Source organism: Streptomyces sp. NPDC001373, from assembly GCF_042895815.1.
Lineage (GTDB): Bacteria > Actinomycetota > Actinomycetes > Streptomycetales > Streptomycetaceae > Streptomyces.
The window spans coordinates 5,115-62,381 of record NZ_JBIAWQ010000008.1 but is presented as its reverse complement, the minus strand read 5'-3'; the positions used below and the strand labels follow the sequence as shown (position 1 = coordinate 62,381).

The window sequence follows — 57,267 nt, the reverse complement described above, 5'->3', positions numbered from 1 at the left end:
ATGGTCTGCTCGGCGACCGTGGTGAAGGACCCCGCCCACCCCGGCAAGTCCAACATGGTCTGGACGGCGGGCCACTGCGTGCACGCGGGCAAGGCCGGCGGCTGGTACCGCAACATCGCCTTCGTGCCGTCGTACAACAACGCGGGCCGTCCGGCGGCCGAGCTCAAGGGCGCGCCCCGCGAGCAGGTGGCCCCGTACGGCGTGTGGTGGAGTGACTGGGCGCAGACCTCCGACCAGTGGATCGCGACCGGCGGGCCCACGGGTGGCGCGGGCGCGCCGTACGACTTCGCGGTGCTGCACGTGACCCCGGAGAAGGGCGGCAACGGCAAGTCCCTGGAGGAGACGGTCGGCACGGCGCTCCCCGTGGAGTTCAACGCTCCGGCGGTCCCGAAGATCACGGGGATGACGGCGACGGGCTACCCGGCGGCGGCGCCCTTCGACGGCCAGAAGGCCTTCCAGTGCACGGACAAGCCGGGCCGTCTGGCGCTGCACAAGGAGGACCCGGTGATGTACCGGATCGGCTGCACGATGACGGGCGGCTCCTCCGGCGGCGGCTGGATCGCGACGGGCGCCGACGGCAAGCCGGCACTGGTGTCGAACACCTCGATCGGTCCGGCGAAGGCGGGCTGGCTGGCCGGCCCGAAGCTGGGGCCCGAGGCCAAGGGGATCTACGACGCGGTGAGCGCCAAGTTCAAGCGGTGAGCGCGGACCGGGCATAGTCCCGTCCGCACGCGAAACGACCGGGGGCCCTCCGCACAGGCGGAGGGCCCCCGGTCGTCGGCGTCTGCGGCCGGCTCTACTGCTTGGCGAGGACGTACGGCGCCAGTTCCGCCGCCAGTTCCCGGTGGACCCGCGCCTTGAGGAGGGTGCCCTCCGGGGTGTGCTCCTCGGAGATCACCTCGCCCTCGGCGTGCGCCCGGGCGATCAGCGCGCCGCGGGTGTACGGCACCAGGGCCTCCACCTCGACGGCGGGCCGGGGCAGCTCGCTGTCGATGAGCGCGAGGAGTTCCTCGATGCCCTGGCCGGTGCGGGCCGAGACGGCGATGGAGTGCCGCTCGATGCGCAGCAGGCGCTGCAGGACGAGCGGGTCGGCGGCGTCGGCCTTGTTGATCACCACGATCTCGGGCACGTTGACCGCGCCGACCTCGCGGATGACCTCGCGGACCGCCGCCAGCTGCTCCTCCGGCGCCGGGTGCGAGCCGTCCACGATGTGCAGGATGAGGTCGGAGTCGCCGACCTCCTCCATCGTGGAGCGGAAGGCCTCGACGAGGTGGTGGGGCAGGTGCCGGACGAAGCCGACGGTGTCGGCCAGGGTGTAGACGCGGCCGGACGGGGTCTCGGCCCGGCGCACGGTCGGGTCGAGGGTGGCGAACAGGGCGTTCTCCACCAGGACGCCCGCGCCGGTGAGCCGGTTGAGCAGGGAGGACTTTCCGGCGTTGGTGTAGCCGGCGATGGCGACCGAGGGCACCTTGTTGCGGCGCCGCTCCTGCCGCTTGATGTCGCGGCCGGTCTTCATCTCGGCGATCTCCCGGCGCATCTTCGCCATCTTCTCGCGGATGCGGCGCCGGTCGGTCTCGATCTTGGTCTCACCGGGGCCTCGGGTGGCCATCCCGCCACCGCCGCCGCCACCCATCTGCCGGGACAGCGACTGACCCCAGCCGCGCAGACGGGGCAGCATGTACTGCATCTGCGCGAGGGCAACCTGCGCCTTGCCCTCTCGGGACTTCGCGTGCTGGGCGAAGATGTCCAGGATGAGGGCGGTCCGGTCGACGACCTTGACCTTGACGACGTCCTCGAGGGCGATGAGCTGGCCGGGGCTGAGCTCGCCGTCGCAGACGACGGTGTCGGCGCCGCTCTCCAGCACGATGTCCCGCAGCTCGCGGGCCTTGCCGGAGCCGATGAAGGTGGCCGGGTCGGGCTTGTCGCGGCGCTGGATGACACCGTCGAGTACGAGGGCGCCCGCCGTCTCCGCGAGGGCCGCGAGCTCCGCGAGGGAGTTCTCGGCGTCGCCCACCGTGCCGGAGGTCCAGACACCGACGAGGACCACGCGCTCCAGGCGGAGCTGGCGGTACTCGACCTCGGTGACGTCTTCGAGCTCGGTGGAGAGACCGGCCACGCGGCGCAGGGCCGCGCGCTCGGAGCGGTCGAACTGGTCGCCGTCCCGGTCTCCGTCGATCTCTTGGCTCCAGGCGACGTCCTCTTCCATCAGGGCATCGGCCCGAAGGCTCTCGGTGAAGCGCTGCGGGTCCCGCACGTCCTGCGCGTCCCGCGGGTCCTGGGAAGGGGATGAAGAGGAGGTCATTGGATCCTTACGTCGATTCGATTGCATGCGCGCCGGTCAGGGCCAAAGGTACCCGGCCTGCGTGACCGGCACTGTCACGTCCAACGCAGGAGCCCGTCCGGTGATTCCCCGGACCGCCCCGTCGTCGGCCTCGACGATGGTGACATGCCCGTTCCCGGCCCGTCATACCGTTTTCCCGCCCGCTGTTCGCGGGGACGGGGCGGGGGCGGCGGCGGGGGCGCCCTTCGGGGAGGTCTTCGGGGCGGCGTCCGCCGACGCCTTGGGGGCCGCCGGGGTGCTCCAGTCCGGGTGGCCGGGCATCGGCGGGGTCTTCTCCCCGTAGAGCCAGGGCTCCAGGAAGGCCGAGAGGTCGCGTCCGGCCTCCTGGGAGGCCAGGCGGACGAAGTCCTCGGTTCCCGCGGTCCCGTCCCTGTGCTCCGCCACCCACCGCCGCTCGACCCGGTCGAAGGCCTCCGTGCCGATCTCCTCGCGCAGCGCGTAGAGGATCAGCGCCGACCCGTCGTAGACGACCGGCCGGAACAGTCCGATCTTCTGCCCGGGGGCCGCCGCCTTCGGGGCCGCCGGAGGGCCGCCCGCCGCACGCCACTGGTCGGAGCGCTGGTACGCCTCGCGCATGCGCCGCTCCAGGGAGTACTTGCCGAGCCCGTCCGCGTACAGGGCCTCGTACCAGGTGGCGTGGCCCTCGTTGAGCCACAGGTCGGACCAGGTGCGCGGGGTGACGCTGTCGCCGAACCACTGGTGGGCGAGCTCGTGGACCATGACCGCCTCGACGTACCACTCGGGGTAGCCCTCGGCCTCGCCCGCGAACAGGCTGTTCTCGAAGAGCGAGAGGGTCTGCGTCTCCAGCTCGAAGCCGGTGCGGGCGCGGGCGATCAGGACCCCGTAGTTCTCGAAGGGGTAGCGGCCGACCCGCTGCTCCATCCACTCGATGTGCCCGGCGGTCTTGCGCAGCCAGGGCTCCAGCCGCTCCCGGTCGGCGGCGGGCACCACGTCGCGCAGCGGCAGCCCGTGCGGCCCGGTGCGCTGCAGGACGGCGGAGCGGCCGATGGAGACCTGCGCGAGCTCGGTGGCCATCGGGTGCAGGGTCCGGTAGGTCCACTGGGCGGCGCCTCCGGCGCGGGCGGCGGGGAGCGCGGCCGGCAGGCCGTTCGCCACGGCCGTGTAGCCCGCGGGAACGGTGACCCGGAAGGTGAAGTAGGCCTTGTCGGCGGGGTGGTCGTTGCAGGGGAAGACGCGGTGGGCGGCGTCGGCCTGGTTGGCCATGGCCAGGCCGTCGTCGGTGGTGACCCAGCCGCCGTCGGCCGAGCCGCGCGGGTCGCTGGTGTGCCGGACGGTGATGCGCAGCGGGGTGTGGGCGGCGACGGGGTGGGCGGGGGTCAGTACGAGGTCCTCCCCCGCGCTCTCGAACCGCGCGGGCTCGCCGTTGACCTCGGCGGAGGCCACCTTCCCGTGGGTGAAGTCCAGGTTGACGCGCTCCAGCGGGGCGAGGGCGCGGGCTTCGATGGCGGTGACCGCGTCGAGCGGGCTGCGGTTGTCCTTGTACGTGAGGGAGAGGTCGTACGAGAGGACGTCGTACCCGGGGTTGCCGAGCTCGGGGAAGAGCCGGTCGCCGATGCCGAGCGGCTCAGGCGGGGGCAGCACGGCGGCGACGAGGGTGAGGGAGGCCGCGGCGAGCAGGGCGGCGCGCAGGCGCGGGGAGGAGAGCTGCATCCACCACCGCTTACCAGCGCCCGCCGCGGGCCCGCGCGCGGCGCGCGACGGATCCACCCGAACGAGACTCCCCCGGCCGTGCCGGGCCTCCCCCTGCCTCCGGCCCCCGCTCCCCGGCCCCTCAGGCCCGGCCGACGTCGTAGACGCCGGGCACGTCCCGCATCGCCCGCATCAGGCCGGGCAGCACCGAGGCGTCGGGCAGCTGGAGCGTATAGCTGTGCCGGACCCGCTGTTCCACGGGAGGTTCCACGGTGGCGGAGACCACGTCGACCCCCTGGCGGGCGATGGCCTCGGTCAGGTCGGCCAGCAGGTGCGGGCGGCCGAACGATTCGGCGAGCAGGGTGACCCGGCAGTCGGCGGTGGCCCGCCAGTGCACGGCGACGGAGGTGCGGCCCAGGGACCGCATCTGGGCGACGGCCGGGCAGTGGATCCGGTGGACGGTGACGGCCCCGCCCCGTACGAGGAACCCGGCGACCGCGTCCGGCGGTACGGGGGTGCAGCAGCCGGCGAGCCGGACGTGTGCGTCGGGGAGGTCGGCGACGGCGTTGCCCCCGCCCCCGCGCAGCCCGGGCACCGAGAGCGGGGCGCGGGGGGCGGCGGTGGCGGGTACGGCCCCGTCGGGGTGGGCCTGGAGCCAGCCGCTGATGGCGATCCGGGCGGCGGGGGTCCGGGCGTGCTCCAGCCAGTCGGCGGCGGGCCCGGAGGAGGCGTCCTGGGCGAGCAGCAGCTGGACGGTGTCCCCGTCGGAGAGCGGGGCGGAGAGGGAGGTGAGGCGCCCGTTGACGCGGGCGCCGATACAGCCGTGGGCCGCCTCGCCGTGCTGGGCGTAGGCGGCGTCGATACAGCTGGCCCCGGCGGGCAGGGCCAGGGTGCCGCCGTCGGCGCGGTACACGGTGATCTCGCGGTCCTGGGCGAGTTCGGCGCGCAGCCCGGTCCAGAAGGTGTCGGGGTCGGGCGCGGACTGCTGCCAGTCGAGGAGGCGGGAGAGCCAGCCGGGCCGGGTGGGGTCGACGCGCTCCTCCTCGCAGTCGGCGCCCTCGGCGGTCGCGTACGGGTTGCCGAGGGCGACCACGCCGGCTTCGGCGACGCGGTGCATCTGCCGGGTGCGGACGATGACTTCGGCGACGTACCCCTCGGGGACGGCGACGGCGGTGTGCAGGGACTGGTAGAGGTTGAACTTCGGTACGGCGATGAAGTCCTTGAACTCCGAGACGACCGGGGTGAAGCAGGTGTGGAGCTCGCCGAGGACGGCGTAGCAGTCGGCGTTCTCGCCGACGAGGACGAGGATGCGCCCGAAGTCCGGGCCGCGCAGCTCGCCGCGGGTGCGGGAGATGCGGTGGACGGAGACGAAGTGCCGGGGGCGGACGAGCACCTCGGCGGCGATGCCGGCCTCGCGCAGGACGGTGCGTACGGACTCGGCGATGGCGAGGAGGGGGTCGTCCGGGCCGGAGTGGGAGGCGATGAGCGCGCGGGTGCGCTCGTACTCCTCGGGGTGCAGGATCGCGAAGACGAGGTCTTCCAGCTCGGTCTTGAGGGCCTGGACGCCGAGGCGTTCGGCGAGCGGGATCAGGACGTCGCGGGTGACCTTGGCGATCCTGGCCTGTTTCTCGGGGCGCATCACGCCGAGGGTGCGCATGTTGTGCAGCCGGTCGGCGAGTTTGATGGACATGACGCGGACGTCGTTGCCAGTGGCGACGAGCATCTTGCGGAAGGTCTCGGGTTCGGCGGCGGCGCCGTAGTCGATCTTCTCGACCTTGGTGACGCCGTCGACGATGAAGGCGACCTCGTCGCCGAACTCGGCGCGGACCTGATTGAGGGTCACCTCGGTGTCCTCGACGGTGTCGTGGAGCAGGGAGGCCGTCAGGGTGGTGGTCTCGGCGCCGAGTTCGGCCAGGATGAGGGTGACGGCGAGCGGGTGCGTGATGTACGGCTCGCCGCTCTTGCGCATCTGGCCGCGGTGCGAGGACTCCGCCAGGAGATACGCACGGCGCAGGATGGACAGGTCCGCGTCCGGGTGGTGGGCGCGGTGCGCTTCTGCTACGTGTCCGATGGCGGCCGGGAGGCGGTCCCGGGACGCGGGCCCGAGCAGGGCGGCTCGGCCCAGGCGGCGCAGATCGAGCCGGCTACGGCCACGTCTGCGCAGCTCAGGGCGCATTTCTGCGTGTGCTTCGGGGTTCGTGGCCTCTGCACTCATGGGCACCTCCGGCGGCTTCGACCGGCGGTGGTGGGCATGGGGTGAGCCCTCAGGGCCGGTGCCTGATGTTACCGACCCCACCACGTGGCGCAGTCCGCCTCTCGCTCAGCGTGAAACGGATCACCCATGAGAGGGAATCTTCAGGCAAAAGCCGTTTCGCCGAGCCAGTCCGCTTCGAACTCGCCGGCGGCCACGATGACGGCCGGACCGGTCATGTCGATGCGACCGTCGGGGTGTTCGGTGATGACGAGGGTACCGCCGGGCAGGTCGACCGTGTACGAGACCGGCTCACCCGTGACGGCGGGGTCGGCGCCGTCGCGCCGGATGGCGGCCACCGCGACGGCGCAGGCGCCGGTTCCGCAGGAGCGGGTCTCGCCGGATCCGCGCTCGTGGACGCGCATGGCGACGTGCCGCGGGCCGCGGTCGACGACGAACTCGACGTTGACCCCGGTGGGGTAGGCGGAGGCGGGGCTGAAGTGCGGGGGGCTGTACAGGTCGCCGGCGTGGTCGAGGCTCTCGACGAACGCGACGGCGTGCGGGTTCCCCATGTTCACGTTCCGCGCGGGCCAGGAGCGCTCGCCGACGGAGACGGTGACCTCTCCTTCGGGGAGCCGGGCGCGGCCCATGGAGACGGTGACGTCGCCCGTCTTCGCGAGGTGGACCCGCTTGACCCCGCCCCGGGTGGCCACCGCGAAGTCGCCGGGCTCGACGTGGCCGGCGTGGTGGAGGTAGCGGGCGAAGACGCGCACGCCGTTGCCGCACATCTCGGCGACGGAGCCGTCGCTGTTGCGGTAGTCCATGAACCACTCGGCCTCGTCGGCCAGGTGGGCGGCTTCGGGGTGGGCGGCCGAGCGCACCACGTGCAGCACGCCGTCCGCCCCGATGCCGGCCCGGCGGTCGCACAGGGCTGCGACGGCGGTGGGCGGCAGCTCGATGGCGTTGTCCGGGTCGGGAACGATCACGAAGTCGTTCTCGGTCCCGTGACCCTTGAGGAAGGGGAGGGCGGTGTGCGTCACGGGCCCATGGTACCGAGCGGGGCCGGGTCCCGGCGGGTGGGATCAGCGTACGGTCAGGGTGCCGTCAGCGCGGCGTCGGCGCTGGTCAGCGCAGGCGGGCGACCCGGTAGACGGCCAGGGCGACGACGACCAGCGCGACCAGTGCGTAGAGCCCGGCGATCCGCCAGTCGGGGCGGCGGCCGCTGCCGCGCGGCGGGAGCCCGGGCCAGGAGTAGCCGACGCGACGGGCGGCCATCATGCCCCAGCCGCCGGCGCAGGAGCTGATGAGGAAGCCGAGCATGGCGACAACGGCACCGCCGTCGCCGAACTCGAAGGCCAGCGGGAAGGCGAACATCAGGGAGCCGGCGGCGGCCAGCATCACGATGGGGGCGATCTGCCAGATGCGCAGCCTGCGCTGGGGGCGCAGCTCGACCTCGACGGCGGGGCCGGCGGCGGCCTCCGTGCCGGGCTCGGGCAGGTCGGGGCCGTCGGGGGTCAGCCGCGCCGGATCGGCGGGCAGGCCGAGCACGGCGGGGCCGTCCGGCTCGCCGGGGTTTCCCGGCGAGCCGGGGCCGGCGGGCTCACCGGTCGCCGCGGGGGCGGCCGACAGGCTCGCCTCCGCCTCCCGCTCGGTCTCGTCCCGCCCGGTGTCTCGTCGAGGGCCGGCCTCCATCGCCACGCGCCCTCCCCACTTCGGACTCCGCACGCCACTGTTCAGGAGTTTGATGATGGCACGGTCGGGGGCCCCCGACGGGCACACGGGGCTTCCCGATGCCATCACGTGATCAGGCTGTGACCGCTCGTTCGACCAACGACTGCGCGAGTCCGGGGAGTTCCCCGCGGTCGGCAGCGGCTCCGCTGAGCCAGTGGACGCGCGGGTCGCGGCGGAACCAGGAGTCCTGGCGGCGGGCGAAGCGCTTGGTGGCCCGTACCGTCTCGGCCCTCGCCTCGTCCTCGGTGCACTCGCCGGCGAGGGCGGCCAGTACCTGCTGGTAGCCCAGGGCGCGGGAGGCGGTGATGCCCTCGCGCAGGCCCCGGGCCTCCAGGGCGCGGACCTCGTCGACCAGGCCGGCCTCCCACATGCGGTCGACGCGGGTCGCGATGCGCTCGTCGAGCTCGGGGCGGGCCACGTCGACGCCGATCTGGACGGTGTCGTAGACGGACTCGTGGCCGGGCAGGTTGGCGGTGAAGGGCTTGCCGGTGATCTCGATCACTTCGAGCGCCCGGACGATGCGGCGGGTGTTGCCGGGCAGGATCGCGGCGGCCGCCGCCGGGTCGGCGGCGGCGAGGCGGGCGTGCAGGGCGCCGGGGCCGCGCAGGGTGGCTTCCGCCTCCAGCCGGGCGCGCACCTCGGGGTCGGTGCCGGGGAACTCCATGGCGTCGAGCGCGCCGCGGACGTAGAGGCCGGAGCCACCGACGAGGACCGGGGTGCGGCCCTCGGCGAGGAGCTTGTCGATCTCGGCGCGGGCGAGGCGCTGGTACTCGGCGACGCTGGCGGTCTCGGTGACGTCCCAGACGTCGAGGAGGTGGTGGGGGACTCCGCCGCGCTCGTCCATCGTCAGCTTGGCGGTGCCGATGTCCATCCCCCGGTAGAGCTGCATGGAGTCGGCGTTGACGACCTCGCCGTCGAAGTGGCGGGCCAGGGCGACGCCCAGGTCGGACTTTCCGGCCGCGGTGGGACCGACGACGGCGATGACCCGCGGGGCGGGGGCTGCATTGCTCACCGACACAGTCTCGCAAACCCGGCGGCATGTACCCGATCGGGTGAGGTGACGGGGTGTGGCCGGGGTCGTTGCCCTGAAGAGGTTCCGGCCCGGCGCGCGCCTGGCGCACATCCGGTGGAGGCCGGTCCGGCCCCGCCGGAACTTCACCCGCACGAGTAACGTTATGGGAGTAGACATGGGCGTTTTTGACCGGATTTTTCGCCGTAAGGAAAAGGAAGAGGCGGTGACCGAGCCGGTCGCCGCCGAAGTCGCCGCGGCGGAGACGACGGCCGCGGAGGCCGAGCCGGCCGGCGGGGCCGAGGCCGCCGAAGCCGGGTCTCCTGCGGCGGAGGCTGCCGTGGAGATCCCGAAGCAGCAGTCCGCGGAGGTGGCCGCGGACAGCGAGGCCGGCGAGGGCGCCCGAAGGTAGCGACCGCCTCCCCGGGCTCCGTCCGGGGGGACTCCAGGAAGGTGACCCATGGGCCTGCTCGACCATCTGAAGGCCAAGCTCGCTCCGGCCAAGGAGAAGGTCGGCGACCTCGCGCAGAAGCACGAGGGCAGGATCGGCCAGAGCCTGGACAAGGTAGCCAAGGCCGTGGACTCCAAGACCCACGGCAAGTACAGCGACCGGATCACGAGCGGTACGGACAAGGCGAAGGACGCCCTGGGCAAGGTCGCGCACAAGGACGCCCCCGGCGGGCCGACGCCGCCGCCGGCTTCCTGACGCGGGGCGCCGAGGGAATCAAGGGGCGTGGGACCGGGTGTCCCGCGCCCCTTCGCCTTACGCCCTCACGCGTGGGCGCGGCCCGCCGTCAGGACCAGGCGGCCACGAAGTAGCCGACCCCGTACGGGGCCTCCTCGTACAGCAGACGCCCGCCCAGGCCCGCCCCCTCGGCCGCGCCCGCCAGCACCTGCCAGGGCGCCCGCCCGGCCGCCTGGAGCTCGGCGGCGAGTACGGGGTCCAGCGCGGCCAGCGCGCCGGTGTCGGCGGCGCCGAGGGCCCGGCCGGCGGCGGCGTCGAAGGCGGCGGCGCGGTCGTCGAGGTAGCCGGGGGCCTTCAGGGTGCGGCAGGCGCTGCCGTCGCCCATGACCAGCAGCGCGACCCGTTCGTCGGCCGCGGCGAGCTCCCGGCCGGTCTCCAGGCAGCGCGCGGCCTCCAGCGAGGCGGCGACGGCGAGCCCCTCGACCGGGGCGGCGCCCCATCGCGCGCGGCCCAGCAGCCAGGCGCCCACGGCCAGGGAGGCGGGCAGCGGGCGGGGCCCCTCCTCGCCCTCCCCGAGCCGGACCTCGGCGTCGACCCCGAAGCCGTGGAAGCCGCCCCGGGAGCCCTGCGGGTACGGCCCCTGCTGGTCGTGGGGGGGGGGGGCCGCCGCCCCCCCCCCGGGGGGGCGGGGGGGGGGCCCCCCCGGGCGGGGGGCGGGGGGGGGGGGGGCGGGCGCCCCGGGGGGGGGGGGGGCGCCCCCCGGCCCCCCCCGCCCCCGCCCGGGGCCCCCCCCCCCCCGGGGGCCCCCCCCCCCCCCCCCCGGGGGGGGGCCGGCCCGGGGGGGGGGGGGGGGCGGGCCCCCCCCCCCCCCAGCAGGTCGGGCCGGGAGGCGGCCAGCACGGCGAGGGCGTCGGAGCAGGCGGTACGGGCCCCGTCGAGTTCGGCGGCGGCGCCCGCGGCGACCTCCGGCACGAGGAGCGGCGGGGCGGGGCAGACGGCGGCGGCTACGAGCATGATCCGCAGCCTAGTACCGCAACGGTGTGGACCGTTGCAGTACTGGGCGGTGTCTGTCCTGCCGATCGGGCCAGAGGACCCGCGGGCGGCCCCGGGCAGCCCGCAGGTCCCCCGGCGAGGCGCCGCCGGCTCGCGCCGCCGGGAGTCCCGGGTCAGTCGGTCGCGCAGCCCGAGGTCGCCACCGGCAGCGGGGCCGGGACGCCGAGGGTCGGGATGCCGAGCATGACCCCCTGCGGCTGGGCCGGGGCCGCGTTGCGCTTCTCCCAGGCGTCGCCGGCCCGGGTGCGGCGCACGGCGGTGGTCGGGCGCTCGGCCAGCAGGTGGTGCGGGGCCGCGTAGGTGATCTCCACGGTCACCACGTCGCCGGGGCGGACCTCCTCGTCCGGCTTGGTGAAGTGGACCAGGCGGTTGTCGGGGGCGCGGCCCGACAGGCGGGCGGTGGCGCCGTCCTTGCGGCCCTCGCCCTCGGCGACCATGACCTCCAGGGTGCGGCCGACCTGCTTCTTGTTCTCCTCCCAGGAGATCTCCTCCTGGAGGGCGACCAGCCGCATGTAGCGGTCCTGGACGACCTCCTTGGGGATCTGCCCCTCCATCTCGGCGGCCGGGGTGCCGGGGCGCTTGGAGTACTGGAAGGTGAAGGCGCTGGCGAAGCGGGCCTCGCGGACCACGTGCATCGTCTGCTGGAAGTCCTCCTCCGTCTCGCCGGGGAAGCCCACGATGATGTCGGTGGAGATCGCCGCGTGCGGGATGGCGGCGCGGACCTTCTCGATGATCCCGAGGAAACGCTCCTGCCGGTAGGAGCGGCGCATCGCCCGCAGGACCGGGTCCGAGCCGGACTGGAGCGGCATGTGCAGCTGCGGCATCACGTTCGGGGTCTCCGCCATGGCGGCGATGACGTCGTCGGTGAAGTCCTTCGGGTGCGGGGAGGTGAAGCGGACCCGCTCCAGGCCCTCGACCTGGCCGCAGGCGCGCAGCAGCTTGCTGAAGGCCTCGCGGTCGCCGAGGTCGGAGCCGTAGGCGTTGACGTTCTGGCCGAGCAGGGTGATCTCCGAGACGCCCTCGGCGACCAGGGCCTCCACCTCGGCAAGGATGTCGCCGGGGCGGCGGTCCTCCTCCTTGCCGCGCAGCGCGGGGACGATGCAGAAGGTGCAGGTGTTGTTGCAGCCGACGGAGATGGACACCCAGGCGGCGTACGCGGACTCGCGGCGGGTCGGCAGGGTGGAGGGGAAGGCCTCCAGCGACTCCGCGATCTCGATCTGCGCCTCCTCCTGCACGCGGGCGCGCTCCAGGAGGACGGGCAGCTTGCCGATGTTGTGCGTGCCGAAGACCACGTCGACCCAGGGGGCCTTCTTGACGATGGTGTCGCGGTCCTTCTGGGCGAGGCAGCCGCCGACGGCGATCTGCATCCCGGGGCGCCTGGTCTTCATCGGGGCGAGCCGGCCGAGGTTGCCGTAGAGCTTGTTGTCGGCGTTCTCGCGCACCGCGCAGGTGTTGAAGACGACCACGTCGGCGTCCCCGTCGGAGCCCTCGGGGGCCCGTACGTAGCCGGCGTCCTCCAGCAGACCGGACAGTCGCTCGGAGTCGTGCACGTTCATCTGGCACCCGTAGGTGCGCACCTCGTAAGTTCCCTTGGGGTCCACCACTGCCGGGCTCCGGTCGCTGCTGCTGGTCATGGAACAAGGGTAGGCGGTGCCGGAGCGCCCCCCGTCCCCCCCGTGGGGCACGGCCCGGGAGCCGGACGTCCCCGCGGTCCGGCATCACCGCTCATGGAACCGGCTCAGCCGAGGTACTTCGTGGCGGTCGTGGAGAGACTTCCACGACGCGCACCCGCGGGTGGAGATGTCGCTCACGCGCCGGCGGGGCCGGGTCTGGTGGCGCTGCGGATCAGCGGCCCGGAGCTGAGCGGGCGGGTGGCCCTGGCCCGGCGCGCGGACGGCCCGTCGTCCCCGGCGGGCGGGCCGCAGCCGGCCGGGCCGGCTCCGGTCCGCCCTGCCGCCGCAGCCCCGGCCCCGCGGGGAGGCCGCCGCGGCCGGGTCGCACCCGGGGCCGGGCGGGCGGGCCGTGACAGGACGGCGGCGTGGGTGGGAGGATCGCGGGCATGCCCCTCGTACCACCCCGTGTCACCCCGCGCCGCGTCCTCGTGGGGCTGGCCGCCGTGCTGGCCGTGCTCGGGGTGGTGCTGTGGTGGGTGCGGCCCTTCGGGGAGCCCGCGCTCACGGGGCGGCTCACCTTCAGCACGGGCGTCCGTACCGGCGTCTACCACCGCTACGGCCAGCTGCTGGAGCAGGCGCTCGCGCAGGACATCCCCGGGGTGAAGGTCCGGCTGGAGACCAGCGAGGGATCGCAGCAGAACCTCCAGCGGGTGGCCTCCGGCGAGGCCGACTTCACCATCGCGACGGCTGACGCCGTCGCCAAGTACCGCGCCGACGGCAAGCCGGGCGCGGAGCAGCTGCGCGGGTGCGCGCGGCTCTACGACGACTACGTCCAGCTGGTGGTCCCCGCCGGGTCGCCGGTGCAGTCGGCACGCGACCTGCGGGGCAAGCGGGTCGCGGTCGGACAGGACGGCTCTGGCGTGCGGCTGGTCTCGGACCGGCTGCTGCGGGCGGCCAAGCTGGACCCGGCCCACGACATCACCCCCGTCGCCATAGGCATCGACACCATGCCCGCGGAGCTGGAGGCGGGGCGAATCGACGCCTTCTTCTGGTCGGGCGGCCTGCCGACCAACGCGGTGCGCGAGCTGTCGGAGCGCTTCGACATCCGGCTCGTCCAGCTCGGCGACCTGGTGGAGCAGCTCCAGGCGAGCGGGAGCCCGGCGCGGTACTACCGTGCGGCGGTGATGCCGCAGGACGCGTACGCGCGGGCCCGCAACACCTCGTCGGTGGCCACGCTGGCCGTCCCCAACCTGCTGGTCACCAAGGAGGGCACGGACGCCCGGCTGACGGAGCAGTTCACGCGGACGGTGATCCTGAGCCGGGACCGGATCGGGCACGAGGTGCACGCGGCGCAGCTGGTGGACCTGCGGACGGCGATCTACACCGATCCCCTGGACCTGCACGAGGGGGCCCGGCGGTACTACCGCTCGGTCAAGCCGTAGGGAGCCCCCCGGCCGGCGCCAGCACCATCGCGGCGGCCGCCGCACCGATGAGCCCGGCGTGGGTGCCGAGCGCGGCCGGGACCACCCGGAGATCCTGGACGAAGGACAGGGTGGCGTACGAGGCCAGGTGGCGCCGGACCGGTCCGAAGAGGGTGTCCCCGCTGGCGGCGACCCCGCCGCCGATCACCGCGATGTCGGTCTCGACGAGGGTGGCGGTGGCCGCGATGGCGGCGGCCAGGGCGCGCCCGGCGCGGTCGAAGGCGGCCAGCGCGACCGGGTCGCCGGCCTCGGCGGAGGCGGCGACGCCCGCCGCCGTCGGGTCGGGGCCGGTCCAGCCCTGGGCGAGGGCCCAGCGGGCGATGGCGGTGCCGGAGGCCAGGGATTCGACGCAGCCGCGGCCGCCGCAGGCGCAGGGCTCACCGTCGAACGCGACGCTGATGTGGCCGATGTGGCCGGCGTTGCCGGTGGGGCCTGCGTGGAGCTGGTTGTCGAGGACCAGGCCGCCCCCGACCCCGGTGGAGACCACCATGCACAGGGCGTTCGCGTAGCCCCGGGCGGCGCCGAGCCAGTGCTCCGCCGCCGTCATCGCCACCCCGTCGCCCGCCAGGACCACCGGGATCCGGGCGCCGTGCGCGCCCAGTTCGGCCTCGGCCCGGGCCCGGACCGGGAAGCCGCGCCAGGCCCCGATGTTGACCGGGCTGACCGTGCCCCGCGAGGTGTCGACGGGGCCCGCGCTGCCGATGCCGCAGCGGACGGCCCGCTCCCACAGCGGGTCCCCGGACAGCTCGGCGATCACCTCGGCGACCGCGGCCATCACCGCCTCCGGGTCCGTGCCGCGCGGGGTCGGCCGCCGGGTGGCCGCGGTCATCGTTCCGTCGGGGTGGACCAGCGCCCCGGCGATCTTCGTTCCCCCGATGTCGATCGCCACGGTCGGGCCGGTGTCGCCGGCCGTGCCGTAGGCCGCCGCGACCGGGCGCGGCGTGGGGAAGGCTGAGGTGGGGGTGGTCACGGGGGCGCTCCTGGAAGGGGTCGGTTTTCAGTATGCGGCCGGCGGCGGGGCCGTACTCCCGCGGGGTTCCAGCCGGGGCAGCTCGCTCTCGCGGACCCGGGGCGGGGCGCCGGCCAGGACGGAGAGCAGTTCCTCGGCGGCGAGCCGGCCGAAGCCGGCGGTGTCCCGGACGAGGGCCGTCAGCGGGGGGTGGGTGACCCGGCAGAGGGCCGAGTCGTCCCAGGCGACGATGGAGAGCCGGCCGGGCACCGGGATGCCGAGTCCGGCGGCGACCGCGCTGCCCGCCACCGCCATCACGTCGTTGTCGTAGACCAGCGCGGTGGGCGGCTCCGGCTCGGCGAGGACCCGGCGGGTGGCGGCGGCGCCCTCGGCGTCGGAGTAGTCCGTGGGCACGGAGCGCACCCGGCCGGGAGGGAGCCCGAGCCGCCGGGTCTCGGCACGCAGCGCGGCGACCCGGCGGGCGGTGTGGGCGAGGCCGGGCAGGCCGGCGATGTGCACGATGCGGCGGTGGCCGAGTCCGTGGAGGTGGTCCAGGACCTCGGTCATGGCCCGGGCGTCGTCCGCCCGTACGGCCGCCAGACCGGAGGCGGCGGCCTCCCCGGCCCCGGTGCCGGCCGCCCCCGCGGGCGGGGCGGCGCCGGGCGGTGCCGGGTCCTCGGGGTGCCACGGGCCGGGAGGCGTCCCCGCGCCGCCGCCTATCACGACCGCCGGAAGGCCCAGCCGGGACAGCAGCGGCGGGCGCGGGTCCCGGGTCCGGGGGTCGACGACGAGGACCCCGTCCACGCGCCGCTCGGCCCACCACCGGCGGTACACGGCGCATTCGGCCTCGACGTCCTCCACCACCTGGAAGAGCAGGGCGGTGCCGGCGGCCGAGAGCACCTCCTGGATGCCGGACACGAGCCGCAGGAAGAAGGACTCGGCACCGAGGGTGTGCGCGGGACGGGCCAGGACCAGTCCGACGGCGCCCGAGCGTGCCCCCGACAGGGCCCTGGCGGCGCTGTTGGGCCGCCAGCCGAGCTCCTCCGCGACCCGGCGGATCCGGGCGCGGGTGGCCTCGGAGACGCCCGGCTTCCCGTTCAGCGCGAAGGAGACGGCGCTCTCCGACACCCCGGCCCGGCGGGCGATGTCCTTGATGGTGGGTCTGCGGGCCATGGCCGTGCCCTCCTCATCCCTCGGCGACGCGGTCGACGTGGACCCCGTTGGCCGGACCGTACGCGATCCGGCCCCGGTGGTCCGCACCGGCGGCGGGCCCCGGCCGCCCCCGGCGCGGTCTGAACCGCCCTCTCCTTTCCCCGTGGACGCCTGTACGCGCGCCCGTACTGAACCGCATCCGCCCCGGCCTCCCCCACCTCCCCGCCGTCCTTGGTGCGCGAACGGCCGAAGCGCACACGTGCCCCGGCGCCCGGAATCCGGCCGGGGCACGCGGAGGCCCTGTTGACTTCCCGCGGACCGGCCCGGCAGTTTGTGGGCGTCCGGCGAATCCCCTTGAACTCCGGGACCCTTCATGGACCGCGCCGCCCGCCCCCGCACGCTGCGCTTCGGCGCGAACTACACCCCTTCCCGGGGCTGGTTCCACCACTGGCTGGACTTCGACCTCGACGAGGTCCGGGCCGACCTCGACCAGATCGCCGCGCTCGGCCTGGACCACGTACGGGTCTTCCCGCTGTGGCCGCTCTTCCAGCCGAACCGGACCCTGATCCGGCCGCGTGCCGTCGAGCAGCTCGTCGCGCTCGCCGACGCGGCCGCGGAGCGGGGGCTCGACGTGAACGTGGACGGCCTCCAGGGGCACCTGTCCAGCTTCGACTTCCTGCCCGCCTGGACGGGGACCTGGCACCGGCGCAGCATCTTCACCGATCCGGACGTGGTGGCCGGGCAGGAGGAGTACCTGCGCACCCTGGCGGCCGCCCTCGCCGGCCGGCCGAACTTCCTGGGCATGACCGTCGGCAACGAGGTCAACCAGTTCTCCGACGCGCCCCACCCCGACCCCGACCGGATCACCGCCGCCCAGGCGCAAACCTGGCTGGAGCGGATGCTGGCCGCCTGCGAGGAGGGCGCGCCGGGCCGGTTCCACCTGCATGCCGAGTACGACGCCGTCTGGTACCGGGACGGGCACCCCTTCACGCCCGCGCAGGCGGCCCGGCTGGGCGCGGCCACGGCCGTGCACTCCTGGGTGTTCGACGGCACCGCGCAGCGCCACGGCCGTGCGGGGGCGGCCACCGAGCAGCACGCCGCCTACCTGATCGAACTGTCCAAGGCCTGGGCCGAGGACCCGCACCGCCCGGTATGGCTCCAGGAGGTCGGGGCGCCGGCGCCGCTGGTCCCGCCCGAGCACGCGGCGGAGTTCGCCGCGGCCACCCTGGCGGCGGCGCTGGACTGCCCCGGCCTGTGGGGGGTGACCTGGTGGTGCTCGCACGACGTGTCCCGGGAGCTGGCGGACTTCCCCGAGCTGGAGTACGGGCTGGGCCTGCTCACCAACGACGGCCGCACCAAACCCGCCGGGGCCGCCGTCGCCCGGATCGCCGCGGCCTGGCGGGGCCGGGAGCACCGCCCGGCCGTACGGTCCACCGCCCTCGCCCTGGACACCGGATCGGCCCGGTCCGCCTGCGCCCCGGGCGGTGCCTTCTTCGAGGCCTGGGCGGTGCTGGCGGCGAAGGGGCTGCGTCCGGCGGTGGTGCGGGCGGAGGAGGCCGGCGACCCGGACCGGCTGGCCGCGCGCGGGATCACCGAGGTGCTGCACGTGCACGACGTCACGGCCTGACGCGACCCGACCGCCCCTCCCCCTGCCCGCGAGGAGCCCGCATGTCCGGAACCGGCAACGGCGCCGATCCCCGTACCGCCGCCCCCTCGGGGCCTGCCCGCCGTACCGTCCTGGCCCTGGGCGCCGGGGCCGGAACCACCGTCCTGCTGCCCGCCTCCGGCGTCGCCCGGGCCGCGTCCCCGGCCGCGCCGGAGCCCCGCCTGGCCCCGTACGCCTCCTACTGGTTCCCCGACTCCCTCCCCCAGGGGGCGCCCGGCCCGGGGGTCGTCTGGCGCTCCCTCAAGGAGTGGACCCCGCAGTCGGATCCGGACCTGGCCCACAACACCGCGAGCGTCCCCCTGGCCCCGCGGTTCACCCCGGTCCCGGCGCACCGGGACGCCCGCGCCGGCCAGGCCCGGATCGTCTCGCTGGTCTCCTTCGGACCCACCTCCCGCAACCCGTCGCAGGGGCAGGCGACCGCGGACTCCTACGCGCCGACGCACTGGGCGTACCTCGACGAGCTGGTCTTCTGGGGCGGTTCGGCCGGTGAGGGCCTGGTCCTCGCCCCGAACGCGCCCGTCGTCGACGCGGCCCACCGCAACGGGGTCCGCGTCCTGGGCAACGTCTTCCTGCCTCCCGTCGCCTACGGCGGCGACCTGCGCTGGACCCGGGACCTGGTCCGGTCCGACGCCGACGGCCGGTTCCCGCTCGCGGAGAAACTGGCCGAGGTGGCGCGGACGTACGGGTTCGACGGCTGGTTCGTCAACGCCGAGACGGACGGCGGGGACAGCGGACTCGCCACCCGGATGCGGGGGTTCCTGCGCGCGCTGCGGGCGGCCGGGGAACCGCACGGGCTGCGGATCACCTGGTACGACGCCATGAACAGCACCGGCGCGGTGGGCTGGCGGGGAGCGCTCGACGAGCTCAACCAGGAGTTCTTCGAGGACCGGGCGGGCAGGGTCGCGGACTCGGTGTTCGTGGACTTCCGCTGGACGCCCGGGTCGCTGGTCTCCTCGGGGGCCCTGGCCGAGCGGCTGGGCCGCTCCCGCCACGAGCTGTGGGCGGCCGTGGACGTGCAGTCCCGTGGCTGGGACTCCGAGGTCCGCTGGGACGCGATCGTGCCGCGCGGCCGCGACCACGTCGTCAGCCTCGGCTTCCACCGGCCCGAGTGGACCCGCGACCACCTCGCCGACCGCTCCCCCGGCGCCTTCCACGAGGCCGACGACCGGTTCTGGACGGGCGAGTCCCTGGACCCGTCCCGCCCCGCGCCCGATGCCGTCTGGCGGGCGCCCGCCACGGCCGTCACCGACCGGTCCACCGTCACCGGGCTCCCGTTCGCCTGCTCCTTCAACACCGGGCACGGGCTGCGCTGGTACGAGGGCGGGACCGCCGCCTCGGAGGAGCCCTGGAGCCACCTCGGGCTCCAGGACCGGCTCCCGGGGCGCCGCTGGGTGGTGGACGGCGAAGGCGAACGCCCCGACGTCCGGCTGGACTTCGCGGACGCCTGGCGCGGCGGCTCCAGCCTGCTGGTGACGGGTTCCCTCACCGCGCCCGCCGCCGTCGGCCTGCACTCCACCCGGCTGCCGCTGACCCGTTCCGCCGTCGCGGAGCTGGTCCACACGGCCGGCCCGGTCCCGGTGGACGTCGAGCTCGGGGTCGCCGTGCGCGAGCCGGCCGCTCCGGGCGGGCCGGTCCCGTACACGTGGCTGCGGGCCGGTAGGGCGGGCGGCGCCGGGGGCTGGCGGACCTCCCGGGTCCCCCTCGGGGCGCTGGCCGGGGAGACCACGTACGCCCTGGCGGTACGGATCACCGCGCGGGAGAAGGGGCCGGTGTCCTGGCGGCTCGGAGCCCTGTCGGTACGCGACGCCACCGCCGTACGCCGCCCGGCCCCGCCCTCCCGTCTCACGGTCGACGCCTCGGCCCGCCGGGGTGCGGAGGCCGAGCTCCGCCTGTCCTGGCTTCGGGCGGCCGGGCCGGTCCGGCACTACGAACTGCACCGCCTGCTGCCGGACGGCACCCGCCGCTTCCTGGCCGGCACCTGCGGGACCGCCCTCTACCTGCCCCGGCTGGCCCGCGCCGGCCGGGAGCGGGCGGCGGCGTTCGAGCTGCGGGCGGTGGACGAGGTGTACGCGGCGTCGGACCCGGCCCGGGCCGGATTCGCGTGGTGAGGACTCAGGCGCCGTGCGGGTCGGTGCGGGGCACGGCCACCGTCACGCGCAGCCCGTGCGGCGGGTTCTTGGCGTAGGAGAGGGTGCCGCCGCCGGTGGCGAGCAGGGCGCGGGAGATCGACAGGCCGAGCCCCGAGCCCTTGACGTTCTGGTGGCGGCCGCTGCGCCAGAAGCGGTCGCCGACGCGCAGCAGCTCCTCCTCGGTCAGTCCGGGCCCCCGGTCGGCGACGACGACGAGGGCGCTGCTGCCCTCCGCGGAGACGGAGACCTCGACCTCCTCTCCGGCCGGGGTGAACTTCAGGGCGTTGTCGATGACGGCGTCGAGCGCGCTGGACAGGGCGATGGGGTCGGCCCAGCCGGTGACGGCGGAGCGGCCCGCCTCCCTGAGCCGTACGCCCTTCTCCTCGGCGTACGGCCGCCAGGAGGCGACCCGCTCGGCGGCCAGGGCGCCGATGTCGGTCAGGCTGATCTCGGCGGAGGCGTGCTCGGCCAGCGCCAGGTCGAGGAGGTCGTCGAGGACCTGGGCGAGGCGTTTGCCCTCGGTGCGCACGGAGGCGATCTCCTCGTTGCCCTCGGGAAGTTCGAGAGCGAGGAGCTCGATCCGCAGGAGCAGCGCGGCGAGCGGGTTGCGCAGCTGGTGGGAGGCGTCCGCGACGAACGCCCGCTGCTGCTCCAGTACCTCTTCGACGTTGTCGGCCATCTCGTTGAACGACCGGGCCAGGCGTCTGAGTTCCGGGGGGCCGCTGGCGACCGCGACACGGGAGTTCATACGTCCGGTGGCGATGCCGTGGGCGGCGGCGTCGAGGGTCCGGACGGGCTTGAGCACCCAGCCGGTCAGGCGCAGCGCGGCGCCGAAGGCGGCGAGCATGGCGGCGGCGAGACCGGCGGCGATGAGCAGCCAGCCGTGCAGGATCCGGGCGCGCATCTGGTCGGTGGGCGATTCGGTGGCGACGACGGCCACCACGTCACCGTCGAGGACCACCGGGGAGACGACGAGGAGTTTGCCGTCGACCTGCCAGGGCCAGACCTGTCCTGGGTCGTGGCTGCGGCGTCCGGCCAGGGCCTCCTCGAAGGACCTGCGGGCCTCGCCGGAGTCCGGCAGCTGCCACCAGCCGGGGGCGCGGACCATGGCGTTGTCGTCGCGGTAGAAGATGCCGACGCGGATGCCGTACAGCTCCTGGTAGCGGGCGAGTTCCAGCTGGAGGGTGTCGCGCCGCTCGTCGGCGCCGGTCGCGCCGGAGCCCTCGGCGTCGATGACGAACTGGGCGAGTGCGGCGAAGCGTGCGCTGTCGTCGATCCGGTCGACCACCACCCGCTGCTGCTGGGCGGCGGCCAGGCTGACGGCGAGCGGGAAGCCGAGGGCGATCAGCACGCCCGCCATCAGGATGACGAGGAGCGGGAGCAGGCGGGCGCGCACGGCGGACCCGCTAGGGCGCGGCCGGGGTGACGAGCCGGTAGCCCACCCCGCGGACGGTCTCGATCAGCGCGGGCATGCCGAGCTTGGCGCGCAGCGAGGCGACGTGGACCTCGAGGGTGCGGCCCGTCCCCTCCCAGCTGGTGCGCCAGACCTCACTGATGATCTGTTCCCGGCGGAAGACCACGCCGGGCCGCTGCGCGAGCAGGGCCAGCAGATCGAATTCCTTGCGGGTGAGGGGCACGTCGCCGCCGTTCACGGTGACCCGGCGGGTGGGCAGCTCGACGGCGACCGGGCCGAGCCGGACCAGGCCCGGCCCGGTGGCCTCGCCGGGAGCGGCCGGCTCCTCGGAGGTGCCGGTGCGGCGGGCTACGGCGTGGATGCGGGCCAGCAGCTCGCCGGTGTCGTACGGCTTGACGACGTAGTCGTCGGCGCCCATGTTCAGGCCGTGGATGCGGGAGCGGACGTCGCCGCGGGCGGTCACCATGATGACGGGCGTACTGGTGCGCTTGCGGATCTTGCCGCAGACCTCGTAGCCGTCCTGGTCGGGCAGGCCGAGGTCGAGCAGGATCACCCCGTACGGGGAGGCCGCGGGCTTGGCCCCGGCGGGCAGCAGCGCCTGGAGGGCCTCCTCGCCGTTACGGGCATGGGTGACCTGGAAGCCGTGCCGGGCGAGGATCGCGGACAGGGCGGCGGCGACGTGGTCGTCGTCCTCGACGAGCAGCAGTCTCATGGTCGTCCCCCTCTCCTTCTCTCGCTCTCCGGTTTCCGTTCACAGGGCCACCAAGCATCCACGCCGATGAAGAGTCCCACGTCAAGGGTGTTCCGGCCCGGCGGGTCTTCTGTTATGCACCCGGTACGCGTACATCGTGCACAGATGGTCGCAGCGCACGGAGCGTATCGGTGCGAGGCCGTATCGTTATCCTCAATTCTCCCTCAGATGTGATGACGCTGTGCGCGCCGCGTCACTACTGTCCTGCCAACCGACGGAGGACGGAGCAAGAAGCCGATGAGCGGAGTATCAGTGGCCGAGGACGCGCAGGACGCGGCGGGCGCCGCGGACGGCCTGGTCGTACTGAGCAACGTCAACAAGCACTTCGGCGCGCTGCACGTGCTTCAGGACATCGATCTGAGCATCGCCCGCGGCGAGGTCGTGGTGGTGATCGGTCCTTCGGGATCGGGCAAGTCGACGCTGTGCCGGACCATCAACCGGCTGGAGACCATCGACTCGGGGACCATCACGGTCGACGGCAAGGAACTGCCGTCCGAGGGCAGGGAGTTGGCCCGGCTGCGCGCCGATGTGGGCATGGTCTTCCAGTCGTTCAACCTGTTCGCGCACAAGACCGTGCTGCAGAACGTGGTGCTGGGGCAGCTCAAGGTCCGCAAGACGGACCAGGCAGCGGCGATGGAGAAGGCCAAGTCCCTCCTGGACCGCGTCGGCGTCGGCTCCCAGGCCGACAAGTACCCGGCGCAGCTGTCCGGCGGCCAGCAGCAGCGCGTCGCGATCGCCCGGGCCCTGGCGATGGACCCGAAGGTGATGCTCTTCGACGAGCCGACCTCGGCGCTGGACCCGGAGATGATCAACGAGGTGCTGGAGGTCATGCAGCAGCTCGCCCGCGAGGGGATGACGATGGTGGTCGTCACGCACGAGATGGGCTTCGCCCGCTCCGCGGCGAACCGGGTCGTCTTCATGGCCGACGGCAGGATCATCGAACAGGCCGCCCCCGAGCAGTTCTTCAGCAACCCCAAGAGCGAACGCGCCAAGGACTTCCTGTCCAAGATCCTGCACCACTGACGCCCGCGTCTGGTAGTGATCCGGTCGGCGGCGCCCGCCGTCGCACACGACGTGTCCAGCTCGTCGTTCAACAACGTCTCACCCGAGGGAAGTTCACCATGAAGGTTCTCAAGGCCGGCGCGGCAGTGGCCACGGCCGTCGTTCTCGCTCTGACGGCGACCGCCTGTGGCGGCGGCACGAAGGACGGCGCGGGCGACGCGGGCGCCTCCGGCGACGCCAAGTCGAACAAGATCGTCATCGGCATCAAGTTCGATCAGCCGGGCCTGGGCCTGAAGACCCCCGACGGCAAGTACGAGGGCTTCGACGTCGACGTCGCCACGTACATCGCCAAGGAACTCGGCTACCAGCCGGACCAGATCGAGTGGAAGCAGGCCGTCAGCGCCGAGCGCGAGAACCTGATCTCCAACGGCGACGTGAAGTTCATCGCCGCGACCTACTCGATCAACGACAAGCGCAAGGCGAAGGTCGACTTCGCGGGCCCGTACTTCCTGGCCCACCAGGACCTGCTGGTCCGCGCCGACGACAGCAGCATCACCAAGGTCGAGGACCTCAACAAGAAGAAGCTCTGCTCCGTCACGGGCTCCACCTCGGCGCAGAACGTCAAGAAGGACCTGGCCAAGGACGCCGACCTCCAGGAGTTCCCGGGCTACTCCGAGTGCCTGACCGGTCTGGAGAACAAGGCCGTCGACGCGCTGACCACGGACGACTCGATCCTCGCCGGCTACGCCGCGCAGGAGAAGAACAAGGGCAAGTTCAAGCTCGTCGGCCTGAAGATGAGCACCGAGAACTACGGCATCGGTCTGAAGAAGGGCGACAAGGAGCTCCAGACCAAGATCAACGCCGCGCTCAAGAAGATGGTCTCGGACGGCAGCTGGGAGGCGGCCGTGAAGAAGAACCTCGGCCCGGCCGACTACAAGAACGAGCCTGCCCCGCAGATCACCGAAGGCAGCTGATTTCCCGGTGAGGCCCGCCGCCGCCCGCCCGTCCGCGGGCGGCGGCGCGCCTCACCGGCCATCCTGGGGAGAGCGCAGGGCATCGTGTTCGACTTTCTTGATTCCGGGCAGTACGACCTGCTCGGAGCCTTCTGGGTGACGGTTCAGCTCACCCTCTACTCGGCGGTGGGCTCCCTCGTCTGGGGCACCGTCCTGGCCGGGATGCGGGTCAGCCCGGTCCCGCTGATGCGGGCCTTCGGGACCGCGTACGTGAATCTGGTCCGCAACACGCCGCTGACCCTGCTGATCATCGGCAGCTCCTTGGGCCTCAGCCAGACCCTCGGCCTCAACATGGGCGGCGACACCTTCAAGGAGACCGGCTTCCGGCTCGCCGTGCTCGCGCTGAGCGCCTACACCGGCACGTTCGTCTGCGAGGCGCTGCGCTCGGGCATCAACACCGTGCCCGTGGGCCAGGCCGAGGCGGCCCGCGCGCTGGGGCTGAGCTTCTTCCAGGTGCTCACCCTGATCGTGCTCCCCCAGGCCTTCCGGGCGGTCATCGCGCCGCTCGCCAACGTACTGATCGCCCTCACCAAGAACACCACGGTGGCGGCGGCCATCGGCGTGGCCGAAGCGGCCCTGCTGATGAAGGAAATGATCGAGAACGAGGCGGACGCACTCTTCGCCGTCTTCGGGATCTTCGCCCTCGGCTTCTGCCTGCTGACCCTCCCCACCGGTCTGCTGCTGGGCTGGGTGGCCAAGCGAGCGGCGGTGAAGCGATGAGCTCCGTGCTGTACGACGTCCCCGGCCCCAAGGCCAAGGTCCGCAACTGGATCTACACGGCCGTCTTCCTGGTCCTGTTCGCGCTCGCCGCCTGGTGGATCCTGTCCGTCATGGCGGACAAGCACCAGCTCGACGCCGACAAGTGGACCCCCTTCGTCACCGACGGCAGGGTCTGGACCACCTACCTGATCCCCGGCCTGCTGGAGACCCTGAAGGCCGGCGCGATCGCCATGGTGATCGCCCTGCCGCTGGGCGCCCTGCTGGGCATGGGCCGGCTCTCCGACCACGCGTGGGTGCGCATACCGGTCGGCACGGTCGTGGAGTTCTTCCGCGCCATCCCCGTGCTGATGCTGATGATCTTCGGCTCGGCGTTCTTCGTGCAGTTCGTCCCCGCCGTGTCCTCGGACTTCCGGCCGCTGTACGCGGTGATCACCGGCCTGGTGCTGTACAACGCGGCGGTCATCGCCGAGATCGTCCGCGCGGGCGTGCTGTCGCTGCCGCGCGGCCAGACCGACGCCGCCAAGGCGATCGGCATGCGCAAGGGCCAGACCATGGTCCACGTGCTGCTCCCGCAGGCCGTCACCGTGATGCTGCCCGCCCTGGTCAGCCAGCTCGTGGTGATCCTCAAGGACACCGCGCTCGGCGGTTCGCTGCTGGGCCTGACCGAGCTGCTGGCCGCGAACCGGCAGATCTCGGCCAACTACAGCAACACCATCCCCACGCTCGTGGTGATCGCCCTGATCTACATCGCGGTGAACTTCGCCCTCACCACCTTCGCCTCCTGGCTGGAGGGCCGGCTGCGGCAGTCGAGGAAGAGCACCGCCCCCGTGGTCGCCGTCGCCAAGGTCGACGACATGGCCACCGGAGCGGCGGTCTGACCGCGGGGGCTGACGTCCGGTCAGTCCCGCACGATGCGTAGCCTGTGTGGTGCGGCGGAACTCTCCGCCGCACCACACGGCTTTGTCCGGACCGGGGTCACTTGACGCCGGAACCTCCAGTGGGTTGCATACGTTCTGTGATCACATACCGGACATCGGGAGCCGCATCATGGACCCGGTGATCGTCGTCGGCTCGGGCCCCGTCGGACTCTCCCTGTCCCTCGCCCTGGCCGGCCACGGCGTGCCCTCCGTCCTGCTCGACGAAGGCCCCGGCAAGGACGAGCCCCGGCCCGCCCGTAGCATCGTGCTGCATTCCGACACCGCGGCCATGGTCCACCGCCTGGGCTGCACCACCCTGCGCGACGAGGGCGCGCGGTACGCCGCCTGGCGCACCACGAGGCGGCGTCAGGAGTCCCGGCGGATCACCTTCGAGGACACCCCCGCCCCCCTGCACCTGCCGCAGCACGCCCTCACCCGCGGACTGCGCGCCGCGGCCGCGGCACACCCCCTGGTCCAGCTGGTGGCCGGTGCCAAGCTGGACTCCCTGGAACAGGACGGCCACGGGATCACCGCGCACACCCGCGGCTCCGAGACCACCTGGTGGCGCGGCAGCCATCTGGTCGGCTGCGACGGGGCCCGTTCCACCGTCCGCAAGCTGCTCGGCATCCGCTTCCCCGGCCGGACCGCCGTGGAACGGCGCGCCGTGGCCGCGCTGCGCGCCGAACTGCCCTGGCCCGGCGAGGCGTTGCTGCACCGCAACCCGCCGTCAGGGCCCGAGGAGATCACCGCCCGGCCGCTGCCCGACGAGGTCTGGCGGCTGGACTGGCTGCTGCCCGCGCGCGGGGAGCTCGTCACCCCCGACGCCCTCGTCACCCTCATCCGCGACACCCTGGCGCTCTGGTCCGGCGGCAGCACTCCCCCGTACGACCTCATCGACACCGGCGTGCACATCCTGCACCACCGCCTCGCCCGGCGCTGGCGCGACGGCCGGGCCTTCCTCGCCGGCGACGCCGCGCACCTGCTGGGAGCGCTGGGCACCCAGGGCGTCGAGGAGGGCCTGCGCGACGCCGAGAACCTGGCCTGGAAGCTGGCCCTGGACTGGCACCAGGGCGCCTCCGAAGCCCTGCTCGACAGCTACGAGGGCGAGCGGCGCACCGCCGTCGCCGCCCGGCTGCGCGCCGCCGACCAGGCCCTGCCCGCCCTGCGCGGCGGGGGCGGCCTGCGCACCCTCCTGCCCGGATCGGGGCGGTCCGCCGAGGCCCTGCTGACCGACGGGCACCTTGGCCGGGGCCCGCTGGGGGGCCGGCCGGTGTACGCCCCGCCCGCGGCCGTGCGCGAGGTCCCGACGGACACGGAGCCGGGCGGCCCGGTGGCGAACGTGCCCGTGTCCGCGCCCGACGGGTCCACCGTCCCGCTGCGCGACCTGCTGGGGCGGGGCCGGCTGCTGGTGCTGCTGGTCGCCCCGGGCACCGGAGTGTGGGACCGGCGCCACTGGATGGGGGCCGGGCTGATGCCCCGGCTCGCGGCGGCCGTGAGCGCACTGCCTGTTCCGGCTGACCTGCTGGTGGCGGACGGCTATCCGGGGGCTCCGGCGCACACCGTGCTCCTGGTACGGCCCGACGGGCACCTCGCCGCGACCTTCTCGGGGGTGCGCCCGGCCGAGCTGTACGCGGCGGCGGACGCGGTCCGGGCGGGCGCCCCGGCCGGCGCTCCCGCCACACCCACCCCTGTGATCGATTGACCGCCCTCGGGCACTCGTGGTTCACTCGCCGGCATGACCGGCAACGACGTACGCCTGTGGCGGAGGGTCCACATGGACCTGCTCCGCTACGCGGGCTGCGTGTGTCGTCCCTCCTGCTGATTCGCCCCTTCCCCGCGCGCCCCTCTGCCCCTCCGGGCCCGCGCGCCCTTTCCGCGAACCCCAGGACGGTCACTCCCCGATGTCTGCTTACGTGTCCACGCACGCCCCTGCCCGCTCCGCCGCCCCCACGGCGGCCGAACTCCTCGCCTTCGCCCTGCGCACCGCCGCCGACCCCACCGTCGTCGATTCGCTGCCCCTGGACCCGGAGGGCCGGACCTGGTTCCGGCTCGACGGCCCGGGCGGCAGCGAGGCCTGGCTGATCGGCTGGCCGCCGGGCACCGGCACCGGCTGGCACGACCACGCCGAGTCCCGGGGGGCGTTCGCCACCGCGCGGGGCCGGCTCACCGAGCACTCCCTGGCCGTGCGGCTGCCCTCGGAGGGGTGGCGGAACCTGGAGCTGGCCCCGGACGTGGACCGCACCCGCAGCCTCGGCGCGGTGACCGGGCGGGCGTTCGGCGAGCACCACGTCCACGAGGTGCTCAACGAATCCGCCACCGAACACGCGGTCTCGGTGCACGCGTACCACCCGCCCGTCCCGCTGATCCGCCGGTACAGCCGCAGCGGACCGGTCCTCACGCTGGAGCACGTCGAACGCCCGGCGGACTGGCAGTGAGCGGCCCCGTCGGCATCGAGGACCTCCTGGAACGGGTCCGGGCGGCCTACACCCGCGTCGACGCCCGGTCGGCGTACGAGGCGTGGCAGGACGGGGACGCCCTGCTGGTGGACATCCGCTACCAGGCACTGCGCGAGCGGGACGGGCTGATCCCGGGGGCCGTCGTGGTGGAGCGCAACGAGCTGGAATGGCGGCTGGACCCGCTGGGCTCCCACCGCCTCCCGCAGGCCGTCTCGCACGAGCTGCGCGTGGTGGTGATCTGCAACGAGGGCTACGCGTCCTCGCTGGCGGCGGCGTCGCTCCACGCCCTGGGGCTGCGCCGGGCGACGGACCTCACGGGCGGCTTCCAGGCCTGGCGCTCCGCGGGCCTGCCCGTCGTCCCCGCCTGACGCTCGGTCCGCGCTGCGCGGGGCGAGGTCCCGACCCGCCCGTACGAGGGCTTCGGCTGGCCCGCGTCCCCGATCAGCGGGACGGCCCGGCACGTGAGCTCGGGTACGGCCCGTCGACGCCGGAAACGAACCGGAGTGCCCTGGCGCCCCCGGCGGGGGGCCACCCCACCCCCGCCGCACCACCCGGCCTGCGGCTGGGTCTCAGTCGCCGGGGTAGCCCAGGTCGTCTGCGCCCTCGCCCTCCGCCTCCAGGGCGCGCCGCACCACCCGCAGGGCCATGCCCTCCGGGTACCCCTTGCGCGCGAGCATCCCGGCCAGGCGCCGGATCCGCTTGTCCCGCTCCAGCCCTCGGGTCGAGCGGAGCTTGCGCTCCACGAGCTCGCGGGCGGTCTGCTCCTCCTGCTCGGAGTCCAGCTGTTCCAACGCCTCCTGGACGAGGGTGGTGTGCACCCCCTTGGTCCGCAGCTCCTGCGCGAGCGCCCGGCGGGCCAGACCCCTGCCGCGGTGCCGGGACTCGACCCAGGCCCCGGCGAAGGCGGCGTCGTCGATCAGGCCCACTTCCTCGTAGCGGGAGAGGACCGCCTCGGAGACCTCCTCGGGGATGCCCCGCTTCGCCAGAGCGTCCGCGAGCTGCCGCCGGGTGCGCGGCATCCCGGTGAGCAGGCGCAGGCAGATCGCCCGCGCCTGCTCCTCGGGACTCTGGGGCGGCAGCTCCTGGCGGCCCTCACAGCTGCCCCTCGCTCTGCCGCCCCTCTCCTGCTCCTCGCGCACGGTCAGCTCTTGGCCACGGCGGCCTTGGCCGCCGGCTTGGCCTTCGAGGCGGGGGCGGGCACGGAGGCGTCGGCCGGCGCGGCGGCCGCGGCCGCGTCGTCGCCCTCCGCGTCCTTGCGCACGCCGACGCCCAGCTTCTCCTTGATCTTCCGCTCGATCTCGTTGGCGAGGTCGGGGTTGTCCTTCAGGAAGTTGCGGGCGTTCTCCTTGCCCTGGCCGAGCTGGTCGCCCTCGTACGTGTACCAGGCGCCGGCCTTGCGGATGAAGCCGTGCTCCACGCCCATGTCGATCAGGCCGCCCTCGCGGCTGATGCCCTGGCCGTAGAGGATGTCGAACTCGGCCTGCTTGAAGGGGGGCGCGACCTTGTTCTTCACGACCTTGCAGCGGGTGCGGTTGCCGACCGCCTCCGTGCCGTCCTTCAGCGTCTCGATGCGGCGGATGTCGATGCGCACGGAGGCGTAGAACTTCAGCGCGCGGCCACCGGTCGTGGTCTCCGGGGAGCCGAACATCACGCCGATCTTCTCGCGGAGCTGGTTGATGAAGATCGCGGTGGTCTTGGACTGATTGAGCGCACCCGTGATCTTGCGGAGCGCCTGGCTCATCAGGCGGGCCTGGAGACCGACGTGCGAGTCGCCCATCTCGCCCTCGATCTCCGCCTTCGGCACGAGGGCCGCGACGGAGTCGATGACGATCAGGTCGAGGGCCCCGGAGCGGACCAGCATGTCGACGATCTCGAGGGCCTGCTCGCCCGTGTCCGGCTGGGACAGGATGAGGTTGTCGGTGTCGACGCCGAGCGCGCGGGCGTACTCGGGGTCGAGCGCGTGCTCCGCGTCCACGAAGGCGACGGTGCCGCCGGCCTTCTGCGCGTTGGCCACGGCGTGGAGCGTCAGGGTCGTCTTACCGGAGGACTCCGGGCCGTAGATCTCGACCACGCGGCCGCGGGGCAGCCCGCCGACGCCGAGGGCGATGTCCAGGGCGGTCGACCCGGTGGGGATGACCTCGATGGGGTCGTTCGGCTTGTCGCCGAGGCGCATGACCGCACCCTTGCCGAATTGCCGTTCAATCTGTGCGAGCGCGGCGTCGAGAGCCTTCTCGCGGTCGGTGCCTGCCATGGGTTCCACCCGGTTTGCTTGAGTCGATCGCTTCACGCCATTGACGCTAACGCCTGCCACTGACAATGCGCTTCCACGCCCGTTTCGGCTGTGGATAACTCATCAGAATGGATGTTCGATTTCTCTGTCAAGCCGACCGTGCCGCGCCCCGCACCCCCTTCGCACCGAAGGCGGAACGCTCCCCACCGCCCCCGGCCACGACCTCCGGGAAGAGCAACGACAGGGCGGGCGGCAGGGGACCGCGGCGTGGCACGCATCACATCCGCCGACCGGACCCGCGGGCGGCGGGCGGCGGGCGGCGGGCGGCGGGCGGCGGGCGGCGGCGGGGAACGCGCGGCGGCCCCGCCGCACACCGGGGGGCCGGTGGCGACGGGGCCGCAGGGTCCGCCGGGGCGGTGGTTACGGCTTCGGCAGGGTGCAGCCGGGGCGGTTCAGGTCGATCTGGCTGCCGGGGCCGATGCACGGGACGAGGATGTAGGTCTCCTGGGCGTAGTTGATGCCCTGGCGCACCGTGACGTTGCCGGCCTGGTCCACCTCGCACGGGTTGTTGTCCGTGCAGCGCTCGCCGTCCTCGTTGCCGGTGTTGTTGACGGCGACGACCTTGCCGGTCGTCGTGTCGATCACCGGCGAGCCGGAGGTGCCGCCGATGGTGTTGCAGGAGGAGGTGTAACGGACCGAGTCCTTCCAGGTCCACGCCCCCTCCTTGAGGCGGTAGGCGAACCCGTCGACGCTGCAGCTGTAGGTGCGCTTCCAGTAGCCGGAGACCACCTTGATCGACGAGCCCTGGACCGGGTGGGTGTCGTTGAGGGTGAGCGCGGCGATGCCGTACTGGCTCTGGATCTGCGCGTACGTCTTGGTCAGCTGGTAGAGCGAGACGTCCGTGTCCGTCATCGTCCCGTACGCGATCTTGCTCGCGCGCAGGGTCGCGACCTTGGAGCCCGCCGCGTTGAGCAGGGAGAAGCTCCGGCTGGACGCGCGGTTGACGAGGACCTCGCCGGCGGCCGGGAAGCCGGTCTCCAGGCAGTGGCCGTTGGAGAGGACGAGCGCGGGGTCGTCCGGCTGCGAGCCGGGCGTGCGGACGACGGAGCCGGAGCAGTTGCTGAGCGCGACCGTACCCGCGTAGGTGACCGCGGCGGCCTGCCGGGGCCCGGGCGCCTGGGCCACGGCCGGCGTGACCGCCGCTCCGGTCAGGAGCAGGGACAACACGGCGCCGGCGAGAGGCTTGTTCATGTGGGGGTTCCCCTCTGGTGACGAATGCGACCGAAGATCCTTCGATTGACATGTGCACTGCATTCTTCGCCCAGTGGGATCAACGCACAATAGGGCGTGGGGAGTTGGGGATCAGGGCGGCTGAAAGCCCTCTGCCATAACCGGAATTAATCCCTCCAACACCCCGCGAGGCGGACGGGGGAACCCATTCCAGGGCGCATGACCCACACCCCCGGGCTGGCGCGAAACAGCCGTTTTACGGCCGGTACTCTGCGGTGCCCCCGACGACGGGGGCCGTGAGATTCCGCTCAGGAGGTCCCATGGCCGTCAAGAAGGCCACGATCCAGCAGCAGGTGGCAGAAGCCCTCGCCCAGGCCAACCCCGCCGACCGCCCCCTCGTCACGATCCAGGCCATCGCCGGCCCGAGCGTCTGGCTGATGAGCATGCTCGGCCTCATCGGCCAGGCGTTCCTCAGCTACTACTTCATCACCGTGACCGAGCAGGCCGTGGTACTCCACCGGGCCAGCCGGATGAGCAACCGCCCGCAGGAGATCGTCTTCGCGATACCGCCCCACCAGGCCGTCGGCACCATCACCGAGGTCAAGCGCAACGCCATCTGGAGCTCGTTCCGCATGCAGCTGCCCGGCCAGGCGACCCCGACCCGCATGAACGTGCACCGCATCTGGCGGGGCGAGATGGACCAGCTGCTCGGCCTGCTGACGGGCCAGGGCCAGCCGGTCGCCTGACGGCCGCACACGGAGCGGGGCGGAGGGGGCACGTCCCCCACCCCTCCGCCCCACAAGTGACAACCCATGGTTGACACCCCTCGGATGTCAACCTAGGGTTGCACTCATGACGAACCCTTCCGTGGAACCCGTCCGCATCGCCAATCCCGTCCGCCTCGACGACCTGATCGAGGCCATCAAGAAGTCCCACGTCGACACCCTGGAGCAGCTCAGCGGCGCCGTCGTCGCGGCCGAGCACCTCGGTGACGTGGCGGACCACCTCATCGGTCACTTCGTCGACCAGGCCCGCCGCTCCGGCGCCTCCTGGACCGACATCGGCCGCAGCATGGGCGTCACCCGGCAGGCCGCCCAGAAGCGCTTCGTCCCCAAGGCCGACAAGGAGGGCGACCCCGGCCTCGACCCCGAAGCCGGCTTCGCCCGCTTCACCCCCCGCGCCCGCAACGTCGTCATCGCCTCACAGAACGAGGCCCGCGCGGCCAACAACGCCGAGATCCGCACCGAGCACCTGGCGCTGGGCCTGCTGGCCGAGCCCGAGGGCCTGGCCGGACTCGTCCTCGGCGGCCGGGGCATCTCGGCGGAGGCCCTGCGCGCCGCCGCGACCGCCACCCTGCCCCCGGCGGCGGCGGAGATGCCCGCCCTCGTCCCCTTCGACGCCAACGCCAAGAAGGTCCTGGAACTCACCTTCCGCGAGGCCCTGCGCCTGGGCCACGGCTACGTGGGTACCGAGCACATCCTGCTCGCCCTGCTGGAACTGGAGAACGGCGAGGGCACCCTCAGCGGACTCGGCCTGGACAAGGCCACCGCCGAGGCGGCCGTCACCGAGGCCCTGGCATCCGTCCTCGGCGCGGACGGACAGCAGTAGGCTCCCCGCCGGCGGCGGCCCCGCCGACGCCGGCGGCCTCGTCCGCCACCTCGTACCGCTTCACGTAGGCGCCGAGAAAGGCCTGCAGCGTGGCCACGGCCGGGATCGCGATGAGCGCCCCGACCGCGCCCAGCAGGGCGGTCCCCGCGATGACCGAGCCGAAGGCCACCCCCGGGTGGATGTCCACCGTCCTGGCGGTCAGCTTCGGCTGGAGGACGTAGTTCTCGAACTGCTGGTAGACCACCACGAACCCCAGTACGTACACCGCGTACCAGGGATCGACGGTGAAGGCGATCAGCGTCGGCAGCGCGCCCGCCAGGTAGGTGCCGATGGTGGGGATGAACTGGGAGACCAGCCCCACCCACACCGCGAGCGCGGGCGCGTACGGCACCCCGAGGACCGCGAGGACCACATAGTGCGCGATGCCGGAGACCAGCGCCATCAGCCCGCGCGAGTACAGGTACCCACCGGTCTTCGCGACGGCGATCTCCCAGGCCCGCAGCACTTCCGACTGCTTCGCGGGCGGCAGTACGGAGCACAGTGCCCGCCGCAGCCTCGGCCCGTCGGCGGCGAAGTAGAAGGAGAACAGGCCGACCGTCAGCAGCCGGAAGAGCCCGCCGAGCACGGTGGCGGACACGTCGAGCACTCCGCTGGCGCTGTTCTGCACGTACTTCTGGAGCCAGTCGGAGTGCACCAGGCTGTCCTGGATCTCCAGCCGGGACAGCTCGGTGTGCAGGGTGCGGTTGATCCAGTCGATCACCATGTCGAGGTAGTGGGGGAAGCCCTCCACCATGTCGACGATCTGCCCGGCGAGCATCGAGCCGAGCAGCGCCAGGAAGCCGGCGGTCGCGACGAACACGCCCAGGAACACCAGGAAGGTGGCGAGCCCCCGGCGCATGCCCCGGGCCGCCATCCTGGCCACCGCGGGTTCGATCGCCAGCGCCAGGAAGAACGCGATCAGGATGTTGACGAGCAGCCCGACCAGCTGGTGGAAAGCCCAGCTCCCGAGCTGGAAGCAGGCGACGAGCGCCAGTACGAGGATCACCGCGCGGGGCAGCCAACGTGGCATCCGCGCCTCCGCCCGGGCCGGGGTTCCGTGGGGCGCGGGCACCTCCGGCCCGCCGTCCGCGGGCCCTGCCGGCGCCGTGGCGGGGGAAGGGATCCCGGACCCCGCCCGCCCGTCCCGCGCCGACGCGGGGTGCTCCGCCGGGGCCGGGGGGTCCGCTGCCACGGGCTGCCCCGGGAGCGGGGGATCCTGCGGGTCCTCGGGCCGGTCGGTCGTCTCGTCTGTCACTGCCACGCCGACCAGTCTGTCCCACGGGCCGCGCGAACCGCGAAGCCGCCCGGCCGCCCGGTGCGCGGCAGGGCCTCAGCGCAGCGAGGCGGGCACGTCCATCGCCGAGCACACCGCGCGCCACACGTCCTTCGTCTCCCAGCCCGCCTCCAGTGCCTGGTGCACCGTGCGCCCTCCGAGCTCGGACAAGACGTGGTCCCGCGCGAAGGAGTCCGCGTAGGCCGCACCGAAGTGCTCGGCCATCCGCTCCCAGAAAATCGTCAACCGCATGCCCCCAGTATCCCGCTCCGGAGAGTGCACCCTTCCCGTCGCCGCCCACCGCCGCCCTCCGCGCGCCCTACGGTGGCTCGCATGCCTGGAGACGAAGCGTCCGTGCCGGCCCCCGCGGCCGCCCCGGCCCCGCAGGCCCGCGCCGAGCAGTTCATCTGGCTCACGGCCCGGGTGCTGGAGCAGCACCGGTTCGCGTACCACTTCCTCGGCGGGGACGCCGACCCCGTCGACACCGCCCTCGGCTCCTACCTGGCCGCCGACGGCGGCTACGGCCACGCCCTCGACCCCGATCTGCGCGGCCCGCTGAGCCAGCCCCTGCACGCGGCGCACGCCCTGCGGATCCTCGACGGCCTCGGCCGCTGCGCCGGGCAGCGCATCCAGCGCCTCTGCCGCCACCTGACCCGGATCTCCACCCCGGAGGGCGCGCTGCCGCTGGCCGTCCCCACCCCGCGCGGCCATCCCGCCGCGCCCTGGCACCCGGTGTGCGACGACCCGCCGGGCGAGCTGGTGACCACGGGCCCCGTCGTCGGGGTGCTGCACCGCAACCGGATCTGGGACGCCTGGCTGTTCCGGGCCACGGAGTTCTGCTGGGAGCGGGTCGAGACCCTGCGCCACGCGCATCCGTACGAGGTCCAGGGCGCGGTGGCCTTCCTCGACGGGGTCCCCGACCGGGCTCGCGCTGCGGCGGCCGCGGACCGCCTGGGCCGGCTGGTGCGCGAGCGGCGCCTGGCGGTGCTCGACCCGGCCCGGCGCGAGGAGTACCCGCTCTCCCCCGGCTATGCACCGGGCGAGCGGCTGTTCCCGCACGACTACGCGCGGCGGCCGGAATCGCTGGCCCGGGGCTGGTTCACCGACGAGGAGGTGGACCGCTCCCTGGACTTCCTCGCGGCGGAGCAGCAGCCGGACGGGGGCTGGCCGGTGCGCCGCCGGGCCTGGGCCCCGGGCAGCACCCTGGAGCGGCGCCCGATCGCCACCATCGAGGCCCTGCTGACCCTGAGGGCGTACGGGCGGCCCCTGGCCTAGTAGCCGGCGAGGGCCCGCACGCCGGCGGTGACCACCACGGCCGCCCCGACCACCACGAGGAACGGGGCGCGCAGCAGCAGCGCCACGGCGGCGGCCGCCAGCCCGGCGGCGCGGGCGTCGAGGACCAGCTCGTGGCCGGTACTGAAGGTCTGCTGGGCGGTGAGCGCTGCGAGCAGCGCGACCGGCAGCAGGGCGGAGAGCCTGCGCACCGCCGGGCGCTCCAGGGCCCCGGCGGGCACGAGCAGTCCGGCGAGCTTGACGGCGTAGCATCCGGCGACGGTGAGCCCGATGGCGATCCAGACGTTCACGAGCGGCGTCCCTTCAGCCACAGCACGGCGGGTGCGGCCAGCGCGGCGATCAGTACGGGCACCCCGGCGGGCAGGACGGGCAGGAAGCCCAGCCCGAGGACGAGCGCGAGCCCGGCGACGGCCCGCTCGGTGGTGCTCTTCAGCATGGGTGCGAGGAGGGCGAGGAACACGGCGGGCCCGGCGGCGTCCAGCCCCCAGGCGGCGGTGTCGCCGATGGCCTCGGCGCCGAGCGCGCCGAGCAGGGTGGTGAGGTTCCACAGCAGGTACAGGCTGAGCCCGGTGACGGTGAACCCGAGCCGGGCCGTCCTGCGGTCGGGCTGGGCGAGGGCCACGGCGGTGGTCTCGTCGATGACCCAGTGCGCGGCGAGGGGCCGGACGGCCTTCGGGAGGGCGAGCAGCTGGGAGAGCCGCAGGCCGTAGAAGGCGTTGCGGGTTCCGAGGAAGAAGGCGCCGGCGGCGGCGGTGAAGGGGTTCCCGCCGGCGGCGAGCGCTCCGACCAGGGCGAACTGGGAGGCGCCCGTGAAGACGAGCAGGCTCAGCACGCAGGCCTGGAGCACGCTCGTCCCGGCCCCGGCGGCCGTCACCCCGAACGCGAACCCGGAGAGCCCGACGGCCACCCCGACACCGAGGGCGTCGCGCACGACGCCTGCCTTCGTCCGCCCGCCGACACCATCGGGGGCCTCTTGTATGACCATCTCTTCCATTCCCACCCGGCGAAGGTAGGCGGGGACGGCCGGCCGGGTCTTGTACGTTCTTGCAGCCCCTAGCCCGCGCGCCCCCGCCGGTAGGCGCCCGGGGGGACGCCGACGATGCGGGTGAAGTGCCGGTTCAGGTGCGGCTGGTCGGTGAACCCGACGGTGACGGCCACCTCTGCCGGCGCGCCGCCCGCGTCGAGCAGCCTGCGGGCGCGGCGGACCCGCGCGTCCGTCAGCCAGGCGTGGGGCGGCATCCCGTACCGCTCCCGGAAGGCCCTCAACAGGGCGAACGGGCTGGTCCCCAGCTCCGCCGCGAGCTGCTCCAGGGAGGGCGGCCCGGCCATCCGCTCCTCCAGGACGGCCCGTGCCCGCTCCGCGTCGGAGCCGCCCGCGCGGGACACCGCGCGGGCGGGCAGCGGCGCGGCGTGCCGGGCGAGCATCCGGGCCACGACGGCCCGCAGCAGGGTGTCGGCGGCCAGCGCGTTCCCCGCCTCGGCGGCCCGGTGCACCTCGGTGACCAGCTTCGCGCCCTGCGCGTCCAGCACCATCTGGGCGGTGAAGCCGGGGGTGCCGCGCAGGGTGCCGAGCTCGGCGGCGACCTCGGTGATCAGCTCCCGGGAGGGATAGAGCGTGGAGTACGCCCAGCCCCCGGGCTCCCCGGCCCGCGCGGTGTGCGGCACCTCGGGGTTGATCAGCACCACGCTGCCCGGCCCGGCCCGCAGCGTGCCGCCCGGCGTGCCGATCTCCTCGACGCCGCCGGTGACGGCCGCGATGACGTAGCCGTCGTGGGCGTGGCGGGGAAAGGGGTGGCGTACGTAGTGGGCACGCAGCAGGTCCAGCCCGGGCAGGTGCGGGTAGCGCCAGTGCCGGGCCCACTCGCGGCGCGTGTCGTCCTTCCCCATCCCCTCATTCTGCGCCCCCGCGCCGGCGGGCGTTCGCGCTGGCCCGGCCGGTTGTCAGTGGCCGGGTGCACGATGGGGGCATGGCAGGCGCTGCGCTCGACTCGTTCTCCCCCGCGACCCGCTCGTGGTTCACGGGGGCCTTCCGTACGCCCACCTCCGCGCAGGAGGGCGCCTGGCGGGCCATCGGGGAGGGGTCCGACGTGCTCGTCGTGGCGCCGACCGGTTCCGGCAAGACGCTGGCCGCCTTCCTCGCGGCCCTGGACCGGCTGGCCTCGCAGCCGGCGCCGGCCGAGCCGAAGAAGCGCTGCCGGGTGTTGTACGTGTCGCCGCTGAAGGCCCTCGCGGTGGACGTGGAGCGCAATCTGCGCAGCCCGCTGACGGGCATCCGGCAGGAGTCGGCCCGGCTGGGCCTGCCCGAGCCGGACGTCCGGGTCGGGATCCGCTCCGGGGACACCCCGGCCGCCGAGCGCAGGGCGCTGGCGTTGCGCCCGCCCGACATCCTGATCACCACTCCGGAGTCGCTGTTCCTGATGCTGACCTCGGCGGCCCGCGAGGCGCTGTCGGGGGTCGAGACGGTGATCCTGGACGAGGTGCACGCGGTCGCCGGGACCAAGCGCGGCGCCCATCTGGCCCTCTCCCTGGAGCGGCTGGACGAGCTGCTGCCGCGCCCGGCCCGCCGGATCGGACTGTCGGCGACGGTCCGGCCGGTGGAGGAGGTGGCCCGCTACCTCGCCCCGCGCGGACGGGTGGAGATCGTGCAGCCGCCGTCGGCCAAGGAGTTCGACCTGTCGGTGGTCGTTCCGGTGGAGGACATGGGCGAGCTGGGCGGCTCCCCCGCGACCGAGGGCCGCGAGGGCGGGGACAAGCCGTCGATCTGGCCGCATGTGGAGGAGCGGATCGCGGATCTGGTGCAGGCCCACCGCTCCACGATCGTGTTCGCCAACTCCCGCCGTCTCGCGGAGCGGTTGTGCAACCGGCTCAACGAGATCGCCCACGAGCGCGCCACCGGCGAGCCGCTCGGCGAGGGCGCGCCGCCCCCGGCCGAGATCATGGCCCAGTCGGGCGCCGCGCGGGGTGCCCCGCCGCTGCTGGCGCGCGCGCACCACGGCTCGGTGTCCAAGGAGCAGCGGGCGCTGGTGGAGGAGGACCTCAAGGCGGGCCGGCTGCCCGCCGTGGTCGCCACCTCCAGCCTGGAGCTGGGCATCGACATGGGCGCCGTGGACCTGGTGGTGCAGGTGGAGTCACCGCCGTCGGTGGCCTCGGGGCTCCAGCGTGTGGGCCGGGCGGGGCATCAGGTGGGGGCGGTGTCCACCGGGGTGGTCTTCCCCAAGTACCGGGGGGACCTGGTCCAGGCGGCCGTGGTGACGGAGCGGATGCGGACGGGGGCGATCGAGTCCCTGCGGATCCCGTCCAACCCGCTCGACGTGCTCGCCCAGCAGCTGGTCGCGATGACCGCGATGGACACCTGGCAGGTGGACGACCTGCTGGCGCTGGTGCGGCGGGCGGCTCCCTTCGCCGCGCTGCCGGAGTCGGCTTTCACCTCGGTGCTGGACATGCTGGCGGGCCGCTACCCGTCGGACGCGTTCGCGGAGCTCAGGCCCCGGGTGGTGTGGGACCGGGTCGCGGGGACGGTCACGGGCCGGCCCGGCGCGCAGCGCCTCGCGGTGACCTCGGGCGGCACCATTCCCGACCGCGGGCTGTTCGGCGTGTTCCTGGCGGGCGCCGATCCGAAGAAGGGCGGCGGCCGGGTCGGCGAGCTCGACGAGGAGATGGTGTACGAGTCCCGCGTGGGAGACGTCTTCACCCTGGGCACGACCTCCTGGCGGATCGAGGACATCACCCGCGACCGGGTCCTGGTCACCCCGGCTCCGGGGGTGCCCGGGCGGCTGCCGTTCTGGAAGGGCGACCAGCTGGGCCGCCCCCTCGAACTGGGCCGCGCCGTCGGCGCGTTCCTGCGCGAGCTCGGTGCGCTCGGCGAGGAGGACGCCCGGCTGCGGCTGCTGGCGGCGGGGCTGGACGCCTGGGCCGCCGAGAACGTCCTGGCGTACCTCGCGGAGCAGCGGGAGGCCTGCGGCCACGTCCCGGACGACCGGACGATCGTGGTGGAGCGGTTCCGGGACGAGCTGGGCGACTGGCGGGTCGTCGTACACTCGCCCTTCGGCGCCCAGGTGCACGCCCCGTGGGCGCTGGCGCTGGGTGCCCGGCTCGCCGAGAAGTACGGCATGGACGCCCAGGTGATGCATGCCGACGACGGGATCGTGCTGCGCCTGCCGGACGCCGATCTGCTCTCCATGGAGCTGGACCTCCTCGACCACGATCCCGCGCGGCCCGCGTCCTTCGGCTTCGACGACGGGCAGGCCCCGCTGGGCGCGGCCGACGTCGCCTTCGACCAGGGCGAGGTCGGGCAGATCGTCACCGACCAGGTCGGCGGTTCGGCCCTGTTCGCCTCCCGGTTCCGCGAGTGTGCGGCGCGTGCCCTGCTGCTGCCGCGCCGCAGCCCCGGCAAGCGCACCCCGCTGTGGCAGCAGCGGCAGCGGGCCTCTCAACTGCTTCAGGTGGCCTCCGAGTTCGGCTCCTTCCCAATCGTGCTGGAGGCCGTGCGCGAATGCCTCCAGGACGTCTTCGACGTGCCGGGCCTGACCGAGCTGATGGGCGACGTGGAGGCGCGCCGGGTCCGCCTGGTCGAGGTCACCACGCCCGAGCCCTCGCCGTTCGCCCGCTCCCTGCTGTTCGGGTACGTCGCCCAGTTCCTGTACGAGGGCGACTCGCCGCTGGCCGAGCGGCGGGCGGCGGCGCTGTCGCTGGACTCGCGGCTGCTGGCGGAGCTGCTGGGCCAGGCGGAGCTGCGCGAGCTCCTCGACGCCGAGGTGCTGGAGGAACTGGAGCGGGAGCTCCAGTGGCTGACGGAGGACCGGCGCGCGAAGGACGCCGAGTCGGTGGCCGATCTGCTGCGCCTGCTGGGCCCTTTGACGGACGCCGAGCTGGCGGAGCGGGGCGCGGAGCCGGGCTGGGCGCCCGCCCTGGAGGCCGCCCGCCGGGCGATCCGGGTGCGGATCGGCGGCGTGGAGCGCTGGGCGGCGGTCGAGGACGCGGGCCGGCTGCGGGACGCCCTGGGGACGGCCCTGCCCGTGGGGGTCCCGGAGGCGTTCACCGAGCCGGTCAAGGATCCGCTGGGCGATCTGCTGGCCCGTCACGCCCGCACACACGGCCCGTTCACCACGACCGCCGTCGCGGCCCGGTTCGGTCTGGGCTCGGCGGTGACCGAGGGCGCCCTGCACCGGCTCGCGGCGGCGGGCCGGTTGGTGCAGGGCGAGTTCCATCCGGCGGGCATCGGCCAGGAGTGGTGCGACGCGGCGGTGCTGCGCCGGCTGCGGCGCCGCTCGCTGGCGGCGCTCCGGCAGGAACTGGAGCCGGTCCCGCCGGCGTCGCTGGCCACCTTCCTGCCGCAGTGGCAGCACCTGGGCGGCGGGCTGCGCGGGATCGACGGCCTGGCGCGCGCCGTGGAGCAGCTCCAGGGCGCGCCGGTGCCGGCGTCGGCGCTGGAGCGGCTGATCCTGCCCTCCCGCGTCGCGGGGTACGCGCCGTCCCTGCTGGACGAACTGACCACCACCGGCGAGGTGGTGTGGGCGGGGGCGGGGGCCCTGCCGGGCAAGGACGGCTGGATCTCGCTCTACCTGGCGGACGCGGCTCCGCTGCTGCTCCCCCCACCGCATCCCCTGGAGCTGAACCCCCTTCACCAGGCTCTGCTGGACGCCCTCTCGGGCGGGTACGGCCTGTTCTTCCGCCAGCTCACGGAGGCGGTCCGGGCCCGCCATCCGGAGGCGGGCGAGCTGGAGTTGTCCTCGGCCCTGTGGGACCTGGCCTGGTCGGGCCGGCTGACCAACGACACCCTGGCCCCGCTGCGCTCCCTGCTGGGCTCGGGCCGTACAGCGGGCGCCACCGCGCACCGGGCCCGCCGTACGGTCCCGCGCGGCCGGTACGGCAGCCTGAGCGCGACCGCTTCCCGGACCGGGCCGCCCACGGTCTCGGGCCGCTGGTCGCTCCTCCCGGCGCCGGCCCCGGATCCGACCCACCGCGCTCACGCCCTGGCCCGCACCCTGCTCGACCGGCACGGGGTGGTGACGCGCGGGGCGGTGGCGGCGGAGGGCGTCGAGGGCGGCTTCAGCGCGGTGTACCGGATCCTGTCCGCGTTCGAGGACAGCGGGCAGACCCGCCGGGGCTACGTGGTGGAGGGGCTGGGCGCGGCCCAGTTCGCGATGGACGGCGCGGTGGACCGGCTCCGCGCGGCCGAGAAGAACCCGCCCCCGCTGGCGGCGGTGGTTCTGGCCGCCGCCGATCCGGCGAACGCGTACGGGGCGGCCCTGCCCTGGCCGGAGCCGCCGGCCGGCGCCACCCACAAGCCGGGCCGCAAGGCGGGCTCCCTGGTGGTGCTGGTCGACGGTGAGCTCACCCTCTACCTGGAGCGCGGCGGCAAGACCCTGCTGGCCTGGCCCGAGGCGGACGATCCGCGCCTGGCGGCAGCCGCGGAGGCCCTGACGGCGGCCTCCCGCGCGGGAACCCTCCCGGACCTGACCGTGGAGCGCATCAACGCCGCGGCGGCCCTCACCTCCCCGTTCGGCCGGGCCCTGGAGACGGCCGGCTTCCACGCCACCCCGAGGGGGCTGAGGCTGCGCAACTAGCCGCTCGCGTCCGTCGAAACGGCTTGGACTCGCTCCGGTCTCGACTCAGCCACGTATGTCTTGGCCATGTCACGAAACCGCTGCCAGCCGCTCCTGAGCTGGCACAGGCGCTTATCCATGCCTTATCAAAGGTGATCACAGGCACCGCGTTGGCGGTGCACAGTCATGGGGGAGAAGAGAAGTGAGCAGCATCAGCATGCGCAAGACCACTCTGGCCGCGGCCGGCATCGCCGTCGCCGGCACCCTGGTCCTGACGGGCTGCAAGGACGGCAACGAGGAGCTCACCCCGGCGGCCCCGTCCGCCCCGGCCGCGGCACCGTCCCAGCCCGGCGGCTACGCCACCCCGCCGGCCGGAGCCCCGAGCTCCCCGGCCGCGGGCGGCTACGACGGCGCCTCCGGCGCTCCCGCCGGCGGTGCCGGCGGCGCGGTCGCCAAGTCCGGCCAGGCGTTCAAGATGGGCGAGTCGGCGACCGTCCCGTTCAGCTACGGCAGCAACAAGGGCGGCCAGATCGCCCTCACCGTCACGGGCATCGAGGCGGGCACCCCCGCCGACCTGTCGGCGCTGAACCTCGGCGACAAGGCGAAGGGCAAGTCCCCCTTCTACATCCGGTACACGATCAAGAACACCGGCGCGACCGACCTGTCGTTCTCCAGCGTGGGCCACATGAAGGGCCTGCTGGACGGCGGCAGCGAGGCCGACACCGTCCTGACCATCGGCAAGTTCGAGAAGTGCCCGAGCGACTCGCTGCCGAAGGGCTTCACCAACGGCCAGACCCAGACCTCCTGCGCCATCGCCCTCGCGCCGACCGGCACCAAGGTCACCGGCGCCGAGTACTGGGGTGACCCGTACAACAACCTGAGCAGCCCGCCGCAGAAGGGCCTCACCTGGAAGTGATGAGCGGCCCGCCGGGCCCTCGCACCTCCTGATCCCCGGAACCCCCGTGGTGGCCACCCCGCCCGGGGGTTCCGCGTTTCCCCGCCCCGGCGGCGTGACAATGGCCCCATGCCCGAAGGAGACAGCGTCCACCGCGCCGCGGCCCGGCTGCACGCCGCGCTCGCGGGCAAGCCCCTCACCCACGCCGACCTCCGCGTCCCCCGTTTCGCCACCGCCGACCTCACCGGCCGCACCACCCTGGACGTCACCCCGCGCGGCAAGCACCTCCTCGCCCGCCTCGAAGGCGGCCTCACCCTCCACAGCCACCTCGGCATGGACGGCGCCTGGTACGTCTTCGCCCCGGCCGAGAAGTGGCGCGGCGGCCCCCACTACGAGATCAGGGCCGTCCTGGCCGCCGCGGACGCCACCGCCGTCGGCTACCGCCTCCCCGTCCTGGAGCTGCTGCGCACCGCCGACGAGGCCCGGGCCGTGGGCCATCTGGGCCCCGATCTCCTCGGCCCCGACTGGGACCCCGACCGGGCCGCCGCCAACCTGCTCGCCGCCCCCGGCCGCCCCCTGGGCGAGGCCCTGCTGGACCAGCGCAACCTGGCGGGGATCGGCAACATCTACAAGTCCGAGCTCTGCTTCCTGGCCGCGGCCACCCCCTGGACCCCGGTCGGAGCGCTCCCCGACCCCGAGGTCACCGCCGTCCGCATCGCGGCCGCCGCCCAGCGCCTGCTCGCCGCCAACACCGGCCACGGCGGTCCCCGCAACACCACCGGCAGCCGCCGCCCCGGCCGGGAGCTGTTCGTCTACGGCCGCGCCCGCCGCCCCTGCCTGCGCTGCGGCACCCCCGTGCACGAGGCCCCGCAGGACGACCGCCCCACCTACTGGTGCCCGCGCTGCCAGTCCGGCCCCAGCCCGGACACACCAAACAATTGACGCCTCGTCAGATCCACTCGTGCGGTCCTGCCATGCCCACACCCATCACCGCGTACGACCTCACGGGCCGGACCGCGCTCGTCACCGGAGCCGCCGCCGGCATAGGGCGGGCCTCCGCGCTCCTGCTCGCCGCCGCGGGCGCGGCCGTGCACTGCGCGGACCGCGACGAGCGGGGCCTCGCCGAGACCGCGGACCTGATCGCCAAGGCCGGCGGAACCGCCACCGCCCATCCCCTCGACGTCACCGACCGCGCCGCGCTGCGGGCCGCCGTCGCCGCGGCCGGGCCGCTCGACATCGCCGCGGCCGTCGCCGGGGTCATGCACACCAGCAGCGTCCTGGAGACCACCGACGAGGACCTCGACCGGATCCTGAACATCAACTTCAAGGGGGTCCTGCGCACCTGCCAGGAGGCTGTCAGATCCATGATCGCCGCCGGCCGCCCCGGCTCGGTGGTCACGATGGCCTCCGGCGCCGTGGACGCCGCCCAGCCCGGCCTGCTCTGCTACAGCGCCGCCAAGGCCGCCGTGGTGCAGCTGACCAAGACCCTGGCCACCGAGAGCGGCCCGCACGGCATCCGCGTCAACGCCGTCGCCCCGGGGTGGGTCCGCACCCCCATGACCTCCCGCCACACTCCCGAGGCCCAGGAGCAGACGGAGGCCGCCATGGTCCGGATGTCCCCGCTGCGCCGGGTCGGCGAGCCCGAGGACATCGCCCACGCGGTGCTCTACCTGGCCTCTGACGCCTCGTCCTTCATGACGGGACAGATCCTCCGGCCGAACGGCGGGGTGGCGATGCCCTGGTAGCGCCCTCCGCGCCCGCGGCGGCGCCGGGGGTCCGGCCCCCGGCCCTGCGCGCGGGGCCCGGTACGCAGTGCACGGGCAGCAGCCCCAGTCCCCAGCCGCCGATGGCTATCGCTCCCTCCACGGGGCCCGAGTCGGCCGGCGCCACCGCCAGCCTCACCACGGCCCACCACCACAGCGCGCCCGCCGCGAGCGCGAGGGGCAGGGCCAGCACGACGGACAGAACCACAGGTATGCGCAGTGACAGCCGCACGGCCACCTCCCAGAGGGCCGGTTCCCGGTCGCGCCCATCCTCCCCCACACCCCCGGCCCCCGCACCCAGAACTGCGGGCACGCGGCCTGCGGGGGAGCCGTGGACGGCAAGGAGCCCCGGCCGGTGCTCCACGCACCGCCCGGGGCTCCGCCACACCCACGTGTCCAGCTCGCGCACTCAAGCGGCTACGACGTTCACCGCTTCCACGGGTGCCTTGATGGTCACCCGTTCGGGTCCGCCCGTGACCGAGGCCACGGAGACCGAATTGAGCATCGGGCGCACCGGTGCCGGCACCGGTTCGCTTGCGGCTGCCGACTGCGCGAGCTCGGCCAGCGACAGCTCGTCACTGACCTCGCGCATCAGCTCGGACATCCGTACGTCCAACGCGTCGCAGATCGCGGAGAGCAGCTCGGAGGATGCCTCCTTCTGCCCCCGCTCCACCTCGGAGAGATAGCCGAGCGAAACTCGGGCGGACGAGGAGACTTCGCGCAGAGTACGGCCCTGGCGCTGGCGCTGCCGACGCAGCACGTCACCCAGCAGGCGACGGAGCAGAATCATCGGTGGCTCCCTCCTCTGACCGTGTAGCCGTAACCTTCACGCCCCACCGTACCGCCTCGCGCCGCGGCCGTGCGGGGAGCGATGTCGTGTTCACTCAGGGCTGCAAACATCAAGTCCCCCCGTTCTGTTCCGTATCCTGCCCCCGCAGATTCTCGCGGAGTTCGCTCGAGAGCAGTTCGAGCACTGTGCGTGCACTCTCCCTACGGATTTCCGTACGGGAGCCGTTCAACCGCAGCCGGGCCGTTTTCCTGCCGCCCGGGCCCGCCACGGCGACGAAGACGGTGCCGACCGGCTGCCCGTCCTGGGGGTCCGGACCGGCCACGCCGGTCGTCGCGATCCCCCACGAAGCGCCCATCACGCGCCGGACCCCGTCGGCCATCTCGGCGGCGACCTGGGCGTTCACCGCGCCTTCGGCCGCGAGCAGGGCCGCGTCCACGCCGAGGACGCGATGCTTGAGTTCAGTGGCGTACGCCGTGACGGACCCGCGGAAGGAGCGCGATGCCCCCGGCACCGCCGTCAGCTCCGCGGCGACCATCCCCCCGGTCAGCGACTCCGCCACGGCCAGGCTCTGGTCACGCTCCGCGAGCAGCCTCAGCACGTCTTCGGCCACGCGCACGGCGCCGTACCCCGCTCCCGCGGATTCCGGCGCCTGCCCCGCCCCGTTCGTCACCGCGCGGCCCGCTCCGCGGCCAGTCCCGCCCGGCGCAGCACCAGGGCCTGCCGGACGTAGTCCAGACCGGTGACCACGGTCAGCACGACGGCCACCGCCATCACCCAGAAGCGCAGGGTCGCCAGCGGGCCGGTCAGCGCGAGCACGTACATGCCCACCGCCGTCCCCTGGGCCAGCGTCTTGAGCTTGCCGCCGCGGCTGGCGGGGATCACCCCGTAGCGGATCACCCAGAACCGCATCAGCGTGATGCCGAGCTCCCGCCCGAGGATGACCCCGGTCACCCACCAGGGCAGGTCCCCGAGCCAGGAGAGACACACGAGCGCCGACCCCATGATCGCCTTGTCGGCGATGGGGTCGGCGATCTTCCCGAAGTCCGTGACCAGGTTGTACGTCCTGGCCAGGTGCCCGTCGAAGATGTCCGTGATCATGGCGACGGCGAAGGCCGCCCAGGCCAGGGCCCGCCAGACGGGGTCGTAGCCCCCGTCGGCGAGCAGCAGCAGGACGAATCCCGGCACGAGGACGAGCCGGACCATCGTCAGGATGTTGGCGATGTTCCAGAGGCTGGCCTGGCTGACGGCCGCAGTCCCGAGCTTCGCGCCGGGCGCGGGCCGGCGGCCGGTCCCGCCCGCCGCCGATGCCGGGACTCCGCTCATCCGGCCGCCTCCTGGATTTCCGAGAACTCCGTGCCCAGGGGTTCGGCCACCAGGTCCACGCCCAGCGTGCCGACCACCTTGGCCGTGACGATGCGCCCCGGCACCAGGCCGGTGCCGTCGGTGAAGACGACCTGGCCGTCGGTCTCGGGGGCCTGGTGGGCGGCGCGCCCGTAGGCGCCCTCGCCCTCCTCCGCCTCGTCGAACGGGACGACCGTCTCGACGAGTACCTCAAGGGTCTCGCCGATCCGCTCCTCCGCACGCTGGGAGGTGAGCTCCTCGGCGAGCCGCTGCATGTGCGCGAGGCGCTCGGCGACGGTCTCCTCGTCCAGCTTGTTCTCGTAGGTGGCGGCCTCGGTGCCGTCCTCGTCGGAGTAGCCGAAGACGCCGATGGCGTCGAGGCGGGCGTGGGTGAGGAAGCGCTCCAGCTCGGCGAAGTCCTCCTCGGTCTCGCCGGGGAAGCCGACGATGAAGTTGGAGCGGACGCCGGCCTGCGGGGCCTTGGAGCGGATGGTGTCCAGCAGTTCCAGGAAGCGGTCGGTGTCGCCGAAGCGGCGCATGGCGCGCAGCACGTCGGGGGCCGAGTGCTGGAAGGACAGGTCGAAGTACGGCGCGACCTTGGGGGTCGAGGTGAGCACGTCGATCAGGCCGGGCCGCATCTCGGCAGGCTGGAGGTAGCTGACGCGGACGCGCTCGATGCCGTCGACGGCGGCGAGCTCGGGCAGCAGGGTCTCCAGCAGGCGGATGTCGCCGAGGTCCTTGCCGTACGAGGTGTTGTTCTCGGAGACCAGCATGATCTCCTTGACGCCCTGCTCGGCGAGCCAGCGGGTCTCTCCCAGCACGTCGGAGGGGCGGCGGGAGATGAAGGAGCCGCGGAAGGACGGGATCGCGCAGAAGGAGCAGCGGCGGTCGCAGCCGGAGGCCAGCTTCACCGAGGCGACCGGGCTCTTGTCCAGGCGGCGGCGCAGCGGGGCGCGCGGGCCGGAGGCGGGGGCGACACCCTCGGGGAGGTCGGCGGGGGCCTCCGCGGGCGCCTCGGCGCCGTCCTGGGCGTGTCCGGGCAGGGCCACGGAGGCCTTCTGGCGCTCGGCAGGGCTGATCGGCAGCAGCTGGCGCCGGTCGCGCGGGGCGTGGGCTTCGACGCTGCCACCGCTGAGGATGGTCTGGAGACGGCTGGAGATGTCGGCGTAGTCGTCGAAGCCGAGGACCCCGTCGGCCTCGGGGAGGGCCTCGGCGAGCTCCTTGCCGTAGCGCTCGGCCATGCAGCCGACGGCGACGACGGCCTGGGTGCGGCCGTGGTCCTTGAGGTCGTTGGCTTCCAGCAGGGCGTCTACGGAGTCCTTCTTGGCGGCTTCGACGAAGCCACAGGTGTTGACGACGGCGACGTCCGCGTCGGCGGCGTCCTCGACGAGCTCCCAGCCATCCGCCGCCAAGCGGCCTGCGAGCTCCTCCGAGTCCACCTCGTTACGGGCGCAGCCAAGAGTGACAAGGGCGACGGTACGGCGTTCGGGCATGGACTCAAGACTACTTCGTCCCGGCGCCGGCCCCCGCCCCAAGTCCCCCCACAGCAAGATCCCCGGTGGCCGGCGGCAGCTGCCGCACGGGTACCGGGGATCTGGAATTTTTTATTCCGCGCCAATCGTCGCCGATCGGGGCCGTTCAGCCCGCCTGCGCCTGGCCCTGGCGGGGGTCGTCCTTGGTGTAGGTGAGACGTTCCACCTGGCCCGACTCGAACCGGTCCTTGATCTCCTTGCCGTTCACGAAGAGCTTGACGGCCCCGGCGTCGCCCAGGACGAGGTCGACGGACTCCTTGTCGGTGAACGTCTTCGACTCGCCGTGCGCGAGGGTGCCGTCGAAGAGCAGCCGGCCGCTGTGGTCCTTCGCCGAGATCCAGCTCTCGCCGACGTCGGCCGTCAGGACCACGGTGACGAGGTCCTTGGGCGCGGCCGCGATGGCGCTGTCCGAGGGCTCCGGCTTGGGGGCCGGCGGGGCCTGCGGGGTCTTGGCCGGGGGCTGCCGGCCCACCGACTGCTTGGGCGCGGGCTGCGGGGTGGCGGAACCTTCCGCCACCGGCCGCTTGGCCTTCTCGTCGCCGCCGCTGAAGGCGGTGAAGCCGACGAAGCCGATCACGGCGACAATGGCGGCGACCATGGCGGCGGTCCAGTTGGGCCGCTGCCGTTCGGGGCGGATGCGCTCGGCGTCGAACATCGGCGCGGCGGGGGTGGGGGCCGGCCGGCCGCCGTGTGCCGCGTCGTACATCTCGACCAGGGGTACCGGGTCGAGGTGAACGGCGCGGGCGAGCGTACGGATGTGGCCGCGGGCGTAGACGTCGCCGCCGCACCGCGTGAAGTCGTCCTCCTCGATCGCGTGCACGATCGGGATGCGCACGCGCGTGGTGGACGAGACCTCGTCGACGGTGAGCCCGGCGGCGATCCGGGCCTTCTTGAGGGCCGTCCCGATGGACGGTCCTTCGACGGAGCGTTCGACGAGACGGTCCTCGGACCGGTCGTCGGTCGAAGGCCGCTCTTCTTCGGGGGAGTTGGAGTTGCCGATGGACACGAGGGCGCCTTTCGAGCGTGTAGCCACCTGCTGGATGTCCAGTCTAGGGGGGTGACGAAAGGGTCGGGCAACCGGAGGGTCTGCTTCCTACGCCATCCGTATGGCGAGGGCGCCGCCCGCCGCTGCCTCCCACAACTGGACGCGCGCCCAGGGGAAACGGTTGCCCGCCGAACCCCCTGCGGTCGGGTGAGGCGGGCGGATGCCCGTTCTAGGGAGCCTCTCCCCGGATGACGGCGAGTACGGCGTCCAGTTCGTCCGGTTTGATGAGGACGTCGCGGGCCTTGGAGCCCTCGCTGGGACCCACGACCCCCCGGGACTCCATCAGGTCCATCAGCCGCCCCGCCTTGGCGAATCCCACGCGCAGCTTGCGCTGGAGCATCGAGGTGGAGCCGAACTGGGTGGAGACCACCAGCTCGGCCGCCTGGCACAGCAGGTCCAGGTCGTCGCCGATCTCCTCGTCGATCTCCTTCTTCTGCTTCTGTCCGACCGTGACGTCGTCCCGGAAAACGGGGGCCATCTGGTCCTTGCAGTGCTGGACGATGCCCGCGATCTCGTCCTCGGTGACGAAGGCGCCCTGGAGGCGGACCGGCTTGTTCGCGCCCATCGGCAGGAACAGTCCGTCACCCTTGCCGATGAGCTTCTCGGCTCCGGGCTGGTCCAGGATGACCCGGCTGTCGGCGAGCGAGGAGGTCGCAAAGGCCAGTCGCGAGGGCACGTTCGCCTTGATCAGACCGGTCACCACGTCCACCGAGGGCCGCTGGGTGGCGAGCACCAGGTGGATGCCGGCGGCGCGGGCCAACTGGGTGATCCGCACGATGGAGTCCTCGACGTCGCGCGGGGCCACCATCATCAGGTCCGCGAGCTCGTCGACGATCACCAGCAGGTACGGGTACGGGCTCAGCTCCCGCTCGCTGCCGGGCGGCAGCTTGATCTTGCCGTCGCGGATCGCCTGGTTGAAGTCGTCGATGTGCCGGTACCCGAAGGCGGCCAGGTCGTCGTAGCGCAGGTCCATCTCGCGCACCACCCACTGGAGGGCCTCGGCGGCCCGCTTGGGGTTGGTGATGATCGGCGTGATCAGGTGCGGGATGCCCTCGTAGGCGGTCAGCTCGACCCGCTTGGGGTCGACCAGCACCATCCGCACGTCCTCCGGGGTGGCCCGGACCATGACCGAGGTGATCAGGCAGTTGATGCAGGAGGACTTGCCGGAGCCGGTGGCGCCGGCGACCAGCACGTGCGGCATCTTCGCGAGGTTGGCCATGACGTAGCCGCCCTCGACGTCCTTGCCCAGCGCGACCAGCATCGGGTGGTCGTCCTCGGCCGCGTCCGCCAGCCGCAGGACGTCGCCGAGGTTGACCATCTCCCGGTCGGTGTTCGGGATCTCGATCCCGACCGCCGACTTGCCCGGGATCGGGCTGATGATGCGCACGTCCGGGGAGGCCACGGCGTAGGCGATGTTCTTCGCCAGCGCCGTGATCCGCTCGACCTTCACCGCGGCGCCGAGCGTGACCTCGTAGCGGGTGACCGTCGGGCCCCGGGTGAAACCGGTGACCTGTGCGTCCACCTTGAACTCGGTGAACACGTTCGTCAGCGCCGCGACCACCGAGTCGTTGGCGGCGCTGCGGGTCTTGCCGGGGCCGCCCTTCTCCAGCAGGTCCAGCGACGGCAGGGAGTACGTGATGTCCCCACGCAGCTGGAGCTGCTCGGCGCGCGGCGGCAGGGGCTGGTTCTCGGGCGGGGCCTTGGTCAGGTCCGGCACCGACAGGGTGCCCGAGGCGGCCGCGGTGGGCTCGTGCGGCACGTCGGCGGGCTCCGGCTCCGCCGGGGCGGCGGGAGCTGCGGGGGCGGCCGGCCGCTCCTCGCGGGCGGGCGGCACGGGGGCGGTGATCTCCACGCCGTCCCGCCGGGGGGTGATCCCCTGGGTGAGGTCGGCGACGACCGGGGACGGCGGCAGCCCCCCGAAGACCACCCCGTCCAGCGCGGCGGCGGCCGCTGCGGCCACGTCGACCGCGTCCATCTCCCGCTCCCCCGGCCGCGCGGCGGCCCGGCGGGGCCGGCGGCGCTTGGCCAGGGCCGCCTCCTCGGCGGCGTCCACGGGGTCGCCCGGCCCCGCCGCGCCTTCCGTGCGGGCCCGCCACTGCTCGGCGTCGTGCCGGCCGGCGCCCGCGGCCTGCCCGTACCCCTCGTCGTACTCGTTCGGGGCGATGATCCCCAGCCGGATCCCCAGCCGGCGCAGCCGCTGCGGGATCGCGTTGACCGGGGTCGCGGTGACGACCAGCAGGCCGAAGACGGTGAGCAGCACCAGCATGGGCACGGCCAGCGGCGCACCCATGGTGAAGATCAGCGGCTTGGAGGCGGCCCAGCCGATGAGCCCGCCCGCGTTCTGCATGGCGGTGGTGCCCTCGTCGCGGCCGGGGGCCCCGCAGGCGATGTGCACCAGCCCGAGGACGCCGATGACCAGGGCGGACAGGCCGATGCCGATGCGCCCGTTGGCGTCGCTCTGCTCGGGGTGGCGGATGAAGCGCACCGCCATGACGCCGAGCAGGATCGGCACGAGCAGGTCCAAGCGCCCGAAGGCCCCGGTGACCAGCATGGTGACCAGGTCCCCGACGGGCCCGCTCAGGTTGGACCAGGTCCCGGCGGCGACGATCAGGGCCAGGGCGAGCAGGAGCAGCGCGACGCCGTCCTTGCGGTGGGCGGGGTCGAGGTTCCTCGCCCCCCGGCCGATGCCCCGGAAGGCCTTGCCGACGAGGTGCGCCATCCCCAGCCAGCAGCCGCGCACGACCCACAGCACGCCGCCGGTCGGGGACGGCGCCGCCTTGGCGGCCGTCTTCTTCGCCGGGGCGCGCTTGGCCGCCACGGCCTTCTTCGCGGGGGGCTTGCGCGCGGGAGCCGTCTTCTTCGCCGGCGCCGCCGTACGGCCGGGGCGGCCCTTCGCGGTGCCCGCGGTGCTCTGGGAACCCTTGCCGGACGTACGTGAGGCCATGGGGCCGAGGTTACCGGTGCGCGCGCCGGTGGACACGCGTGCCCACCCCTTCACCCGTTCGTGTCGCCCCGTCCGTACGCTCTTTGACGCACCGGCAGACCTGACGGCCCCCCATCAGGCCCTCGGACCGGCCCGCTTCGCCTCCCGTCCGGGCAGCCGCGAAGGCGTCCGCCGCCGGGACCCGGGTCCCGGCGCGGCCCCTCAGCCCTGAGCGGGCAGGACCGCCGCGGTCCCGCCGGCTCCCGGCTCCAGCGCGTCCAGCGCCCGCCGCAGGCCCGTCAGCCTGCGCTCCAGGTGCGCGGCCGTCGCCACCACCGCGGCGTCGGCGGAGTCCTCGCCGAGCTGCTTGGTCAGCGCCTCGGCCTGCTCCTCGACCGCCGCGAGCCGCGCGGAGAGCTCGGCCAGCAGCCCGGCCGCCTCCTTGCTGCCGTCGCCGTTGGAACCGCCGCCCTCCAGCTGGAGGCGCAGCAGGGCCGCCTGCTCCCGCAGTTGGCAGTTCTTGGTGTAGAGCTCGACGAAGACCGAGACCTTCGCGCGCAGCACCCAGGGGTCGAACGGCTTCGAGATGTAGTCCACCGCGCCCGCCGCGTACCCGCGGAAGGTGTGGTGGGGACCGTGGTTGATCGCGGTGAGGAAGATGATCGGGATGTCCCGGGTCCGCTCGCGCCGCTTGATGTGCGCGGCGGTTTCGAACCCGTCCATTCCCGGCATCTGCACATCCAGCAGGATGACCGCGAAATCGTCCGTCAGCAGCGCTTTGAGCGCTTCCTCCCCCGACGACGCCCGGACCAGTGTCTGATCGAGCGCGGAGAGGATGGCCTCCAGCGCCAGCAGATTCTCCGGCCTGTCGTCGACCAGGAGGATCTTGGCCTTCTGCACCATGCCCTGTCCTCCTCGCCCCGGCATGGGGCCTCCCCGGCTCCGGGCGCCGGCCTGTGTGCCGGGGCCCGCCCCAGAAGACGACGTCTTCGCGCCGTCCGTCCTTGTGCCGGTCATCGTAGCCCCAGTCCCGAGATCGCCACACCCTGTCACCAAGATGTCACTGTGCACGAATCGGAAACGCGGCGGGAGGGCGGAAGGTTCCCCCCGGGCCCGCCCGCCGCGCCCCGGCCGCCGGTCAGTCCCCGCGCATGTGCTGCTCCATGACCGACAGCAGGTAGTCGGGTTCGACCGGCTTGGTGACGTAGTCGGAGGCCCCGGAGTCGATGGCCTTCTCCCGGTCCCCCTTCATCGCCTTCGCCGTCAGCGCGATGATCGGCAGCCCCTCGAACTGCGGCATCCGCCGGATCGCCGACGTCGTCGCGTACCCGTCCATCTCCGGCATCATGATGTCCATCAGCACGACCGCCACGTCGTCGTGCTGCTCCAGCACCTCGATGCCCTCCCTGCCGTTCTCGGCGTAGAGCACCGCAAGCCCGTGCTGCTCCAGCACGCTGGTCAGGGCGAAGACGTTGCGCACGTCGTCGTCCACGATGAGCACCCGCTCGCCGTGGAAGCCGTACGTGCGCGGCGCCGCCGGCAGCGGCTCCTGCTCCTCCCACGCCACCGCGTCCGACTGCCCCGGCACCTCGGTGCGCGGCAGCGGACCGGCCACGGGCTTGCGCCGCCGCCGGAACAGCGACGGGGAACCCTGTCCGGCGGGCTCCGCCACCGGCAGGGCCTGCCGCACCGGGACCGCGTTCTGCGGGGCCGCGGGCAGCGCCGCCACCGGGACGGGCTGCGGCGCCGGCAGCGCCCCCTCGGCCGCCCTGCGGTACTCCGCGCGCGCCCCGCCGGGCGTGGGCGGCGCGTACCCCTGCGGGGGCAGCTCGCTCGGGTGCAGCGGCAGGTACAGGGTGAACGTCGACCCGCGCCCGGGCTCGCTCGCCGCGTGGATCTCCCCGCCCAGCAGCCGGGCGATCTCCCGGCTGATGGACAGGCCCAGGCCCGTGCCGCCGTACTTGCGGCTCGTCGTGCCGTCCGCCTGCTTGAACGCCTCGAAGATCACCAGCATCTTGCTCGCCGCGATCCCGATGCCGGTGTCGGTCACCGAGAAGGCGATCAGGTCGGCGTCCGCGTCGCGCAGCGACCCGGCCTCCAGCAGCTGCTCGCGGATCGCCGTCGGCACGTCGGCCCCAGCGGGCCGGATCACCAGCTCCACCGCTCCGTTGTCGGTGAACTTCACCGCGTTCGACAGCAGGTTGCGCAGTACCTGGAGCAGGCGCTGCTCGTCGGTGTGCAGGGTCGCGGGCAGCTCCGGCGAGACCCGCACCGAGAAGTCGAGGCCCTTCTCCGCCGTCAGCGGCCGGAAGGTGGCCTCCACGTAGTCCACGAGCTGGACCAGCGCGATCCGCGTCGGGGAGACGTCCATCTTCCCGGCCTCGACCTTCGACAGGTCGAGGATGTCGTTGATCAGCTGGAGCAGGTCCGAGCCCGCCCCGTGGATGGTCTCCGCGAACTCCACCTGCTTCGGCGAGAGGTTCTCGTCCGCGTTGTCCGCCAGCAGCTTCGCCAGGATCAGCAGCGAGTTGAGCGGGGTGCGCAGCTCGTGCGACATGTTCGCGAGGAACTCGCTCTTGTAGCGCATCGAGACCGCGAGCTGCTCGGCGCGCTCCTCCAGGACCTGCCGGGCCTCCTCGATCTCGGTGTTCTTCACCTCGATGTCCCGGTTCTGCTGGGCCAGCAGCTCCGCCTTCTCCTCCAGCTCCGCGTTCGCGGCCTGGAGCGCCTTCTGCCGGTTCTCCAGCTCGTCGGAGCGCTCGCGCAGCTGCTCGGTCATCTCCTGGGACTGCTTGAGCAGCATCTCCGTCTTCGAGTTGACGGAGATGGTGTTGACGCTCGTGCCGATCATCTCGGCGATCTGGCTGAGGAAGTCCTTCTGGATCTGCGTGAAGGGCTGGAAGCCGGCCAGCTCGATGACGCCGAGCACCTTGCCCTCGAACAGCACCGGCAGCACGATCACATGCGCCGGCGGCGCCTCGCCCAGCCCCGAGGAGATCTTCAGGTAGCCCGGCGGGGTGTTCTCCACCAGGACCGTCCGCTTCTCCTCGGCGACGGTCCCGATCAGCCCCTCCCCCGGCCGGAAGGAGATCGGCATCTGGCCGCCCGCGTACCCGTAGCTCCCGCGCATCCGCAGCTCGTACGAGCCCTCCGCGCCGCCGTCCGTCCCGATCTCGGGGCTGCCGCCCACCGGCACCGCGAGGAAGAACGCGCCGTGCTGCGCCGCGACCACCGGCGTCAGCTCGCTCATGATCAGCCCGGCCACGTCGTCCAGGTCCCGGCGGCCCTGCATGAGGGCCGAGATCCGGGCGAGGTTGCCCTTGAGCCAGTCCTGCTCCTTGTTGGCCAGGGTGGTGTCGCGCAGGTTCACGATCATCGTGTTGATGTTGTCCTGGAGGGCCTGGATCTCGCCCGCCGCGTCCACGTCGACCTTCAGGCTCAGGTCCCCGCGGGTCACCGCGGTGGCCACCGCCGCGATGGCGCGCACCTGGCGGGTCAGGTTGCCGGCCATCTCGTTCACGGACTCGGTGAGGTCCCGCCAGGTGCCGTCGACGTCGCGCACCCGTGCCTGCCCGCCCAGGATGCCCTCGGTACCCACCTCACGGGCCACCCGCGTCACCTGGTCGGCGAAGGAGGACAGCTGGTCGACCATCGTGTTGATGGTCGTCTTCAGCTCCAGGATCTCCCCGCGCGCGTCGATGTCGATCTTCTTGGTCATGTCGCCCTTGGCGATGGCCGTCGTGACCATGGCGATCTGCCGCACCTGGCCGGTGAGGTTGGAGGCCATGAAGTTCACCGAGTCGGTGAGGTCCTTCCACGTGCCCGAGACCCCCGGGACGTGCGCCTGACCACCGAGGCGGCCCTCCGTGCCCACCTCGCGGGCCACGCGCGTGACCTCGTCCGCGAAGGAGGACAGGGTCTTCACCATCGTGTTGACCGTGTCGGCGAGCTGCGCGACCTCGCCGCGCGCCTCGACGGTGACCTTCTTCGTCAGGTCGCCGTTGGCCACGGCCGCCGACACCTGGGCGATCCCGCGCACCTGCGCCGTCAGGTTCCCGGCCATCGTGTTGACGTTGTCCGACAGGTCCTTCCAGATGCCGGTCACCCCGCGCACCCGGGCCTGGCCGCCCAGGATGCCCTCGGTACCCACCTCACGGGCCACCCGCGTCACCTGCTCGGCGAAGGAGGACAGCTGGTCCACCATCGTGTTCACCGTGGTGACCAGTTCGAGGATCTCGCCCTTGGCGTCGACCGTGATCTTCTTGGACAGGTCGCCCATGGCCACCGCCGTGGTCACCTCGGCGATGTTGCGGACCTGCGAGGTCAGGTTGTTCGCCATGAAGTTGACGGACTGGGTGAGGTCCTTCCAGGTGCCCGAGACCCCCTTCACCTCCGCCTGGCCGCCCAGGATGCCCTCGGTGCCCACCTCGCGGGCCACGCGGGTCACCTGCTCCGCGAAGTTCGAGAGCTGGTCGACCATCGTGTTGATGGTGTTCTTCAGCTCCAGGATCTCCCCGCGCGCGTCCACGTCGATCTTCTGCGACAGGTCACCGCGCGCCACCGCCGTCGCGACCTGGGCGATGTTGCGGACCTGCGAGGTCAGGTTCCCGGCCATGCCGTTCACCGAGTCCGTCAGGTCGCGCCACACGCCGGCCACCCCGGGCACCTGTGCCTGGCCGCCGAGCCTGCCCTCCGTGCCCACGTCCCGGGCCACCCGGGTCACCTGCTCCGCGAAGGCGGAGAGCTGGTCGACCATCGTGTTGATGGTGTTCTTCAGCTCCAGGATCTCCCCGCGCGCGTCCACGTCGATCTTCTGCGACAGGTCACCGCGCGCCAC

47 protein-coding genes and 2 pseudogenes (1 of these 49 cut by a window edge) are annotated in these 57,267 nt (G+C 73.5%); 21 read left to right on the top strand and 28 right to left on the bottom strand.

Going from position 1 to position 57,267, the window contains the following annotated elements; all coding sequences use genetic code 11:
* Nucleotides 1–702: the 3' portion of a hypothetical protein gene (locus ACFY15_RS19635; protein ID WP_366451052.1), read on the top strand. Its footprint begins 486 nt before the window's first position; only the last 702 of its 1,188 coding nucleotides appear in the window; the start codon falls outside the window, past its left edge; its stop codon occupies nt 700–702.
* A 94-nt stretch (nt 703–796) separates the two neighbouring features.
* On the opposite strand, the gene hflX is transcribed toward ACFY15_RS19635, so the two are convergent.
* The 6 genes from hflX to miaA form a co-directional block, all read right to left on the bottom strand.
* Nucleotides 797–2,302: a GTPase HflX gene (hflX, locus tag ACFY15_RS19630; protein WP_390690173.1), complete on the bottom strand. Its 1,506-nt coding sequence runs from the start codon at nt 2,300–2,302 to the stop codon at nt 797–799.
* A 162-nt stretch (nt 2,303–2,464) separates the two neighbouring features.
* Nucleotides 2,465–4,012, bottom strand: coding sequence for a M1 family metallopeptidase (locus ACFY15_RS19625; RefSeq protein WP_390825829.1), 1,548 nt, complete (start codon nt 4,010–4,012; stop codon nt 2,465–2,467).
* A 121-nt stretch (nt 4,013–4,133) separates the two neighbouring features.
* On the bottom strand, nt 4,134–6,206 hold the full coding sequence (locus tag ACFY15_RS19620) for a RelA/SpoT family protein (protein ID WP_390690171.1): 2,073 nt from the start codon (nt 6,204–6,206) through the stop codon (nt 4,134–4,136).
* A gap of 140 nt (nt 6,207–6,346) precedes the next feature.
* A complete protein-coding gene (gene dapF, locus ACFY15_RS19615) occupies nt 6,347–7,222 on the bottom strand; it encodes a diaminopimelate epimerase (protein WP_390690170.1) in 876 nt (291 codons plus the stop codon).
* An 85-nt stretch (nt 7,223–7,307) separates the two neighbouring features.
* Nucleotides 7,308–7,874, bottom strand: a complete 567-nt coding sequence (locus ACFY15_RS19610; protein WP_390690222.1) for a hypothetical protein — start codon at nt 7,872–7,874, stop codon at nt 7,308–7,310.
* Nucleotides 7,875–7,986: 112 nt separating this feature from the next.
* Nucleotides 7,987–8,925 (bottom strand): tRNA (adenosine(37)-N6)-dimethylallyltransferase MiaA, encoded by a 939-nt coding sequence (gene miaA / locus ACFY15_RS19605; RefSeq protein WP_390690169.1) that lies wholly within the window; start codon nt 8,923–8,925, stop codon nt 7,987–7,989.
* 223 nt (nt 8,926–9,148) lie between these two features.
* Here miaA and ACFY15_RS19600 point away from each other — a divergent pair, with 223 nt between their 5' ends.
* The gene (locus tag ACFY15_RS19600) at nt 9,149–9,334 is read left to right on the top strand and encodes a gliding motility protein (RefSeq protein ID WP_390690168.1); all 186 of its coding nucleotides are present in this window, start codon (nt 9,149–9,151) and stop codon (nt 9,332–9,334) included.
* A 48-nt stretch (nt 9,335–9,382) separates the two neighbouring features.
* Nucleotides 9,383–9,628 (top strand): antitoxin, encoded by a 246-nt coding sequence (locus ACFY15_RS19595; RefSeq protein ID WP_390690167.1) that lies wholly within the window; start codon nt 9,383–9,385, stop codon nt 9,626–9,628.
* 88 nt (nt 9,629–9,716) lie between these two features.
* Here the strand turns inward: ACFY15_RS19595 and ACFY15_RS19590 are convergent.
* Nucleotides 9,717–10,256: pseudogene (locus tag ACFY15_RS19590) on the bottom strand (hypothetical protein); the annotation flags it as partial.
* A 517-nt stretch (nt 10,257–10,773) separates the two neighbouring features.
* Nucleotides 10,774–12,294 (bottom strand): tRNA (N6-isopentenyl adenosine(37)-C2)-methylthiotransferase MiaB, encoded by a 1,521-nt coding sequence (gene miaB / locus ACFY15_RS19585; protein ID WP_390690165.1) that lies wholly within the window; start codon nt 12,292–12,294, stop codon nt 10,774–10,776.
* Between the two features lie 425 nt (nt 12,295–12,719).
* On the opposite strand from miaB, the gene ACFY15_RS19580 reads away from it, so the two are divergent.
* Nucleotides 12,720–13,715, top strand: a complete 996-nt coding sequence (locus ACFY15_RS19580) for a TAXI family TRAP transporter solute-binding subunit (RefSeq protein WP_390690164.1) — start codon at nt 12,720–12,722, stop codon at nt 13,713–13,715.
* Here the strand turns inward: ACFY15_RS19580 and ACFY15_RS19575 are convergent.
* On the bottom strand, nt 13,705–14,643 hold the full coding sequence (locus ACFY15_RS19575) for an ROK family protein (RefSeq protein ID WP_390690221.1): 939 nt from the start codon (nt 14,641–14,643) through the stop codon (nt 13,705–13,707). The genes ACFY15_RS19580 and ACFY15_RS19575 overlap by 11 nt on opposite strands.
* 108 nt (nt 14,644–14,751) lie before the next feature.
* The gene (locus ACFY15_RS19570) at nt 14,752–15,876 is read right to left on the bottom strand and encodes a LacI family DNA-binding transcriptional regulator (protein ID WP_390825828.1); all 1,125 of its coding nucleotides are present in this window, start codon (nt 15,874–15,876) and stop codon (nt 14,752–14,754) included.
* Nucleotides 15,877–16,228: 352 nt separating this feature from the next.
* Here ACFY15_RS19570 and ACFY15_RS19565 point away from each other — a divergent pair, with 352 nt between their 5' ends.
* Nucleotides 16,229–17,482: a glycosyl hydrolase gene (locus ACFY15_RS19565; RefSeq protein ID WP_390690162.1), complete on the top strand. Its 1,254-nt coding sequence runs from the start codon at nt 16,229–16,231 to the stop codon at nt 17,480–17,482.
* A 41-nt stretch (nt 17,483–17,523) separates the two neighbouring features.
* Entirely contained in the window at nt 17,524–19,629 is a 2,106-nt protein-coding gene (locus tag ACFY15_RS19560; RefSeq protein ID WP_390825827.1) for an endo-beta-N-acetylglucosaminidase, read from the top strand.
* A gap of 4 nt (nt 19,630–19,633) precedes the next feature.
* Here the strand turns inward: ACFY15_RS19560 and ACFY15_RS19555 are convergent, their stop codons facing one another.
* Entirely contained in the window at nt 19,634–21,046 is a 1,413-nt protein-coding gene (locus tag ACFY15_RS19555) for an ATP-binding protein (protein WP_390690160.1), read from the bottom strand.
* 10 nt (nt 21,047–21,056) lie between these two features.
* The gene (locus tag ACFY15_RS19550) at nt 21,057–21,776 is read right to left on the bottom strand and encodes a response regulator transcription factor (protein ID WP_390690159.1); all 720 of its coding nucleotides are present in this window, start codon (nt 21,774–21,776) and stop codon (nt 21,057–21,059) included.
* Nucleotides 21,777–22,052: 276 nt separating this feature from the next.
* Here ACFY15_RS19550 and ACFY15_RS19545 point away from each other — a divergent pair, with 276 nt between their 5' ends.
* The 8 genes from ACFY15_RS19545 (at nt 22,053) to ACFY15_RS19510 (ending at nt 28,291) form a co-directional block, all read left to right on the top strand.
* Nucleotides 22,053–22,838, top strand: a complete 786-nt coding sequence (locus ACFY15_RS19545) for an amino acid ABC transporter ATP-binding protein (RefSeq protein WP_390690158.1) — start codon at nt 22,053–22,055, stop codon at nt 22,836–22,838.
* A 98-nt stretch (nt 22,839–22,936) separates the two neighbouring features.
* Nucleotides 22,937–23,791, top strand: a complete 855-nt coding sequence (locus tag ACFY15_RS19540; protein WP_390690157.1) for a glutamate ABC transporter substrate-binding protein — start codon at nt 22,937–22,939, stop codon at nt 23,789–23,791.
* A gap of 84 nt (nt 23,792–23,875) precedes the next feature.
* Nucleotides 23,876–24,550 carry an amino acid ABC transporter permease gene (locus ACFY15_RS19535; protein WP_390690156.1) on the top strand — a complete coding sequence of 225 codons (675 nt, stop codon included), beginning with the start codon at nt 23,876–23,878 and terminating at the stop codon, nt 24,548–24,550.
* Nucleotides 24,547–25,428 (top strand): amino acid ABC transporter permease, encoded by an 882-nt coding sequence (locus ACFY15_RS19530; RefSeq protein ID WP_390690155.1) that lies wholly within the window; start codon nt 24,547–24,549, stop codon nt 25,426–25,428. The genes ACFY15_RS19535 and ACFY15_RS19530 overlap by 4 nt, the downstream gene beginning before the upstream one ends.
* A gap of 169 nt (nt 25,429–25,597) precedes the next feature.
* A complete protein-coding gene (locus ACFY15_RS19525; RefSeq protein WP_390690154.1) occupies nt 25,598–27,169 on the top strand; it encodes an FAD-dependent monooxygenase in 1,572 nt (523 codons plus the stop codon).
* Nucleotides 27,170–27,202: 33 nt separating this feature from the next.
* A complete protein-coding gene (locus ACFY15_RS19520) occupies nt 27,203–27,289 on the top strand; it encodes a putative leader peptide (RefSeq protein ID WP_311318651.1) in 87 nt (28 codons plus the stop codon).
* A 79-nt stretch (nt 27,290–27,368) separates the two neighbouring features.
* On the top strand, nt 27,369–27,902 hold the full coding sequence (locus ACFY15_RS19515) for a cysteine dioxygenase (protein ID WP_390690153.1): 534 nt from the start codon (nt 27,369–27,371) through the stop codon (nt 27,900–27,902).
* Nucleotides 27,899–28,291, top strand: coding sequence for a rhodanese-like domain-containing protein (locus tag ACFY15_RS19510; RefSeq protein ID WP_390690152.1), 393 nt, complete (start codon nt 27,899–27,901; stop codon nt 28,289–28,291). Before ACFY15_RS19515 ends, ACFY15_RS19510 begins: the two co-directional genes overlap by 4 nt.
* Before the next feature lie 201 nt (nt 28,292–28,492).
* On the opposite strand, the pseudogene recX reads toward ACFY15_RS19510, so the two are convergent.
* From recX to ACFY15_RS19495, 3 genes and pseudogenes are all read right to left on the bottom strand, one after another.
* A pseudogene (recX, locus tag ACFY15_RS19505) lies at nt 28,493–29,155 on the bottom strand (recombination regulator RecX); the annotation flags it as partial.
* The gene (gene recA / locus ACFY15_RS19500; RefSeq protein WP_366451028.1) at nt 29,065–30,174 is read right to left on the bottom strand and encodes a recombinase RecA; all 1,110 of its coding nucleotides are present in this window, start codon (nt 30,172–30,174) and stop codon (nt 29,065–29,067) included. The pseudogene recX and the gene recA, both read right to left, overlap by 91 nt.
* Nucleotides 30,175–30,573: 399 nt before the next feature.
* Nucleotides 30,574–31,404, bottom strand: a complete 831-nt coding sequence (locus ACFY15_RS19495) for a serine protease (protein ID WP_390690151.1) — start codon at nt 31,402–31,404, stop codon at nt 30,574–30,576.
* Nucleotides 31,405–31,703: 299 nt separating this feature from the next.
* Between ACFY15_RS19495 and ACFY15_RS19490 the strand changes: the two genes are divergently transcribed.
* Nucleotides 31,704–32,129, top strand: coding sequence for a hypothetical protein (locus ACFY15_RS19490; RefSeq protein ID WP_390690150.1), 426 nt, complete (start codon nt 31,704–31,706; stop codon nt 32,127–32,129).
* A gap of 106 nt (nt 32,130–32,235) precedes the next feature.
* A complete protein-coding gene (locus ACFY15_RS19485) occupies nt 32,236–32,991 on the top strand; it encodes a Clp protease N-terminal domain-containing protein (protein ID WP_390690149.1) in 756 nt (251 codons plus the stop codon).
* On the opposite strand, the gene ACFY15_RS19480 is transcribed toward ACFY15_RS19485, so the two are convergent.
* A complete protein-coding gene (locus ACFY15_RS19480) occupies nt 32,945–34,060 on the bottom strand; it encodes an AI-2E family transporter (protein ID WP_390690148.1) in 1,116 nt (371 codons plus the stop codon). The two genes, ACFY15_RS19485 and ACFY15_RS19480, sit on opposite strands and share 47 nt — an antisense overlap.
* Before the next feature lie 300 nt (nt 34,061–34,360).
* The gene (locus tag ACFY15_RS19475) at nt 34,361–34,555 is read right to left on the bottom strand and encodes a DUF3046 domain-containing protein (RefSeq protein WP_079430089.1); all 195 of its coding nucleotides are present in this window, start codon (nt 34,553–34,555) and stop codon (nt 34,361–34,363) included.
* 81 nt (nt 34,556–34,636) lie between these two features.
* On the opposite strand from ACFY15_RS19475, the gene ACFY15_RS19470 reads away from it, so the two are divergent.
* A complete protein-coding gene (locus tag ACFY15_RS19470; RefSeq protein ID WP_390825826.1) occupies nt 34,637–35,578 on the top strand; it encodes a hypothetical protein in 942 nt (313 codons plus the stop codon).
* Here the strand turns inward: ACFY15_RS19470 and ACFY15_RS19465 are convergent.
* The 3 genes from ACFY15_RS19465 to ACFY15_RS19455 are packed head-to-tail and all read right to left on the bottom strand — an operon-like array spanning nt 35,575 to nt 37,483.
* Entirely contained in the window at nt 35,575–35,886 is a 312-nt protein-coding gene (locus ACFY15_RS19465; RefSeq protein WP_390690146.1) for an AzlD domain-containing protein, read from the bottom strand. The two genes, ACFY15_RS19470 and ACFY15_RS19465, sit on opposite strands and share 4 nt — an antisense overlap.
* The gene (locus tag ACFY15_RS19460) at nt 35,883–36,590 is read right to left on the bottom strand and encodes an AzlC family ABC transporter permease (protein WP_390825900.1); all 708 of its coding nucleotides are present in this window, start codon (nt 36,588–36,590) and stop codon (nt 35,883–35,885) included. The genes ACFY15_RS19465 and ACFY15_RS19460 overlap by 4 nt, the downstream gene beginning before the upstream one ends.
* A gap of 59 nt (nt 36,591–36,649) precedes the next feature.
* Entirely contained in the window at nt 36,650–37,483 is an 834-nt protein-coding gene (locus ACFY15_RS19455; RefSeq protein WP_390825825.1) for an AraC family transcriptional regulator, read from the bottom strand.
* 80 nt (nt 37,484–37,563) lie between these two features.
* On the opposite strand from ACFY15_RS19455, the gene ACFY15_RS19450 reads away from it, so the two are divergent.
* The 4 genes from ACFY15_RS19450 to ACFY15_RS19435 all read left to right on the top strand — a co-directional run bounded on the left by ACFY15_RS19450 (nt 37,564) and on the right by ACFY15_RS19435 (nt 44,781).
* Nucleotides 37,564–42,162: an ATP-dependent helicase gene (locus ACFY15_RS19450; protein WP_390825824.1), complete on the top strand. Its 4,599-nt coding sequence runs from the start codon at nt 37,564–37,566 to the stop codon at nt 42,160–42,162.
* Between the two features lie 181 nt (nt 42,163–42,343).
* On the top strand, nt 42,344–43,057 hold the full coding sequence (locus ACFY15_RS19445; RefSeq protein WP_390690143.1) for a hypothetical protein: 714 nt from the start codon (nt 42,344–42,346) through the stop codon (nt 43,055–43,057).
* A gap of 108 nt (nt 43,058–43,165) precedes the next feature.
* Nucleotides 43,166–43,978 carry a DNA-formamidopyrimidine glycosylase family protein gene (locus ACFY15_RS19440; RefSeq protein WP_390690142.1) on the top strand — a complete coding sequence of 271 codons (813 nt, stop codon included), beginning with the start codon at nt 43,166–43,168 and terminating at the stop codon, nt 43,976–43,978.
* A 32-nt stretch (nt 43,979–44,010) separates the two neighbouring features.
* On the top strand, nt 44,011–44,781 hold the full coding sequence (locus ACFY15_RS19435; protein WP_390690141.1) for an SDR family NAD(P)-dependent oxidoreductase: 771 nt from the start codon (nt 44,011–44,013) through the stop codon (nt 44,779–44,781).
* A gap of 427 nt (nt 44,782–45,208) precedes the next feature.
* Here ACFY15_RS19435 and ACFY15_RS19430 read toward each other — a convergent pair whose 3' ends face one another.
* From ACFY15_RS19430 to ACFY15_RS19395, 8 genes are all read right to left on the bottom strand, one after another.
* Entirely contained in the window at nt 45,209–45,589 is a 381-nt protein-coding gene (locus tag ACFY15_RS19430; RefSeq protein WP_007266936.1) for a helix-turn-helix domain-containing protein, read from the bottom strand.
* A gap of 109 nt (nt 45,590–45,698) precedes the next feature.
* Complete coding sequence (locus ACFY15_RS19425) at nt 45,699–46,199, bottom strand: CinA family protein (protein WP_390825823.1); 501 nt, start codon at nt 46,197–46,199, stop codon at nt 45,699–45,701.
* Nucleotides 46,200–46,255: 56 nt separating this feature from the next.
* The gene (pgsA, locus tag ACFY15_RS19420; protein WP_390690139.1) at nt 46,256–46,912 is read right to left on the bottom strand and encodes a CDP-diacylglycerol--glycerol-3-phosphate 3-phosphatidyltransferase; all 657 of its coding nucleotides are present in this window, start codon (nt 46,910–46,912) and stop codon (nt 46,256–46,258) included.
* Nucleotides 46,909–48,423, bottom strand: a complete 1,515-nt coding sequence (rimO, locus tag ACFY15_RS19415; RefSeq protein ID WP_390690138.1) for a 30S ribosomal protein S12 methylthiotransferase RimO — start codon at nt 48,421–48,423, stop codon at nt 46,909–46,911. The genes pgsA and rimO overlap by 4 nt, the downstream gene beginning before the upstream one ends.
* 145 nt (nt 48,424–48,568) lie before the next feature.
* Complete coding sequence (locus ACFY15_RS19410; protein WP_390690137.1) at nt 48,569–49,468, bottom strand: RodZ domain-containing protein; 900 nt, start codon at nt 49,466–49,468, stop codon at nt 48,569–48,571.
* 208 nt (nt 49,469–49,676) lie between these two features.
* Nucleotides 49,677–52,451, bottom strand: coding sequence for a DNA translocase FtsK (locus tag ACFY15_RS19405; RefSeq protein ID WP_390690136.1), 2,775 nt, complete (start codon nt 52,449–52,451; stop codon nt 49,677–49,679).
* 201 nt (nt 52,452–52,652) lie between these two features.
* A complete protein-coding gene (locus tag ACFY15_RS19400) occupies nt 52,653–53,333 on the bottom strand; it encodes a two-component system response regulator (RefSeq protein WP_390690135.1) in 681 nt (226 codons plus the stop codon).
* A 235-nt stretch (nt 53,334–53,568) separates the two neighbouring features.
* Nucleotides 53,569–57,267, bottom strand: a 3,699-nt coding sequence (locus tag ACFY15_RS19395) for a HAMP domain-containing protein (RefSeq protein ID WP_390825822.1), incomplete at its 5' end; no start/stop codon positions are given.

Bases quoted from the DNA above. Each gene is read 5' to 3' on its own strand.
- hflX (WP_390690173.1), bottom strand. From the start codon at position 2,302: ATGACCTCCTCTTCATCCCCTTCCCAGGACCCGCGGGACGCGCAGGAC.
- ACFY15_RS19625 (WP_390825829.1), bottom strand. From the start codon at position 4,012: ATGCAGCTCTCCTCCCCGCGCCTGCGCGCCGCCCTGCTCGCCGCGGCC.
- ACFY15_RS19620 (WP_390690171.1), bottom strand. From the start codon at position 6,206: ATGAGTGCAGAGGCCACGAACCCCGAAGCACACGCAGAAATGCGCCCT.
- ACFY15_RS19610 (WP_390690222.1), bottom strand. From the start codon at position 7,874: ATGGAGGCCGGCCCTCGACGAGACACCGGGCGGGACGAGACCGAGCGG.
- ACFY15_RS19595 (WP_390690167.1), top strand. From the start codon at position 9,383: ATGGGCCTGCTCGACCATCTGAAGGCCAAGCTCGCTCCGGCCAAGGAG.
- miaB (WP_390690165.1), bottom strand. From the start codon at position 12,294: ATGACCAGCAGCAGCGACCGGAGCCCGGCAGTGGTGGACCCCAAGGGA.
- ACFY15_RS19580 (WP_390690164.1), top strand. From the start codon at position 12,720: ATGCCCCTCGTACCACCCCGTGTCACCCCGCGCCGCGTCCTCGTGGGG.
- ACFY15_RS19570 (WP_390825828.1), bottom strand. From the start codon at position 15,876: ATGGCCCGCAGACCCACCATCAAGGACATCGCCCGCCGGGCCGGGGTG.
- ACFY15_RS19565 (WP_390690162.1), top strand. From the start codon at position 16,229: ATGGACCGCGCCGCCCGCCCCCGCACGCTGCGCTTCGGCGCGAACTAC.
- ACFY15_RS19560 (WP_390825827.1), top strand. From the start codon at position 17,524: ATGTCCGGAACCGGCAACGGCGCCGATCCCCGTACCGCCGCCCCCTCG.
- ACFY15_RS19550 (WP_390690159.1), bottom strand. From the start codon at position 21,776: ATGAGACTGCTGCTCGTCGAGGACGACGACCACGTCGCCGCCGCCCTG.
- ACFY15_RS19545 (WP_390690158.1), top strand. From the start codon at position 22,053: ATGAGCGGAGTATCAGTGGCCGAGGACGCGCAGGACGCGGCGGGCGCC.
- ACFY15_RS19540 (WP_390690157.1), top strand. From the start codon at position 22,937: ATGAAGGTTCTCAAGGCCGGCGCGGCAGTGGCCACGGCCGTCGTTCTC.
- ACFY15_RS19530 (WP_390690155.1), top strand. From the start codon at position 24,547: ATGAGCTCCGTGCTGTACGACGTCCCCGGCCCCAAGGCCAAGGTCCGC.
- ACFY15_RS19525 (WP_390690154.1), top strand. From the start codon at position 25,598: ATGGACCCGGTGATCGTCGTCGGCTCGGGCCCCGTCGGACTCTCCCTG.
- ACFY15_RS19520 (WP_311318651.1), top strand. From the start codon at position 27,203: ATGACCGGCAACGACGTACGCCTGTGGCGGAGGGTCCACATGGACCTG.
- ACFY15_RS19515 (WP_390690153.1), top strand. From the start codon at position 27,369: ATGTCTGCTTACGTGTCCACGCACGCCCCTGCCCGCTCCGCCGCCCCC.
- recA (WP_366451028.1), bottom strand. From the start codon at position 30,174: ATGGCAGGCACCGACCGCGAGAAGGCTCTCGACGCCGCGCTCGCACAG.
- ACFY15_RS19495 (WP_390690151.1), bottom strand. From the start codon at position 31,404: ATGAACAAGCCTCTCGCCGGCGCCGTGTTGTCCCTGCTCCTGACCGGA.
- ACFY15_RS19490 (WP_390690150.1), top strand. From the start codon at position 31,704: ATGGCCGTCAAGAAGGCCACGATCCAGCAGCAGGTGGCAGAAGCCCTC.
- ACFY15_RS19485 (WP_390690149.1), top strand. From the start codon at position 32,236: ATGACGAACCCTTCCGTGGAACCCGTCCGCATCGCCAATCCCGTCCGC.
- ACFY15_RS19480 (WP_390690148.1), bottom strand. From the start codon at position 34,060: ATGCCACGTTGGCTGCCCCGCGCGGTGATCCTCGTACTGGCGCTCGTC.
- ACFY15_RS19475 (WP_079430089.1), bottom strand. From the start codon at position 34,555: ATGCGGTTGACGATTTTCTGGGAGCGGATGGCCGAGCACTTCGGTGCG.
- ACFY15_RS19470 (WP_390825826.1), top strand. From the start codon at position 34,637: ATGCCTGGAGACGAAGCGTCCGTGCCGGCCCCCGCGGCCGCCCCGGCC.
- ACFY15_RS19460 (WP_390825900.1), bottom strand. From the start codon at position 36,590: ATGGAAGAGATGGTCATACAAGAGGCCCCCGATGGTGTCGGCGGGCGG.
- ACFY15_RS19455 (WP_390825825.1), bottom strand. From the start codon at position 37,483: ATGGGGAAGGACGACACGCGCCGCGAGTGGGCCCGGCACTGGCGCTAC.
- ACFY15_RS19450 (WP_390825824.1), top strand. From the start codon at position 37,564: ATGGCAGGCGCTGCGCTCGACTCGTTCTCCCCCGCGACCCGCTCGTGG.
- ACFY15_RS19440 (WP_390690142.1), top strand. From the start codon at position 43,166: ATGCCCGAAGGAGACAGCGTCCACCGCGCCGCGGCCCGGCTGCACGCC.
- ACFY15_RS19435 (WP_390690141.1), top strand. From the start codon at position 44,011: ATGCCCACACCCATCACCGCGTACGACCTCACGGGCCGGACCGCGCTC.
- ACFY15_RS19430 (WP_007266936.1), bottom strand. From the start codon at position 45,589: ATGATTCTGCTCCGTCGCCTGCTGGGTGACGTGCTGCGTCGGCAGCGC.
- pgsA (WP_390690139.1), bottom strand. From the start codon at position 46,912: ATGAGCGGAGTCCCGGCATCGGCGGCGGGCGGGACCGGCCGCCGGCCC.
- rimO (WP_390690138.1), bottom strand. From the start codon at position 48,423: ATGCCCGAACGCCGTACCGTCGCCCTTGTCACTCTTGGCTGCGCCCGT.
- ACFY15_RS19405 (WP_390690136.1), bottom strand. From the start codon at position 52,451: ATGGCCTCACGTACGTCCGGCAAGGGTTCCCAGAGCACCGCGGGCACC.
- ACFY15_RS19400 (WP_390690135.1), bottom strand. From the start codon at position 53,333: ATGGTGCAGAAGGCCAAGATCCTCCTGGTCGACGACAGGCCGGAGAAT.